Here is a 57,671-nt window from a genome sequence, read left to right as displayed (position 1 = left end):
CATACGTGCTTTACGCTTTCGAAATCAATATTCGTGCCGCTGCCGTACTCGGTTTAGTTGGTGCAGGTGGTATTGGTCTCTTCTATGATCATACGCTCGGCTTATTCCAATATCAAAAGACAATGACAATTATCTTATTTACACTCATTATCGTTGTAATTATTGATATCGTGAGTCAGAAAGTGAGGGAACGTTTAATATGATTAAAGATAATAAAACGACCACTTATCCTGAAAAGCCAAAAGCAAGTCTCTTCAAATGGATCTTTAGCTTAGTTGTATTTTTATTGTTAATTTGGGCTTTTACAAGCATCCCGAGCTTTGAAATTAAAGAGAAATCACAAGCAATTATGATGTCTATCTTTGATGGACTTATTCATCCAGACACTGATTACATTTACATCCCTGAAGGCGAAGACTTACTGAGAGGCTTACTTGAAACCTTCGCCATCGCCGTAATCAGTACATTCTTATCAGCCATTTTCTGCATTCCTATTGCGTTCTTAGCCGCAAACAACATGGTTCGCGTGAAAGCAGTATCTGGTTTTAGTAAATTTATCTTAAGTATCGTGCGTGTGTTCCCTGAAATCGTGATGGCGATCATCTTCATTAAAGCAGTAGGGCCAGGTTCATTCTCAGGTGTGCTCGCACTCGGCATTCACTCGATCGGTATGATGGGTAAATTGTTCGCAGAAGACATCGAAAACTTAGATTTAAGCCCAACTGAGTCCTTAAAGGCTAGTGGTGCCAATAAGATTAAAACATTAATGTTCTCGGTCGTACCGCAAATCCTACCATCCTACTTATCGCTAGTCCTGTACCGCTTTGAATTAAACCTACGTTCAGCATCGATCTTAGGCTTAATCGGAGCTGGCGGTATCGGTACACCACTTATCTTCGCGTTACAAACACGTGAATGGAGCCGCGTAGGTATCATCTTAATTGGTCTTGTAATTATGGTCTTAATCGTCGATATTATCTCAGGTAAGATCCGTAAGAAACTCGTTTAATCCATTTTTGAAAAGGCCTTTAAAGCAGGCTACGCAATTGAATGAAGTGACTAAACATTTTTATTTAGAAGCAATTGAATATAGAAAAAGAGGTTGGATCCTTATTATAAATTCCTTATACAGCATGCTTTCCTGTAAAGTACAACTCGAATTTTAATTCGCTAGTTGTACTTACAAAGAAGCTAATGCTTCTTTGTACCACGCTTAAGCCCCGGCTTACATATAAAGCTCAACCCGAATTTTCAATTCGATGGTTGAACTTACAAAGAAGTTTTTAGCTTCTTTGTTCATTAAACTGTGCCGGGGCCTCACCCCTAGGAGTCAGCTGTTTTAAGGAATTATCATAAATAAAGCTAACGTGCTTTATTTTACTTTCAAAAGGATCCAACCTCTTTAATTGTTATTTAGCGTCCATAATAGATTCTTTGGCATGTATGAGATGTGTGATAAACGTGTTACACGGTGCAGGAATACCGTGACGACGTGCAATATTCGCTACTTCACCATTGATATAATCAATTTCAGTTAGTCGGTTTTTAACGACTAAATCTTGATGCATAGATGGATAATGAGGACCAACTTTCTCCATCACATCATGTAGATAAGCGACCATTTCTGGGACGTCTAGCGAAACATTATCAATCTCAGCCACGTCGCTAATTTCATGAATAATTTGCTCTAACAGGTCATCCATGTGGTTGGCCTTTTTAAGTGTCATTAAATTAGCATCGAGTAGCGTGCCTAACGTATTTACAGTTGCGTTGATACAAATTTTCTTCCATATCGACGCATGAATATTTGTTTGCAGAAGCGGATTTAAGTTCGAACGCTGCAATATCGTTTCAATAGCCTTTGCATGTGTTTCAGCGCCGTCTACGATAGCGCCAATTTCGACAGGGCCTTGTCCTAAGAACACCGTTTCACCGGGGGCTTTAATGCTTGCAGTCCATGTCGTTACACCTCTTAAGATGCGTGTGTCATCTACATAATTCGACATCACACGTTCATGGTTTAAGCCGTTCATTGTGCTTACAAGTACGGTTTGGTCATGAATTAAATGTTTCACTTTCTCCAACATTTCCTCTAAGTACATCGATTTCGTGAAGAAGAAGATGACATCGAAGGGTTTAACGTCTTTCAATTGGTCATAGTGATGTACCGGTATCTCCACTTGAAAAGGCACATCGTTCATTTCAACATTCAAGCCATGTCTTTTAATCGCATTAACGTGTTCTTGCCACCCGTCGATTAACGTTACATCATACCCATTCTTGAACATATTTGCGCCAAAGCCTGAACCCAGCGCACCTGAACCAGCTATCGCAATTCTCATATAAATTCCTCCCAATTTGATTGTTTTAAATGTAAATTGCACATAGTTTGCTATTAATTTCAATTTTAGAAAAGTTGAGCACAAAAGTAAACGTATTTACAGAAAATTCAGAATACCCCTCTTCGCTATAAAATAATTTTGAAATTTTATAACTTTTCATGAAGGGTCGTTGTATAATGAAATTAAATGCGGCGAGTAAGGAGTGGAATGTATGTTTATCGTTAAAGACTTTAAGGGCTTTTCAACATATGAAAAGTGGTTTTTCGGGGTGTTTATTTGTCTACAATGTTTGATTTTCTTCTTTCCATTATTTGTAGGTGAGGAAAAGCGTATTTCATTAGATGGATGGTTAAACTTAATCGCGAGTGTTTCGGGCGTAATTACTGTCTTCATGGCAGCAAAAGGGCGTCTGTCCACGTTCTTCTTTGGACTTATCCAAGTGAGTACATATGGTTACTTGAGCTTTAAACAACACTTCATGGGAGAAGTAGGCATGCAGATTGTCTTCGGTATCTTCCAATTTATAGGAATCTATTTTTGGATTAAGAACATGTCACACGATCCAAATGCTGAAGATACTAAAGTTAAAGAAGTAGATTCGAGAGGTTTAAATGTTAAAACGTGGGCACTCACAATAATCGGTACTGGCGTTGTGTACGCGTTACTTGTTGTATTGTTACAGAATTTATCAGGTGCCTTTTACGCAGAGCACGCGTACGTAGACGGTGCATCAACAGCACTCTCAATAGTAGGTCAAATCTTGATGACGCTTCGTTACAAAGAACAATGGCTATTCTGGATCTTCGTCAATATCATCTCTATCATCTTATGGTGGCAAGCGCTCAGCGACAGCCTGAATACTGGAGACGTTTCGCTCGGTTCAGTATCAATGATTGTGATGTGGCTTGCGTTCTTAATCAATAGTATTTATGGTTACATCCAATGGCACCGCAACGAAAAGCGACAAATCGCTTAAAAATAAACTCCGTAGTTATCTCTGTAGTGAAGTAACTATGGAGTTTTTCTATAGAAATTTATAACTTTGATTGAATTTGAATGAAAATGAAAGAAAATGATTGAATTATGTAAGCGTATACATTAAACTTAAATTGAAGTGAGGTAATAAACATGTTATCTGAGAAAAGATATGAATTGATTGTACAGGAACTAAATAAAAGCGAAATAGTATCATTACAATCCTTAGTTAAAAGTGTTGGCGTTAGCGAATCGACTATACGAAGAGATCTCTCACAACTGCAACAACAAGGCGTGCTTAAACGAGTCCACGGCGGGGCTATGCTTACTAAACCTAAACGCCCTGAATTATCTATGTTTGATAAAAAAACGCTTAATACAGATGAGAAAACTGATATAGGAAAATTAGCTGCTGAACAAATACAAGATGGGGACTTTATATTTATTGATGCTGGTACGACTACATATGAAATGATTTCATGTATAAATGCCAAGGATGTAGTAGTAGTAACCAATGGAGTTACGCATGTAGAAGCCTTAACCCAAAAAGGCATTAAAACGTTTTTGCTAGGTGGCGAGGTAAAACACACAACGCTCGCTACTATAGGTGATCGAGCGGTTGATACATTACGTAAGTATCGATTTAGCAAGGTTTTTCTAGGGATGAACGGTTTTGATTACGACAATGGTTTTACCACTCCTGATGACAAAGAAGCGCTTATTAAAAGCACTGCAATAGAACTTGGATTCCAACACTATATTCTAGTAGATCATTCTAAATATAATGATGTACATTTTGCTCATGTAAATTTAAAGTCAAATTCATATGTGATTACTTCTAAAAAAGCACAAAAGTTACCTAACTTTAGCCACTATAATCAAAAATATAAATTTGTAGGAGTAGAGTGATGATATATACAATAACTTTCAATCCGTCTGTAGATTACGTTATGGAGACGTCTGATTTTAAGGAAGGCAGTCTAAATCGATCCCAAAATACTTATAAATTTGCTGGGGGCAAGGGCATAAATGTTTCTCGCATACTTAATAGCTTAGGAGTGAAATCCGTTGCTTATGGGTTTATTGGCGGTTTTACTGGGAGTTTTATTAAAAAAGTTCTAAAAGAAGAAGGAATCTCCACTAATTTTGTAGAACTTGAACAAGATTCACGTATAAACGTTAAATTAAAAGGAATTAAGGAAACTGAAATAAATGCTTCTGGCCCATTTGTATCAAATGAAGACTTTAAAGCGCTTTGTGATGAAATAAATCAAATTAATAAGGGAGACATCGTTATAGTTTCAGGTAGCGTGCCGCCTTCACTATCAAAGAATGTTTATTCAGATATCGCTAAAATCGTTAAAAACAAATGCGCAAATTTAGTCGTCGATGCTGAAAAAGACCTTTTATTATCTACATTAGAATATCAACCATTATTGATTAAACCTAACTTAAATGAACTAGAAGAAATTTTTAATACTTCCATCAGTTCTGAAGAAGAGGTGATTAAGTACGGGCGTAAACTTATTGAAAAAGGAGCACGTTCAATTATTGTATCGCTTGGTGCAGATGGTGCTATTTACCTAGATAACGATTATATATTAAAAGCTACAGTACCTAAAGGTAGTGTAGTTAATACTATTGGTGCTGGAGATAGTACCGTAGCAGGTATGATAGCTGGTATAGCTAATAAAAAAGGTATTAAAACGTCATTTAAATTAGCTATTGCATCAGGAAGTGCGACTGCTTTTAGCAAGGATTTAGCCACTGGAACAAAAATAGAATCGCTTATAAATGATATTAATATAAATTTTTTAGACTAAGGAGTGACTACCAATGAAAATTACAGACTTACTAACTAAAGACACCGTGTCGCTTAATGTAGATTGTGTTGACAAAGATGGTGTAATAACATACCTAGTGAACCAGCTTAAAGAGGCCAATAAAATATCTGATGTTGAAAAGTTTAAACAAGCGATACTTAAACGTGAGCAACAAAGTACTACTGGTGTAGGAGATGGAATTGCGATACCACATGCCAAAGTGGACGTCGTAGAAAAACCGTCTATATCCTTTTGCAAAAGTGAAAAAGGTATTGATTTTGATAGTTTAGATGGTCAACCTGCTCATTTGTTTTTCATGATAGCAGCACCTGAAAATGGTGCCCAAACGCATTTAGATGCTTTAGCAAAATTATCAGGATTGTTAATGAAAGACAATTTTAAACAAGCTTTATTGTCTGCGACTAGCAAAGACGAAGTCATCGAGATTTTTCGAAGAGAAGAAAGCGATAATAATGTAGTATCAGAATCTCAAAGTGATTCTAAACAAGAAAAGCCGTTTATTGTGGCCGTTACAGCTTGTCCAACAGGAATTGCTCATACATATATGGCCAAGGATGCTTTATTACAAGAAGCTGAAAAGATGAATGTAGATTTAAAAGTTGAAACGAATGGCTCGAGTGGCGTTAAAAACAAATTAACGAACGAGGATATTGATAAGGCTTTAGGCGTTATCGTAGCGGCGGATGTTAAAGTTGATATTGAACGATTCGATGGTAAAAATTTAGTTGAGGTACCTGTCTCAGATGGGATCAAGAGGCCACATGAACTTATAGAAATAGCCCAGGATCAAAATCGTCAACCATATAAAGCTAAGCAAAATCAATCAAGTTCTTCAAAATATAACGATGAGAAGTTAGGCATAGGTAAGACAATTTACAAGCACCTCATGAACGGTGTTTCTAACATGTTACCACTCGTAATAGCTGGTGGTATTTTAATGGCTATCGTTTTCATGTTTGGTGAAAATGCTTTTGATCCTAAACATAGTCAGTATAATGCTTTCGCTGCTAATTTATGGGAAATTGGTAAAAATAGTGCTTTTCAACTAATAATTCCAATATTAGCTGGTTTTATTGCTCGTAGTATAGCAGATAAACCTGGCTTTGCAGCAGGATTAGTTGGTGGTATGTTAGCTACTAGTGGTGGCTCAGGGTTTATCGGGGCTATATTAGCTGGTTTTTTAGCTGGTTACTTAACTCAAAGTATAAAGAAATTATGTCGCAACCTACCTCACATGCTTGAAGGATTAAAACCTACATTAATTTATCCACTTTTAACGGTAACAATTACAGGGTTATTAATGATTTATGCAATTAACCCACCTGCGGCTTGGTTAAATGATCAACTCCAAGGGTTATTAAATGGGTTAGCTGGTGCTAATATTATTATTTTAGGAATCGTACTCGGTGCTATGATGGCAATTGATATGGGTGGACCATTTAATAAAGCAGCGTATGTATTCTCGATAGCTGCATTAGAAAGTGGTAATGCTGCTCCTATCACAGCGGCAATGGTCGGTGGTATGGTGCCACCTATTGCACTTGCAACTTCAATGTTACTATTCAAAGGTAAATATACTAAAGCTCAAAGAGGATCAATAATACCTAACTATGTCATGGGGCTCTCTTTTATCACAGAAGGTGCAATACCTTTTGCTGCTGCAGATCCATTGCGCGTCATACCATCTATGATGGTAGGTTCAGGGGTCGCTGGTGGTATTGCTTTAGGATTAGGTTCAAATATTGCGGCTCCACATGGTGGTATCTTTGTTATATTTGGAACGGATTTTTCTCATGCGTTTCAAACCCTATTAGCAATCGTAATTGGTTCGCTTGTAGGAGCAATTATTTATGGCATCTTAAAGCCAAAGCTAACTAGCTTAGAAATAAATTCATCAAAAAATATGGATAATTAATATATGTTTTTCACTGTCGAATGTATACATAGGTCTTCGGCAGTGTTTTTTTATTTTTAATTTTGAGATATTGAGCATCCCATAACCTTAATTTGAACGAGTTTTATAAAATGAAGTTATAGGATTATAAAATTGGGTATAAACTCAAGAGTCATCTGAGAAATTCTCAAAATGATTGTTTAGGTAAAACGAAAATGATAATATAAAATGTAACTAACTATTTTTTGTCTGGAGGTGTCGCCATGGGAAGGATTTAGGCACTAAGCACTATTTAAAAACGAATGATTTATTAAACGCGTCTGCCAAATTCGACTTTGGCGGCATTATTATTGTTGGAGGTGAAACCCTAGAAATAGGGAACTAATTGGAAATTACGACCATAATCAACTTAATAGTATTTTTCTTATTAATCGCATTAACTACAGTCTTCGTTGGTTCTGAATTCGCTTTGGTAAAAGTAAGAGAATCACGTATTGATCAACTTGTGTCAGAAGGTAACAGAAGTGCTTTTGTTGTTAAGAAAATGGTTAGAGATTTAGACTATTATTTATCAGCTTGTCAGCTAGGTATTACTGTAACGTCACTTGGTTTAGGTTGGCTAGGTGAACCTGTTTTTGAAAAGATTTTACATCCTCTTTTCGAATTTTTACATGTTCCACAAGCGATTATAACAACATTATCACTAGTTGTTGCTTTTATAATTGTGACATATTTGCACGTGGTTTTAGGGGAACTTGCACCTAAGTCATTCGCGATTCAGTATACTGAACGTATCGCATTATTATATTCAAGACCGTTGTATTACTTTGGCGTTTTAATGAAACCGCTAATTTGGTTAATGAATGGTTCAGCACGACAAATTATTCGTCTCTTTGGTGCAGATCCAAACGCTGGTGATGATGCGATGTCTGAAGAAGAAATCAAAATTATTATGAAACAAAGTTACCGTGGCGGAGAAATTAACCAAGCAGAGCTTGCTTATATGGAGAATATCTTCTCATTCGATGAGCGTCACGCAAAAGATATTATGGTACCAAGAACACAAGTAGTCGCATTAAATGAACCTTTTAATGTAGATGAATTACTTGAGACTGTTAATGAACACCATTTTACGCGTTACCCAATTACGGAAGATGGTGACAAAGACCATATCAAAGGTTTTATTAACGTTAAAGAGTTCTTAACAGATTATGCTTCTGGTGAGAAATTAAATATTTCAGATTACATTCATGACTTACCGACTATTTCTGAGACGACAATGATTCGTGAAGCACTTGTTAGAATGCAACGTGAACATGTCCATATCAGTTTAATCATTGATGAGTATGGCGGTACTGCTGGTATTTTAACAATGGAAGATATCTTAGAAGAAATTGTCGGTGAAATTCGAGATGAATTTGATAGTGATGAAGTGAACGACATCGTCCAATTAAATGATAAAACATATCAGATTAATGGACGTGTATTATTAGATGATTTAGAAGAGAAATTCGATATCGAATTTGATGATTCTGAAGATATAGATACGATTGGTGGTTGGCTTCAAGCACACAATACCGATTTACAACAAGACGACTTTGTCGATACGTACTTCGACCGTTGGATTGTTTCAGAAATCGAAAATCACACGATTCTTAACGTCATCTTAAGGTTCGAACAACATCACGAGCGTAAGTCCGTTGATGATGAATTGGAAGACGAGCAAGAGGAAACTAAAGAAGAAAAATAATATCGCTTAGAGCTAGGGTTAAGTCGCTATATCGACTATCACCTAGCTTTTTTTAATGAGTGTGATGAGAAACTTGTTACTTCGGCAACGATAAAGTTCATAGTTTACAATATTTGAAAGCCCTTCATTACAGTTTTATAATATAAAGTGATGTTAGAGAAGTTAAGAAAGGGGCGAGAATCGATGAACGATTCGATTCATATACTAAATAACGGTAAACACATTCCTAAAGTTGGTTTAGGTGTCTATAAAATTACTGAAGAAGATATGTATGATTCAATTAAGAGTGCTTTAGAAGCTGGTTATCGTCTATTCGACACGGCTTTTATGTATGATAACGAGAAAGAACTTGGTCAAGCGCTTAAAGATTTAGGTGTTCAACGTGATGAGGTGTTCATCACAACTAAGATTTGGAATGATTATCAAGGTTACGATAGCACGCTAACATATTTCAACAAATCATTAGACAATCTTGGTATGGATTACGTTGATCTCATCTTAGTTCATTGGCCTTGTGAAAAGAACGGTAAGTACATTGAAACTTATAAAGCCTTAGAACATCTTTGTGGTGAAGGAAAAGCCAAATCAATTGGTGTAGCTAACTTTAAGCCACATCATTTAGATAAGCTAATTGAACAAACTGAAATTATTCCGCAAGTTAACCAAATCGAATGTCATCCATACTTCAATCAACAAGAAACACAAGACTACTGTGATCAAAACGATATCGCAGTACAAGCTTGGATGCCAATCATGCGAAACAGAGGTTTATTAGACGATGAGGTCATCGTTGAACTTGCTGAAAAATATGGTAAAACGCCAGCTCAAGTCGTTCTACGTTGGCATATTGAACACGGACGTCTTGTTATTCCAAAGTCTAAGACGAAAGAACGTATCGAAGAAAACATCAACATTTTTAACTTCTCATTAGAAGAAGCGGACATCGAACGTATTGATAATTTAAATAAAGATATCCGCCAAGGAAAAGACCCAGATAAAATTAGTATTGGCGATTTAAAATAAGATTTTACGTTAAGGATAAAAGTTCTATGAGTCAGGACTTTTATCCTTTTTTAGTTATTTTGATTGCTTTGTGGTACAGGCGGTTAAGCTTTTTAAATGGATCATCATGAGGTGTTTTATGTCTAGGGCTTTTCAAAAAAGAAATGGAAGTTTACTGGAAGATTACAAATCTGTAAAAGAAATAGGTTTGTTTGGAAATTCCGCTTTGTAATTGTTAATCTATAAATAATTATCATAAAAATAGGGAAATTAATAAGGCTCAAACTCATACTTATGCAATTTACATATAAATATAAAATTATTTTGTGACGTCATGATAGGGCATTATTTCAACGTTTTAGAAGGAGAATGAAGGTGTAGACATGAAGGTTAGAATTATTGTGCCTTGTTATAATGAGAAAGAAACATTTTTACAAACATACTCACGTTTAAGTGAAGTTTTGGCACAAGATAGCCAAACGCAAAATTATGAATATGATTTATTATTCGTTGATGATGGTAGTCACGATGAGACGATTGCGCTGATTCAAAAGGAAGCAGCGATGGATGAACATGTGAAGTTTATCTCGTTTAGCCGAAATTTTGGTAAAGAAGCTGCGATGTTTGCTGGGTTTCAACATAGTGTCGACTGTGATGCTGTTGTAATGATTGATGCGGATTTACAACATCCACCCGAGTTAATTCCGGGTATGATTAAACATTATAAAGAAGGCTATGATCAAGTTGTCGCGAAGCGTAATCGTGATGGCGAAAAGTATACGCGTAAGAAGACAACGCAATTGTACTATAAATTGATTAATTACTTTGTTGAAGATATTGAGTTAGAAGATGGTGTCGGTGACTTTAGATTGCTTAGTCAACGTGCAGTTGAATCTCTAACGTCTCTTGAAGAGTATAATCGTTTTTCGAAAGGGCTTTTCGAGTGGATCGGATATAATACGAAAGTGATTAAGTTTGATAATGTGGAGCGTGAAGCGGGCGAGTCGAAATGGTCGTTTAAGCATTTATTGAACTATGCGATTGATGGTTTGATTTCGTTCAATAATAAACCGCTCCGCTTGATGATTTATTTAGGACTTTCGATATTTGGGTTGAGTATGTTGTACTTGGTTTATTTGTTCATTCATACGTTGATGCGAGGCGTAAATGTGCCTGGTTATTTTACGACGATTGCTGCTATTCTGTTGATTGGCGGTATTCAGTTGATTTCGATCGGTGTAGTTGGTGAGTACATCGGTAGGATTTATTACGAGGTTAAGCGACGACCGATTTATATTGTGCAAGCTTCTAATCTGAAGTACGAGGAGCGCAATCGTGAAGCGAGAAGTGTGCGAACGAATATCCGTAATTAGAGTAGAGGTTCAGTAAGTTCGAGTAGGTGTTGGTTGTCGGGCGGGCTGTTGGCGACTTGTGAGGTTGTCACAAGCTGTTAAGCGAGGCGTTAGCAACTAGTGGAGTTGTGACAAGTTGGCAAGCGCGCCTTTAGCGACTAGTGGAGTCGCGACAAGTTGGCAAGCGCGGCGTTAGCAACTAGTGGAGTCGCGACAAGTTGGCAAGCGAGCCGTTAGCGACTAGTGGTGTAGTGACAAGTTGGCAAGCGAGGCGTTAGCGACTAGTGGTGTAGTGACAAGTTGGCAAGCGAGGCGTTAGCAACTAGTGGAGTTGTGACAAGTTGGCAAGCGAGCCGTTAGCAACTAGTGGTGTAGTGACAAGTTGGCAAGCGCGCTGTTAGCAACTAGTGGAGTTGTGACAAGTTGGCAAGCGAGCCGTTAGCGACTAGTGGTGTAGTGACAAGTTGGCAAGCGAGGCGTTAGCGATTAGTGGAGTAGTGACAAGTTGTTAAACGAGGCTTTAGCGTCGGAATGGAAGAGTAAAACCGACGCAAAAGCCGAATAGCGTCGGAATGGTCTACTGAAATCGACGTAAGAGCCAAGTGGAGTCGCGACATGGCTGTAAATCCGCAATAAGAACCAAGTGGAGTCGCGACATGGCTATAAAACGGCAATAAGAGCCAAGTGAAGTCGCGACATGGCTATAAAACGGCAATAAGAGCCAAGTGAGGTCGCGACATGGCTGTAAAACGGCAATAAGAGCCAAGTGAAGTCGTGACATGGCTGTAAACTCGCGATAAGAGCCAAGTGGAGTCGCGACATGGCTGTAAAACCACCATAAGAGCCAAGTGAGGTCGCGACATGGCTGTAAACCCGCGATAAGAGCCAAGTGAGGTCGCGACATGGCTTTAAACCCGCGATAAGAGCCAAGTGGAGTCGCGACATGGCTGTAAACCCGCGATAAGAGCCAAGTGGAGTCGCGACATGGCTGTAAACCCGCGATAAGAGCCAAGTGAAGTCGCGACATGGCTGTAAACCCGCGATAAGAGCCAAGTGGAGTCGCGACATGGCTGTAAACCCGCAATAAGAGCCAAGTGAGGTCGCGACATGGCTCTTAAACCGAAATAACAACCAAGTGAGTCAACCACTTGGCTCTAAATCCAACCTTACAGCCAAGTGCTATTACCACATGGCTGTAACAACACTAGCACCAGCCCCGGCGCGCGCACGTAAACCTACAAATCTATACAAACATAAAAGCACCCGCAATGTTGATCTCACGTATCAACGTTGCGGGTGCTTTCTTCGTTCAATTAGGCTTAGTTTTTTCCACGTAAAAGATTTAGAATAAAAGACGCTACGACAATTAGAATGATTGTACCAATAAGTGCTGGAATTACGGGAATACCAGCGATTTCACCCCAGTGACCTAATAACTTAGCGCCGATAGCTGAACCTACAATTCCAGCTAAAATGTTACCTAGGATTCCGCCAGGGATATCTTTTCCTAAGATAACACCAGCTAACCAACCGATTAAGCCACCAACAATGAGCATCAAGATAAATCCGAACATGTTGGCCCTCCTAACAATTTCCATTTTTTCTATCTAAAAATATATACCCATTCCTTTTATTCATAATCCTAGTTAGATTTGAAAGGTCTTTTGCCAAAGGAGGTATGTAATTAAGAGTGCATGGATGATTAAGAATACGAACCAGAACGGTGTTAAAATTGTCATGATGCTAAATGATAGGATAATGACAATTGTTCCGACGAAAGCGGGCTGTTTAAGTTTCTGGTATAAAGCTACTTTGTATCTCGATGGTGCTTTTGAAAGAAATAAAATAATGGCACCGAATATAAAAATGGCTGGTGCTAAATATGGTAGTGACATATAGTATGAATCTTCGCTTGTTTGAAAAGTGATGAGTAAAGACAGGCTAAACATCATAGCAAGTATGCCTGCAATAAACTTTTGATGATTAACAACATAGCGATGTGTATGAATCTCCACATATTTCTGCACGATAAACCATGCTATGAGCATTAATGTGGTCGTATTTGTAATAAAATCGAATGTGCCTAAACTAACTAAATTGATTAAAGCATTTATCATAATCGCTAGTACGATTGTACTGAAGTAGAAGTGTTGGTATTGGTGGATCCACAAATCTAGCATTAGCGAAAAACACACAACTAAGATGTTAATTATCAAGATTACAATCATTTTCGGCTCCTATCTCATTTGTTCATTGTATTATTATAACAGTAGTTGTGTTTACAAGCATTTAATATGTGTATCAAACTATATGATATTTATAAAAAACTTTATCCTCGAGCTAGACGCCTTTCTTGTTGCTCCATAATAGTGTGTGAAGCTGTGGTAAGACATACACATTGTTCATGTCGTCGCTTTTCATAACGCGGTCGATTAAGTTTTCATAGCGTTCAAGCAATTTCATCGTATGGTTATCAACGTCATCCTCTAAATAAGGGTTACCTACTTGTAAGTAAAACGGAATGACTGGGAAAGTATGGTGAATCATTTTAGCGTATTCATAGTCATCCTCTTCGAAAATAACTACCTTAAGGTTAACGGTTTCCTTCTTACATTGCGCGATGACTGCCTTAAGGATGTCTAAGTTTTGGTCCATACCGCTGCTAGGTGGTTTCGGGCTTATCGTTAAGTCGTTAATTTGGCGCATCCACGGTTGGAATTTAGAACCTTGAGTTTCAAGCGCAGTTTCAATTCCTTTCATCTCAAAAAGGTCTACAAGTTCCTGAATACCTTTAATTAAAGCAGGGTTACCGCCTGAAATCGTAACGTGATTAAAACAGTCGCCGCCAATTGCTTTTAGTTCATCATAAATCGCTTCAGCTGTCATAAGGCGTACGTCGTCCTTCATTGAACCGTCCCAAGTAAAACTTGAATCGCACCAACTACAACGGAAGTCACAACCACTCGTTCTTACAAACATTGTTTTACGACCGATGACGCGTCCTTCGCCTTGGATCGTAGGGCCGAAAATTTCGAGTACAGGTATTTTAGCCATGTTCAACATCCTTTGGTCGATAAATCACGTTGCTTGTAGGTGTTTCTCTAACAAACACTTGTACACACTTAGGTTGGTTCGGACGTTTACGTAAATATTCAGCAACCATATCGTAAATCGTCTTTGCGACCATTTCGGTTGAAGGGCTTTTCCCGTGGAAGATATCTAAATCGTTTAACAGTTGGTGGTCGAATTGATCGTGTACCAATGCTTTTAACGCGCTGAAATTGACAAGAAAGCCTGTGTCATCAAGTTCATCGCCTGCAATCGTTAAATTAACGAAGTATGTGTGACCGTGCGTGCGCATACATTTACCTGCGTCTTCGCTCGGAATATAGTGTGCGCTTGAGAAGTTAAAGTCTTTGTTGAGCTCGAATTGATACGGATGATTCGTGCTCGGATACATTTGTTGAAACATTACGCTTCACCTCTTGAATTTATATATTGTTCTAAACCGCGTTGTCTCAGTTTACAAGCAGGGCATTCGCCGCAACCATCACCAATAACGCCGTTGTAGCACGTTAACGTCTTATTGCGTACGTAATCTAGTGCACCAAGCTCATCACTTAACGCCCATGTTTCCTTCTTATCTAACCACATTAAAGGCGTTTCGATGACGAAATTTTGGTCCATTGATAAGTTTAACGTCACGTTCATGGATTTAATAAATGCATCACGGCAGTCTGGATAGCCAGAGAAGTCCGTTTCACAAACGCCCGTTATAATTGTCTTCGCATCAAGTTGATAACTCAGCGCACCTGCAAATGATAAGAAGAGTAAATTACGTGCTGGTACGAACGTATTTGGCATCCCATCGTCATTCGTCTCGATATCCATATCATGGTTCGTCAGAGCATTAGGCGTCAGTTGAGATAATAACGACATATCTAACACGTGATGTTCTAAACCTTGCTCTTTCGCAATCGCCTTCGCGACTTCAATTTCCTTGTCATGACGTTGTCCATATTCAAATGTTACAAGTATCACTTCTTCATATTTTTGTTTCGCATAGAAAAGGCACGTCGTACTATCTTGGCCACCGCTAAATACGACGATCGCTCTATCTTTATTTAAAGTTTTAGTCATCTTAACAGACTCCTTTTTACATATCTTTTAAAAATGAAATAAAAAAACCTGAGACTTAAAGTCCCAGGCTATATATAAAAAACGAGTTGAATGCATGTCATCATGTAAGTCTAGTTTTTTATAGAGGGTATGAGCTAGGAACCTCTCATCATTTATTTGTCCGTTCCTAAGAATAATACATTACCATTGTAAAAGCAAGTCGCAATTTGGGATAATGGTTATAAAGTGTTATAGAAAAGAGCGTATGACAATGATAGTTATAATTAATAATAAAGATTCATTTACATATAATCTCGTCGATTATGTTTCAACCGAAACAACACGACCGTTGAAGGTTATCGACGTTGATGCGATTGATTTAAACACATTAAAGACTTGGGATATCTCGGCCCTTATTATTTCTCCTGGCCCGAAGACGCCTAAAGACTATCCCATTCTATTCGATCTTTTATCCCATTATGAAACGCGTGTGCCGATATTAGGCGTTTGTCTAGGCTTTCAACTCATCGTTTCGTATTATGGTGGCGACATCGTTCACAACGAGAAGCCTGTCCATGGTCACACGACATCGCTTACCCATTCAGGAAAAGTCCTATTCCAAGGATTGCCTCAAGGGTTCGAAGTGATGCGCTACCATTCACTCATGGCGAAGCGTGACTCTGTGCGCGAACCGCTACAAATCTGTGCTTCAAATGAGAAGGATGTGCCCATGGCTGTCTCGCATCAATCATTGCCGATATACGGCTTGCAGTATCACCCTGAATCCTATTTAAGCGCGTACGGTCACGAGCAAATACGACTTTTTCTAGCGAAGGTAGGTGCGTCACATGTCAGTCAACATTAATTATAAATATTTAAATAGTCCTAACACGCATTCAACATACCAATTCCAATTTGAACAACCCGATGCATCGTTCATCGCGCGTTCTAAAGATGAGGTATGCCCAATGATTGATTTCGCTGAAGACTATCAACGACAGGGCTTTTACGTGGTGGTATATTTACCATACGAAGCAGCACCAGCTTTCAATTCAGACCTCGTCACTTACGAGCCGTCTGATTCGGTGTACGGGGCATGCTACGTCTTTAAGGAACCTGTTCAACATACGCAGGCCAATACGGTTTCAACGCCAAGTTCGGACAGCCAATTCCAATTCAAGGCATCGAAAGCTTCTATTATAGAAAGCATTGAAACGATACAACGTGAAATCACGGAAGGTAACACGTACCAAGTAAACTATACGACGCGTTTAAGTAGACCGATTTCACAAGGTATCGCAGACATCTATCACGCCTTAAGCGAAGGTGGTCACGGGTCATACACCGTCATGATTGATACGGATGACGTTAAGGTAGCATCGATTTCACCGGAATTATTCTTCCAGAAGGGGACGTACGACAATCAACCCAATACAATTTTAAGTCGTCCGATGAAAGGTACGATGCCAAGGGGTACCTCGCCTGAAACTGACCAAGCGAACTATGATACGTTAGCGCAGTCGTTAAAGGACCGTGCCGAGAACGTCATGATTGTGGATCTATTGCGCAATGATATATCACGCATTGCTAAGCCTGGTACGATAGACGTCGATTTACCATTCTTTATCGAAACATTCGAGACGGTCTATCAAATGACGAGCATCGTGAAAGGTACGTTGCGTCAAGGGACTTCTTTACACACTATTTTAAAAGCCCTATTCCCGTGCGGTTCGATTACAGGTGCACCTAAAATAAATACAATGTCTATCATTCATCAACTTGAGCAAACACCTAGACACGCATACTGCGGTACAATCGGTTTACTATTACCTGACACTAAAATGATCTTCAACGTACCGATTCGAACGGTACAATATATATATGATGAAGCCGTTTATGGTGTCGGTGCAGGTATTACAATCGACTCTGACCCGAATAATGAGTATGATGAGTTCCAAGCTAAAACGTCTATTTTAAAGGGGATTTAATATGCATGTAATTGAAACGATGCGCATTGAAGATAAGCATATTCCAAGGTTCGACTTGCATCAAAGACGAATCCGCCAAGCGGCACATTATTTTGACATACCTTTTCAAGAAGAAGCATTTCAATCTGAGGTTGAAGCGGTTCTTAATCAAATACAAGATGATGCGATATATCGATTGAAAGTGACGCTCGATCAGGATGGTAGGCTTGAAAGTGCTTTTCAAAGGATGCAACCAACGGCATACTTAACAGCAACGTACGGAGAGTTGAACGAGAACGTGGCATCTTGGAAGCGGACGTATAAGACGTCTGAACGGGCACATCTTGCTTTCGATCAACCGACGGATTTAATCTTGTTGTATGATGCTAACGGCAAGGTGCTTGAATTTAATATCGGTAACGTTGCGATTGAAGAGGATCAAAACGTATATACGCCTGTGTATGAAGGGGACTTTCTAAATGGGTGTATGCGCCAGGCACTATTAAATGATAAAAAAATCACGGAAAGAAACTATACAATTACTGAAATTATAGATAAAATAAAACAACATAAAGTAAAACTTTATATGTTGAACAGTTTAAGAGAAATGGTTGATGTTAAATTAGAGCTTAAAGGGTGACGGTTATGGTATTTGTATATCTATTCTGTATTATTGCAATGACATTTCTGCTACGTCACTTTGTGTATAAGCAATTGGACACATCTTATCAACCTTTGAAATATATTGTAGTGGTGCTAACATCACTCATATTGATATTTACAGTTTACTTATTTATGCATGCAATCGTGAAAATTATGATAAGGCTACTCGGTGGCTTTTACAATTAGGAAAGGTGAGATGACCTGATGAAAGTCTATAGTCAAGGGGATTTAGCTATCGTCGTTTCACTAGACGGAGATGTTTCTAAATCAACAACTGAAGATTTAATCAAGTTAAGTAAAGCGCTACGTGCTAAACATTTACCGTTTATTATCGAAATCGTGCCGACTGAATCCGATTTACTAGTCGTTTATGACGCGACGAATATGATTAAGCATTATGATATTGAATCACCATTTAAATATATGAAGGCTTTAATTGAGGACATGGATATTCAATCTGAAGAAACTGAACACCAAGACGTGTGTGAAATTCCTGTTGTCTATGGCGACACGTACGGTCCTGACCTTAAAGATTTACTTAATGCGAACCATTTAACTGAAAGTGAGTTTGTGCAATTACATACTGAGAATCGCTACTTCGTGTCGATGATGGGTTATTCACCAGGCTTCCCTTATTTAACGGGGCTAGATTCCAAACTTTACGCGAGACAAACTGGTGTTCACAAGCGCTTTATTCCAGCAGGGTCTGTCATTATTGAAGGTCAAAAGTGCGGTATCGTAACGAATGATACGTATGGTGACTGGCTTGTTGTTGGCTATACGCCAGTTCAATTATTCGATCCTTCAAGCGAATCGATAACTGTATTAAAAGTTGGCGATATGGTGTCTTTCAAAGCGGTTTCTCAAAAAGATATAGAATTAGGGGGCTTTAAGCCATGTCAATCATAATTGAAGATGGTGGCCTATTTTCAAGTTTTCAAGATTTAGGTCGCAAAGGATATGAACATTTAGGTATTATCGCAAGCGGCGCATTAGATTCACTTGCGCATGAAATTGCGAACCGATTAGTTGGCAATGATAAAAACGAAGCAACACTTGAAATGACGCATAAGATGGCACGTATTCGTTTTACAGAACCAACCTTAATCGCGATAACTGGTGCGCATTTTAAAGCCCACGTAGGCGACATGTCGATTTATCCTTCTAAATTATATCGCTTAGAAAAAGGCGACGTCCTTACATTTACCGACCATACGAAAAGTACGCGTGCCTACTTAGCTGTAGCAGGTGGCTTTGAACTCGACACATGGCTTGGTTCCACATCAACAGACATGATTTCTAAGCTCGGTGGCTTCCATGGTCGTACATTGAAAGCTGGCGATGAAATTAATATGAAACGTGATTATAACGAACGCCATCATAAACTCTTTGAGAATCTTGAAAAGTCCAAGAAAGCTACTTGGGGCGTAGATGGTTATACGTTAAGTCTCAATTATCTTTCAGACGTGATTCACGTTATAAAAAGTAAGGGCGCTGAAGATTTTACAGAAGCGACTAAAAAGCAATTTACAACAAATGAATATAAGCTTACGAGTAAAGCAAACCGCGTTGGTATCGTACTTGATGGTGTGCCTATAAAAGCTTATTACGATGATATGCCGCCGCATCAAGCGGTTAAACGCGGCTCTATTCAAGTTAAACGTGACGGTACACCAATCATTTTACTCAACGATCACTATACGCTGGGAAGTTATCCGCAGCTAGGCACGGTCGCGAGTTATCATATCTCTAAAATTTCGCAAAAGCCACAAGGTGCTAAGCTTAAATTCCAGTATATTGATATCGAGCAGGCTGAAAAGAATCTGATTAAGTATGATCGATGGGTAAACCAACTCTTCCATTGTATTGAGTTTAAGATGCAGGAAGAAATGGCTAAAGTTGTGAAATCGTAACGGAGTTGGATTTCGTGTTGTGAGAAGGTGCGTAAGTTTGAAGCGATCGCGTCGTTGTTCGTGGACATGCGTGTAATGATATTTAATGAAGAAACGCGATGTTGATTTAGGTGGCGACGTCGAAATTAAACGTTCGTAAACGACACTTTGAAGACGCTTTTTACTTTAACATGACCAATTAAATATTTGATAAGGTGGATCTGCGTTTTGAAAAGTCGCGAGGTCCACTTTTTTTATATTGAGATGGATATCAACCTTAAGACTGAAAACTTTTAGTGAAGCAAGGTGTATAATAGATTTCAGTTTGTATTGATTAAATATTAACTTCTTTAAATCAATCCTAAGGCTATTATTAATTTAATTTTAATTGAATATGAAGTTAAATTTAAGCGTGAAAAATATTTTTAAAAACAGGTGGTTTCGCTTGAAATATTTCACTTGTTCCTATATATTTATATATTGTACTGAATATAGAATATTACAGAAATGTTACATATAACCCTTTATATGTAACTGAGATTGATTTGACAATAACTTTGTAAATAAACGATAAATGAAACTTGGACAAATGAATATGATTAAATGGAGGCTACAATCATGAGTACACAGAAAAAGAAAATAAGTGTATTTATGTTCTTCTTATTGACAGTATTAACTTTGTCTTTGAAGACATATTTTGCTTATTACGTTGACTTTTCTCTGGGCGTCAAAGGTTTAGTGCAGAACTTGATTTTGCTCATGAACCCATATAGTTTAATCGCCCTAGTTTTAAGTATATTTTTATTCTTTAAAGGTAAGAAAGCATACTGGTTGTTATTCATTGGTGGATTTTTACTTACGTTCCTACTGTATGCGAATGTTGTGTATTTCCGATTCTTCTCGGATTTCCTAACATTTAGTACGCTAAACCAAGCAGGTAACGTTGAATCCATGGGCGGTGCCGTTACAGCTTCTTTCGAATGGTATGACTTCATGTATTTCTTAGATACATTATTCTATCTATTCGTATTACTTTTCAAACGTGACTGGTTAAGCGAGCGCGTATTCAGCAAAAAGTTTATCCCAGTTGTGATGGCCGTTTCAGTAGCATTATTCTTCTTAAACTTAAGTTTTGCTGAAACAGATCGTCCAGACTTATTAACACGTACATTCGACCATAAATACTTAGTTAAGTATTTAGGACCATATAACTTCACAGTGTATGACGGTGTTAAAACAGTCCAAAACAAACAACAAAAAGCTTTAGCATCAGAAGATGACTTAACAGAAGTTTTAAACTACACAAAACAAAAGAACGCAGAACCGAATATGGAATACTTCGGTAAAGCTAAAGGCAAAAATGTTATCAAAATTCACTTAGAAAGTTTCCAAACTTTCTTGATCAATAAAAAAGTGAACGGTGAAGAAGTAACACCTTACTTAAATAAATTATCATCAGGTAATAGCGAGTACCGTTATTATCCAAACTTCTATCACCAAACTGGTCAAGGTAAAACATCAGATGCTGAGTTCACTATGGACAACAGTTTATATGGTTTACCTCAAGGTTCAGCCTTTTCATTAAAAGGAGACAACACGTATCAATCATTACCAGCTATCATGAACCAAAAACAAGGTTACACATCTAACGTGATGCATGGTGACTACAAAACGTTCTGGAACCGTGACCAAGTTTATAAACACTTTGGTATCGATAAGTTCTACGATGCAACTTACTACGATATGTCACCTAAGAACTTAGAAAACTTAGGACTTAAAGATAAAGAATTCTTCACGAAATCAGCAGAATATTTAGCGAAAGAAAAAGAACCGTTCTATTCGCACTTAATTACGTTAACAAACCATTATCCATTTACTTTAAACCCTCAAGATGCTTCAATTGAAAAGCCAAACACGGGTGACTCAACTGTTGATGGATATATTCAAACAGCAAGATATTTAGATGAATCACTTGAACAGTTTATCAACGAACTAAAAGCAAAAGGCTTATACGATGATTCAGTGATTATGATTTACGGTGACCACTATGGTATTTCTGAAAATCATAACAAAGCAATGGAAAAACTTTTAGGTGAAGAAATCACACCAGCCAAATTCTCTGACCTGAACCGCACAGGATTCTGGCTAAAAGTTCCTGGTATGGAAGGTCAAGTTGACCCAACATACGCAGGCCAAATCGATGTTATGCCGACAATGCTACACTTATTAGGTATTGATTATAAGAATTACGCTATGCTAGGTACAGATATGTTATCTAAGGATCATAAACAAGTCGTACCATTCAGAAATGGTGACTTCGTAACTGATAAGTATCAATATATTAACGGTAAAGCATACGATCAGAAGACAAATGAACCACTTGAAGAAGAACCTAAATCACTTGAATCAGATAAGCAACAAGTGGAAAAAGACTTATCAATCAGTGACAAAATCTTAAATGGTGACTTATTCAGATTCTACGACAACAAAGACTTTGATAAAGTCAAACCATCTAATTACCATTACAAAGCAGGCGAATATGGTAATCAAAAATAATACAACTTTTTCATAAATTCGATAAGGAGCCGAAACGTTCAAGCGTTTCGGTTCTTTTTTGGTTGGATGGGGGATTACGGGTGTGATTTTGAGTAGAATTAAGCGAAGTCGCTATTGCGGTAGGCGTTTGAAACTTGATGGCGAAACCGTCATCAAGTCTCAGGGCGTTTCAAACTTGATGGCGAAACCGTCATCAAGTCTCAGGGCGTTTGAAACTTGATGGCGAAACCGTCATCAAGTCTCAGGGCGTTTCAAACTTGATGATGAGACCGTCATCAAGTCTCAGGACGTTTCAAACTTGATGGCGAAACTGTCATCAAGTTTCAGGGCGTTTCAAACTTGATGGCGAAACCGTCATCAAGTCTCAGGACGTTTCAAACTTGATGATGAATCCTTAATCAAGTCTCAGGACGTTTCAAACTTGATGATGAATCCTTAATCAAGTCTCAGGACGTTTCAAACTTGATGGTGAAACCGTCATCAAGTCTCAACACATCTCAAACCCAATCAACAAAGCTTGACCGAATATCAAAGTCTGAACATTCAACGACATAAATGTTACAAACCGCTTAAACCAAGAGAACCGATGAAATATGTTATATTGAAACTCAAGAGGGAGTTGATATTATGATTCGTTTTAACGATTCAAGTTTAATACTGCAAAGTACAGCACCATAACTAAGGTACTTTGTAGCAGATTCTTTTCCTACAAGGTATCTTTTCCAACACAACTAAAAGAAAGGAAAATGAATCATGACGAAACAAATTTATCCTTACCAATATCACTATATCGCGGAACAAATGTATCAACTGCATAATATCTACAAATCCGTTAACGACCCAGAAACGGTTAAGCACCAAATGGCGGATGTGCTTCATAATATTCGTAACGTGTTTGAAGCTGTTACGCCTGAACTTGAAGCATCCCTTGAAACGCTCAAGGATATCAAATTATCTAAATACCAGATTGAGAAAGTCTTAAACGTCGTTAGCCAATATGTCATTCCTTTTCAAATGCCGTCATCTAAGCAGATTGAAAAGCAATTTCGAAAAGTTAAGAAGCTTAAGGTTCCAAACTTTAGCTCTGAAGATTTATTAGCTTCAACCTTTCTAGGTTGGAATGATCCGTCATCAAACCGTCGTTACATGTTGTACTATGATGAATCAGATTAATTGAAAGGATTTTACGGCGAGCTATCGCCGAAAACGGTTAAGGGCTTTTGCTCGATATGTAATAAAGAGAGTAAGGTGTCATTATTCTTGCATAAAAGTAAGGAATCGGGTGACGGGATGTATACGAAGAAGGGCGATTATATTTGTTATGATAGCCAAACGTGCAACCGTCAATTAACTGATCTCACTAAATTCTATCACTTTGTGAATAAACTGAATTAACGCATACTAAAAAGGACGTGTCGCTACATAGCGCCCACGTCCTTTCATGTTTTAACCTAAGGCAACATCTAGAATCATCATAATGGTAAAGCCAATCATGAGACTCATTGTCGCAAGGTCTGTATTATTACCGTTTTGTGAATCTGGAATGAGTTCTTCTACAACCACAAATATCATTGCGCCTGCAGCAAAAGCTAATGCATATGGTAGCATTGGCGTTATGAATACAACCGCTAAAGCACCAATTGTCGCAAAGATAGGTTCTACAATAGCAGATGCTTGTCCGTAGTTAAAGGCTCTCATTTTAGAAGCGCCTGAAGCACGGATTGGCATAGATAAGGCAGCACCTTCAGGGATATTCTGAATACCGATACCAATTGCTAAAGTGAGTGCGCCTAATAATGTGGCATGTGAATTTCCTGTAACAACGCCGCCAAATGCAACCCCGATGGATAAACCTTCAGGAATATTATGTAGCGTTATTGCTAGTACAAGTAATATATTTTTATCTAAACTTGACTTCATACCTTCTTTAACTTGGCTCTTATCGTTCGTATTACGATGCATATGCGGAATCACTAAGTCTAGTGAACGTATAAAGAGACCGCCTAATAAGAAACCAATGGCAGCAGGTACGAATGAGAATGGACTTCCATTACCAAAGTCGATTGCTGGTTGTAAAAGAGACCAAAAGCTTGCAGCTATCATAATGCCTGCCGCAAAACCTTGCATAGAGCTCAAGACTTTATCGTTAATATTCTTGAAAAAGAATACAAAAGCCGCACCAAGTGCAGTTAATAACCACGTTACGATACCTGCGAAAAGTGCTTGTATGTAAGGTGGCAAACTTTGGAATAATTCTTGCATCTACAAAGTCTCCTTCTATCATTTATTAGTAAAAAGATGTATAATATATAGAACTGAATTAAGTCTACCAGTAAATGTAAGTATTGTGAAATAAAAGGATGAAATTATTATGGAAGCATATAAAATCGAACATTTAAAGAAAATGCACGCAGATAAAGTGATTTTTGATGATCTTAATTTATCAATTTCAGAACATGAGAAAATCGGACTCGTTGGCATTAATGGGACAGGTAAGAGTACATTACTTAAAGTGATTGCGAACTTAGATGAAGATTTTGAAGCTTCAGTCACACACCCTAAAGACTACAATATTTGCTACTCAGCTCAAAAGCAAGACTTAGATCTCGATAAGACTGTTTTTGAAACGGTCATGGACGTAGACACAAAGACGATGCGCGCGATTAAACGTTATGAACAAGCGACGAAGCATTATAGTAATGTGATGACAGATGAAGCGCTTAACGAGATGATGGCAGCGCAAAACGACATGGATCAATTAAATGCATGGGACTACAGTGCTGAAATTAAAACGATCTTAACTAAACTTGGCATTCATGACGTTGATAAAAAAGTAGGCGCCTTGTCAGGTGGCCAACAAAAGCGTGTTACACTTGCGAAGTCGTTAATCGAAATGCCAGACTTACTATTATTAGATGAGCCTACGAACCATTTAGATTTTGAATCAATTCATTGGCTTATCAACTTTGTAAAGCAATATCCGCATACTGTGCTTTTCGTGACGCATGATCGTTACTTTTTAAATGAAGTGGCGACACGTATCGTTGATTTAAATCAAGGTCAACTGACGACGTATCCTGGTAATTATGAATCATACATAGAGATGCGTGCTGAGAATGAACGTATTAAGGCAGAACAACGTGACAAAGAAAAGTCACTTTATAAAAAGGAATTAGAGTGGATGCGCGCCGGTGTAAAAGCACGTACGACGAAACAAGAAGCGCGTAAACAACGCTTTAAAGACTTAGAATCTCAAGTTAAAGGTCACACGCAAGAACGTAGTGGTGAATTGAACCTCGCGTACTCACGACTTGGTAAACAAGTATACGAACTTGAAGATGTATCAAAATTGATTAAAGATAAAACATTGTTTAAGGGCTTTTCAGAGATTGTGCAAAGCGGCCAACGTGTTGGTATCGTTGGACCGAATGGTGTTGGTAAGACGACGTTGTTGAATATATTAAGTGGTGAGGATAAGGACTTTGATGGCGACCTTAAAATTGGTCAGACGGTAAAAGTGGCATATTTCAAACAAACGGATGAGCGTTTGGACCGTGATATACGTATGATTGATTTCTTAAGGGAAGAAAGTGAAGTCGCTAAGCAAAAGGATGGCACGAATGTATCCATTACACAGCTTCTGGAACGCTTTCTATTTCCGAGTTCGACGCATGGTAAGAAAGTTTATAAGCTGTCTGGTGGCGAACAAAAGCGTCTGTATCTCTTACGCTTACTTGTGCATCAACCGAACGTATTACTGCTCGATGAGCCTACGAACGATTTAGATACAGAAACGCTTACGATATTAGAGCAATACATTGAGGACTTCGGTGGCACGGTAATTACGGTTAGCCACGACCGATACTTCTTAAATAAGGTTGCGAAAGCGTATTGGTATATACACGATGGTCAAATAGAACGAGTTATTGGCGACTTTGATGATTATCTCGCTTATAAAAAAGCTGTTGAAGATGAAGCGCAAGCACAACGTGACCGTGACAAGGTCAAACATACAAAGTCTAAGCCACAGAAATCTGGACTATCTTATAAGGAAAAGCGTGAATATGAAACGTTAATCGAGCGTATTGATGAAACTGAAGCACGTCTTGAAGCGATTGACAGTGAGATGATTGAAGCGGGTAACGATTATGCGAAAATTAAAGAACTCAATGAAGAAAAAGAAATTTTAGAAGAAACGTATGATAATGACATCACAAGATGGAGTGAACTCGAAGAATTATTAAATTAATGAGGGATATTATGGAGGAAACATTATCACATTATTTTGGTTATGCGTCATTTCGACCGGGCCAAAGAGAAATCATTGAAAAAGTAATGGACCATGAACATACCCTTGGCGTACTGCCAACTGGTGGCGGTAAATCACTTTGCTATCAAATCCCTGGGTTAATGAAAGGCGGCATCACCCTCGTGATTAGTCCGCTAATTTCTTTGATGAAAGACCAAGTGGAACAATTACAGGCAATGGGTATTAAAGCTGCTTATTTAAATAGTAGTTTGTCGCAACAACAGCAAAAAGAAGTTGAAGCTTCACTGAAACAAGGTGAAATTCAATTTCTTTTTATTGCACCTGAGCGCTTTTCACAACATTACTTCATGAATATGATTCGAAAACTTGATATTAAACTCATTGCATTTGACGAGGCGCATTGTATTTCTAAGTGGGGGCATGATTTTAGACCGAGTTACCAAGAAGTTATACATAAAGTATTATCACTACCACAAGCATTTACAATTGTTGCTTTAACTGCGACAGCGACGAATGAAGTTGAGAAGGATATTATGTCGCGTCTTACAATTGACCGAAAGAACCTTGTCAAAACAAGTACGAAGCGTCGAAATCTCATTTTCAAGGTGAATCCAACTTATCAACGTCAAAAATTCGTGATTGATTATGTTAAGGCACACGATAAACAATCAGGTATTATTTATTGTTCAACGAGAAAGCAAGTTGAAGAAATTTATGAAGCTTTGCAGCAAGAAAATGTGCGTGTAATCTTTTACCATGCTGGTATGACAAATAAGGAACGTGAAGAAGCTCAGAATGACTTCGTGTTTGATAATGTCGATGTTGTGGTTGCGACGAACGCTTTTGGTATGGGGATCGATAAATCAAATGTACGCTACGTGATTCACTATAACATGCCAGGTGATTTAGAAAGTTACTACCAAGAAGCTGGTCGTGCAGGGCGAGATGGTCTTGATAGTGAATGTATCTTGATGTTTAGCGACCGTGATATTGGGCTACATCAGTTCTTTATACAATCGTCTCAAGCCGACGAAGATTATAAAGAGCGCATGGGTGAAAAGCTCACTAAGATGATGCATTACACAAAGACAAAGAAATGTCTAGAAGCGACTTTGGTGCATTATTTTGAACCTAATGAAAAGCTAGAAGAGTGTGGACAGTGTAGCAATTGTCAAAAGCAAGATAAGACTTACGACATGACAAGAGAAGCTCAGAAAATTATTAGTTGTATCTGTCGACTTGGTCAGAAGGAAACATATAATACCGTTATTCAAGTCCTACGTGGTGAAACATCTGATTACATTCAGCATTCCGGATTTGATAAGGTGACGACGTTTGGACTTATGAAGATGTATACAACAAGTGAATGTCATCATCTTATCGATGAACTCCGTTTTAAGGGCTTTTTAAATGAACAAGATGGTGTTTTAATCTGTGATAAAACGGTTAAATCAGTATTAAGTGGTGAAAAATCTGTATTTACGACACCATTTAAACAAAAAGCTAGAGAAAAGGTTAGTATTAATACTGTTGAAGGTATTGATCGTGCCTTATTTGATGAATTGATTAAAGTGCGCAAGCAATTAAGTGATAAATTGAACATCGCGCCAGTAAGTATATTCTCTGATTATACATTAGAAGAATTTGCGAAACGTAAACCAGAAACGAAACAAGATATGATAGTTATAGATGGGGTAGGTAGTTATAAACTTAAACATTATTGCCCTAAATTCTTAGAAACGATTCAGTCTTATAAAGATAAGGTTTAAACATTATAGGTTTATCTACTCGAATCATTCATAATTCCGATTCTTTTATAGTATGTGTTGGTATGTGATTTGAAGTAGGTAAACCTTTTTCAATATTAAATGTTGTAAAAATTTGGAATATACTCTAAACTTACATTAATTTATCATCTTTTGTTAAAAATACATATTAAAAGAGGTAATGATATGATTCAATTCAAGAATGTGACCAAGCGTTACAAGGATAAAGTAGCCGTAGATGACTTAAGCTTTAATATTAAAGAGGGCGAATTTTTCGTCTTAATTGGACCATCTGGTTGCGGTAAAACGACTACACTTAAGATGATTAACCGCTTAATCCCTTTAACAGACGGGTTTATCTATTTCAACGACAAACCAATAAGTAGTTATCCTGTTCATGAAATGAGATGGGATATTGGTTATGTGCTTCAACAAATTGCTTTATTTCCGCATATGACGATTAAAGATAATATCGCGCAAGTGCCTCAAATGAAGAAATGGGACGCTAAGCGCATTGACGCCCGTGTTAACGAACTTATGGAAATGGTTGGTTTAGAACCTGAAGTTTATAAAGACCGTCTGCCTCATCAGTTATCAGGTGGGCAACGTCAAAGAGTTGGGGTGCTTCGTGCATTAGCTGCAGATCCACCTGTTATTCTCATGGATGAACCGTTTAGTGCATTAGATCCAATTAGTAGAGAAAAACTTCAAGATGATTTATTAAATATTCAAAGTAAGATTAAGAAAACGATTGTCTTCGTGACGCATGACATACAAGAAGCCTTCAAATTAGGTGATCGTATCTGTCTTTTAAATGAGGGGCACCAAGAACAAATTGGAACACCTGATGAATTTATGACGCAGCCGAAAAATGAGTTCGTAAGACAATTTATTGGTGACTTAGACGCATATATGATTAAACAAGTGACGGTGAAAGATATTATTAACCAAATTCACTTACCTAAGACGGATGAAGATCCGAGTTTACCAGTCGTGAGTGAAGATGCGACGATACAAGATATTTATGATGAGTTATCCCGTTCAGATAACGTCTTGGTATGTTGTGATGGCGAAATGTTTTACCAGCTTAACCGACAAGACGTCTTTACTTTCTTAGCTCATAGTCAAAGAGGTGCGTTATCATGAAACAATTCTTCGAAACGTTAGCAGAACGTAAGTCTGAACTGTTGCAAGTGTTAATCGAGCATATTCAATTATCCTTTATAGCACTGTTAATCGCGGGATTAATTGGTGTGCCACTCGGTATCTTATTAACTAAGACGAAGAAAATTTCAGAAATCGTGATTAATATAGCGGCGGTGCTTCAAACGATTCCATCACTCGCCTTACTTGGTTTAATGATTCCGTTATTCGGTATCGGTAAAGTACCAGCTATAATTGCGTTAGTCGTGTATGCATTATTGCCGATTCTCCGTAATACTTACACGGGTATTAAGGAAGTAGACGGCTCTCTTGTTGAAGCGGCTAAAGGTATTGGTATGAAGCCGTTACGACGTTTAACTAAAGTAGAGTTACCAATCGCAATGCCCGTCATTATGGCAGGGATTCGAACAGCTATGGTGCTTATCGTTGGTACGGCTACACTCGCAGCTTTAATTGGTGCAGGTGGTCTTGGTGATCTTATCTTACTCGGTATCGATCGCAATGATGCATCGTTAATTCTTATTGGTGCAATACCGGCTGCGATTTTAGCCATCCTATTTGACTTTGTGCTTCGTTATTTAGAGCGCGTCTCTTATAAAAAGGCCTTAATCATCCTGTTAAGTATTTTACTCGCTATGTTACTCGTCATCGTAGGTCCTATGCTCACGAAGAAGGGTGACAATATCACAATAGCTGGTAAGTTAGGTGCTGAGCCTTCGATTATTACACATATGTATAAGATTCTGATTGAAGAAGAAACAGATGACACGGTAAAAGTAGAAGATGGTTTAGGTAAAACATCATTCTTATTTAACGCTTTAAAATCTGGAGACATAGATGGTTACCTTGAGTTTACAGGTACGGTTTTAGGCGAACTTACAAAAGAACCGCCTAAATCTAAAGATGCAGATAAAGTATACAACCAAGCGAAACAAAGTCTTGAGAAAAAACATGATATGACGATGTTAAAACCAATGAAATTTAACAACACATACGCGCTTGCGGTTAAGAAAGACTTTGCTGAAGAACACGACCTCAAAACGATTAGCGACTTGAAAAAGGTTGAAGACGAAATTAAACCTGGTTTCACTATGGAATTTAATGACCGCGGTGATGGATTTAAAGCAATTAAGAAATCCTATGGCTTAAACTTTGATGACGTAAAAACAATGGAACCTAAGTTACGTTATCAAGCTGTTGAAAAGGGTGATATCAATCTCATCGACGCTTATTCAACAGATGCAGAACTTAAGAAATACGATATGATTGTGCTAGAAGATGATAAGAAAGTGTTTCCGCCTTATCAAGGTGCGCCAATGTTTAAAAAGTCCTACATCGAAAAACATGAAGAAATTAAGAAACCGTTAAATAAACTTGAGAACAAAATTTCTGATGAAGACATGCAAGAGATGAACTATAAAGTGTCTGTAGAAGGTGAATCACCAGAGAAAGTAGCACGTGAATATCTTGAAAAAGAAGGGCTTCTAAAGTCGTCTGATTGATTTTTATTGTGTAAAAGATTTATAATTAAATTATAATATCTAAAACATAGAAACTGAGGTGGTCTTATGAAGGAACAATTAAAAGACATGCAAGCTTACCAAGCTGGTTTATCACCAGAAGGATTAAAAGATAAATATAACCTTGACGTTGATTTATTTAAACTCGCATCTAACGAGAACGTTTATGGACCTTCACCGAAAGTTAAAGAAGCGATTCAAGAAAACTTAGATCGCATCTTCTATTATCCTGAAACAGATGTACCTCAAGTACGTGAAGCATTAAGTGAATTTTACAATATTAATCCCAAAACATTATTCTTTGGCGCTGGTTTAGACGAAGCAATTCTAACGATTACACGCACTGAACTTGATGATGGCGATAAAATCGTTACTAGTGAAGCAACATTCGGCCAATATAAACGCAATGCGATTGTAGAAGGCGCTGAAGTTGTTGAAGTACCTTTAAAGGACGGTTACTTTGATTTAGATGGCATTTTAAATGAAATTGATGACAAAACAAAGATGGTTTGGATTTGTAATCCGAATAATCCAACAGGTACTTATGTAACGCATGAAGCGCTTGAAAACTTTATTTCACAAGTGCCTGATGACGTATTGGTAATGGTGGACGAAGCTTACTTTGAATTCGTTAACCAAGAAGATTATCCGAATACATTCGAACTACAAGACAAATATCAAAACGTCGTATTATTACGTACTTTCTCCAAAGCTTATGGTTTAGCTGGTTTACGTATCGGTTATGTCATTGCGGACGAATCTCACGTCAACAACTGGGATATAATTAGACCGCCATTTGATATTGGTGTCTTAACGCAAGTAGCAGCTCAAGCAGCACTTGAAGACCAAGATTATTTAAAAGATGTTACATCTAAAGTTGTTACTGAGCGTGAAAAATTCTATGAACTTGAAGCAAGTAAGCACTTCTATGATAGTGAAACAAACTTCATCTACGTTAAAACGGATCGACCTCACGATTTATATGAAGCACTATTAGAAGTAGGGGCAATTACGAGAGAATTCCCTGATGGCTTACGCATTTCAATTGGCTTCGAAGATCAAAATGATAAAGTTAGACGCGTATTAGAGTCATTTGAATTTTAAATGTTGTTTTAATAGCGTAAAACCCTGATAAAGAAGTGGTAGAAGAAATCATTGGTATTTCTCTACCGCTTTTTTAGTGTGATAATGATTGCGTGTGATTCATATACAAATTTGATATACTTGTGGTGCTACTATTAAAAGGGAGTTGTAATTCATGGCAAGAGAATCTATAGGTATAGATATGGATGAAGTGCTAGCTGATACGGTTGGCTCACTTTTAGAAGAGTTTAATAAAAAGACAGAATTAGGCGTTACGTTGGAAAGTCTTGAAGGCGATAAGTTACGCAATGTTATGCCTGAACATCAAGCTGTGATTAAGGATATACTTGCGAGTAACGGCTTTTTCAGACGCTTAAAAGTGATTCCTGATGCAGTTGAAGTTGTTAAGAAGTTAAATGAACATTACGATATTTATATCGTTACAGCAGCTATGGATGTGCCGACTTCATTTAGTGATAAATATGATTGGTTACGTGAACATTTCGCATTCCTAGACCCACAACATTTCGTATTCTGTGGACGTAAAAATGTCGCACTTACAGATTATTTGATTGACGATAATCCGAAACAACTACGTATTCATACAGGTAAACCACTTATGTTTACAGCACCACATAATGTAAACGAAACTGAGTTTACACGTTTAAATAACTGGAAAGAAGTCGAAGCTTACTTTCTAAACTAAAAAAAGACCCGATTTCACGCGTTTACCAGTCATTTGTCGTAATCTTAAACATACAGTTAAGATTTTGCGATCGTGACTTTGGTCGTGTGGAATCGGGTTTAATATGTTTTTTATCAATATCATTTATTTTATTGTAGTGTCAGGATTTCAATATGTTGCGGTAAGATTTCGATGTCTATAGGTGTTTCGTAAGCAATTTCGCCATCGACATCAACCTTCATAGTCGGTGATGTTTCAATTTGAATGTGCTTACCTTCAACATGTCCAATATTTTCACTAATTTCGTTCCAATTCATACTATCACGTAAGCTAAAAATATCTTTCATGATACTCACACTATAATCGTTAAAAATGAAAACATTTAACGTACCATCATCCGGCGTCATGTCGGTCATAGGAATTTTACCGCCACCGATAAAGCGGCCGTTAGCGATAAGAATCATAGATGTGTCGCCTTCTTCAGTATAGTCGTCTACTTTCATTTTATAATCAAAGTGTGTTGGATTCGCTAAAGTTTTAATCGTAGATCCAATATAACTTAATTTACCAAAGATATCCTTTGAACCATCTTGAACATTCTCAGCGTTTTGAACCATAAGCCCCATACCAGCGAAGTTGAGTGCATATTCACCGTTAACTTTCATAACATCATATGCTTTCTGAGTAGTTTGAGGTAATTGTTCACTTGCCTTTTTAAAGTTACCATCTAAATTAAGTGTTTTAGTAAAATCTTTAAATGTACCACCAGGTAATACGCCGATTGGTAAGTTTAATCCATTCTCACATACGCCATTTACAAGCTCATTGACTGTGCCATCTCCGCCTAAAATGAATAAAATATCAGCATCTTCGGCATACGTTTGTTCTTTTATCTTTTTACAATAGTCTTTAATTTGTCCTTTTTCTTCACTAAGTTGAACAGTTACGCGCTTACACATCTGACTTAAATATTGCGTTGCAGTACCAATACCTAGGTTGATATCATCTAAACCAGAATGTTCATGATAAAAAAGAATGCCATGTTCATAATTATGAGACATAAAATAACCTACTTTCTTAAAGGTAAATTTTGTATGTTCATTACATATTTTATACTTTATTTTGTCTCTTTGGCAAAGATAAATACGCTTGCTTATGTTTGTATCTATTTTATTTATAATACCTTTCTTTTTCTAAAAGACACTAATAATAGCATTTGAAAGATATATAATAAGAGCGTCGTTAAAAAGATGAAATAAATCGGTTCATATTTATTAAACGTCCATTCCCAAGCACTATTAACAGCGATACTCTCATAAGCGAATAAAGATGTACAAAGCATGATGAGGTGGCCTACGTTAATCCTGAAAATGGATAAATATCTTAATTGAAAACATGAAACCAGAAAATATAGTAATGTAACTATTATATATATGTACTTATAATGATATTCGTAAACGCAATACAACAAAATAAATGGTATTGGTAATATGTATAATAATAATAAAAATAGGGATATTGAAAATCTCATCATTTTTCCTCTTATGTAATGTGTATATTTAAAACTATAATGTTTTACAACTAAATTTACTTTTAAATTATAACATATCAAAGCTTTCGTTGAATCTGCATTATTGAAAATTTTATATCACTAATATTCTAAATTGTTTGTTAATTACTGGTATAATGCGTTTATTCATATTTAAAAAAGCGCACATGAATTTGTGCGCTTTGCATTGATTTATTATTAGTGAATACCTTTCATACTTCTCTTTATGATAGGTGTGATTAAGAAAATCACGATACCTATTAAAACAGCGAAACCACCGATAAAGCCAAAGTAATTGCGGTCTCCTAAAATAGGAATTAATTTCACGAGTTGTCCATTTAAAGCTTGTGCAGTTGCATTAGTAAGTAACCAAAGACTCATCATTTGCGCGTTAAATTTTAGAGGTGCTAATTTAACAGCAGAACTACTACCTGTTGGCGAAATCAATAACTCACCAATAACGCAAATCATGTATGAAAGAATAATCCAAAATACCGCGATTTTAGCGCTTCCTGTCATCATAATAACAACCATCATTAGTATAAATGAAGCACCTGCGAACATTAAACCGATTGCGAACTTCATTGGTAAGCTTGGTTCATACTTATCAAGCTTTTTCCATAAGAATGAAATAATAGGTGCGAATACTACGATAAAGAAAGGATTGATCGTTTGAAACCACGTCAATGGAAAATCAAACTCTAATCCGAATAAATTGAGCGATAAATCAGCGCTCTTTTTAGCAAACACGTTCAGTACGTTCGCACCTTGTTCTTGAATAGACCAGAAAATGACACCAACTACAAACAATGGTATGAATGCGTAAACACGTGATCGTTCAGTATCTGATACTTCTTTACTGCGAATCATGATCGTGAAGTATACGATTGGTAAAACTAAACCGAGCACTAATACGATATAACTAATTAAGTCGAACGTTAAGGTTTGTGTCATTAAACCTATGATAGCTGCAATAACGAGTGCTAATGTTGAGAAACCGAAAATCTTACCGTAGAGTTTCTTTTCTTTATGAGATAAAGGGTCTTCTGGTTTTAACCCAACTTGACCTAGCGTATTACGTGTGAATAGTAGGTAGATAACTAGAGCTAATCCCATACCAATTGCTGCAATTAAGAAACCGCCATGGAAGTTTTTAGTCTTCTCGAAATGCGTAAGTGCAATAGGTGCGATAAGGGCACCCATATTGACTGCCATATAAAATATAACGAAACCTGAGTCCATTCTTGAGTCGCCTTTAGGATATAAACGACCAACGATATTTGAAATGTTCGGTTTCATTAAACCTGATCCAATGATAATAAAGAACATCGAAATGCATAATGCGACAAGGCCGCCTATCGGTAAACTTAAGAATATGTGGCCGATTATAATTAATACGCCACCTAGGAAAGTTGCTGACCTTGTACCTAAAATTCTATCTGCAATCCATCCCCCAAGAATAGACGTCATGAAAATTAACGACCCGTAGATTGATAGAATCGACTGAGCGGTCGTTTGTTCGAGTCCTAGCCCACCATCTTCTATCGCATAATACATATAGAAGATGAGTAGTGCACGCATGCCGTAGTAACTGAATCTCTCCCAAAATTCAACTGAAAAAAGTATCCCTAAACCGCTTGGATGTCCAAAGAATCCGGTCTGAGGGATTTCGGTCGGTGCACCACGATTATTGTTATTTCTCATTTTAAAAGACACCTTTCTTTTTCCCTTAATATATAATTTCGTCGATATTTAAAATCATACGTCTTTATTTGCTAAATTACAACAAAATTTAGAAAATCAACAATATTAGAAATGTTAATTTCTGTTTTAATTTATTTGTTATTAATCAATAAAATCAATGTATTATGCATAAAAAAGAAGCAAAACAACCGTCATGATGACGATTATTTTGCTTTTATAAAAGTTACGTAATTTTTTATGTTTTCGATTATTTCACGCCAGCCATTAATTTTTTAATGAATGGACTAAATAATAAGAGCACGACACCTATGCTAATGGCAATAATGCCTGAATATAAGAAGTAGTCACCTTGGCTAATCGTTGTATAAACTTTAACCATTTGCGCGTTTAAGCCTTGAGCCATTGCGTTAGATAAGAACCAAATACTCATCATTTGTGCTGTAAATGCTTCAGGTGCTAATTTCGTAGTTGTCGATAACCCAATAGGTGAGATGCATAATTCTCCTAAAGTAACGAGTAATAAACTCAAGAAAATCCACATTGGATGAATTAAAGTTACTTCGCCACTTAAAGGAATAACCATTATGATGTATGAAATACCACCTAAAACTGTACCAATAGCGAACTTAACTACAGTAGAAGGGTTAAATTTACCTAACTTGACCCACATTAAAGAAAATAGTGGGGCACAGATAATGATTACTAATGGGTTAATTGATTGGAACCATGAAGCTGGAATATTAAAATCAATGGCGCCACCAGTTAATTTAGACATGCTAAGTTGTGTTTTAGTATCTGCAAATTGAGCAATGATTGTTGAACCTTGTTCTTGAATCATCCAGAATGCTACAGATGCTACGAATAAAGGTATATAAGCAAGTACGCGTTTTCGCTCGTGAGATTTCGTTTTATGGCTTGAAATAATACGTGCAATGTAAATGAAAGGAATAACAACGCCTAAAATAGACACAATATTCGCAAAACTTTCAAGAGAAAGTTTGTTCATGACTGCTAATAATACAGTTACAGCGATAATAGCAATTACTGCGACACTTATAATTTTAATGAATTTAGATCTTTCATCTTTTGATAATGGGTCAGGGACTTCAACACCTGCTAAGCCTAAGTGCTTTTTATTAGTGAAGAAGTAAATCACAAGACCTATAAACATACCAATTGCTGCTACAGCAAAGCCGGCATGGAATCCTACGTTTACTTGTAACCAACCAATTAATAAAGGTGATAAGAACGCACCCATGTTAATAGACATGTAAAAGATTGTGAATGCTGAATCTAATCTTGGATCGTTCTTTTCATAAAGTAAACCAACTGTTGATGAAATATTTGGTTTGAGTAATCCGGTACCAATAATTAAGAACAATAATGCTAGTAATAATAATGTGAAATTATTCGGTAATGACAGTAGAATATGACCAATCATGATCAATATACCACCATAGAATAACGCGTGGCGTGTGCCTGTTATTCTATCGGCTATCCAACCACCAATAATACCACTCATGTAAACAAGGGCACCGTAGATAGACACGATTTGTAGTGCTAGACCTTGCTCAATGCCAAATCCACCTTTAGCAACCGAATAGTATATGTAATATGCCAGGATGGCTTTCATGCCATAGTAACTAAATCGTTCCCAAAACTCTGTGAAAAAGAGTGTTCCTAATCCTTTAGGATGCCCAAAGAATCCTGAACGCGGTGTGCTTTCGATAATTTCTTCTTTAGTGTAATGTGTGTTTCCCATAACTTCACCTCTCGATATCTCTGAATTTTATTTTATACGTTACAATTTGATTTAACAAGAAGTTTTTTGAAAATTTTTAATATTTAACTCGACATAAAGAAAAGGAGTTAAGATATTGTGAACTTAACTCCTTAACAATTTGTTGCTTATAAATAATTTATACAAATCTAACGATTATCGATCTTTTCAGGATATAAATCGTGATTCATTAAGCGATGTTCGGCCATCTTTTCGTATTTCGTTCCAGGCTTACCATAGTTCGTATAAGGGTCAATTGAAATACCGCCACGTGGCGTGAATTTGCCCCATACTTCTATATAGTGAGGATCCATTAAATCGATTAAGTCATTCATAATAATATTCATACAATCTTCATGGAAATCCCCATGATTTCTGAAGCTAAATAAATAAAGTTTCAGTGACTTAGATTCTACCATCTTAATATTAGGGATGTATGAAATATAAATGGTAGCAAAGTCTGGTTGTCCTGTGATAGGACATAGTGATGTAAATTCAGGACAATTAAATTTTACAAAGTAATCACGGTTTGGATGTTTATTATCAAATGACTCTAATAATTTTGGATCATAATCGAAATGATACGTATTGTTTTTGTTACCGAGCAATGTTAGATCGTCTAATTCGTGCTTTTCTCTACTCATGTAAACACTCCTTTAATAGTTATGAAATGCGACTTCTTCTCGCTTTTTGGAACATGTAATAACTTGCTCCTAGAATAATGACATAACCTGCAATTGCGAATGGGTCAGGTGTTTCATTAAATAAGAAGAAACCGAATACTGCTGTGAATATGATAGATGCGTATGTGAATATTGAAATGTCTTTTGCTGGCGCATAACTATAAGCAACGGTAATCCCGATCTGACCAACGGCAGCTGAAAGACCTGCACCTATTAATAATAAAATTTGTTTCGTAGTCATTGGTTCATACGTAAATATAACGAATGGAATTAATGCTATGACTGAAAAGAAAGAGAAGTAAAATACGATTGTATAAGGTTTCTCTTTAGCACTTAGTGCACGTACACAAGTATAAGCACTTGCTGCGAAAATTCCTGAAAGTAAGCCACCAATAGCTGGAATCACTGATGATGAAAATTCTGGCTTAACGATGAGTAACATCCCTAATATTGCAATAATCATAGCGATCCATTGGTATTTTCTTACCTTTTCATGGAGGAAAATTAAACTTAATAAAATCGTCCAAAATGGGTTAAGTTTCATAAGAATATCTGCGTCACTAAGTACCATATGATCAATGGCGTAAATGTTTAATAAAACGCCTAGTAATCCTAATGTTGAGCGAGAAAACAATAGTGGTTGACTTGAAAGTTTACCAAAAAATGGTTGTTTGTATTTAAGAATAAAAAACAAGGGTATAAACATAGCCACTAGGTTTCTTGCTAAAGATTTCTGAAAGACAGGTAAATCACCAGATAATCTAAAAAATACAGCCATAAAACTAAATCCGATAGCTGAAATTAAGATTGCGATAATACCTTTTAATTTTGAATTCAAACCAAAATCGCCTCAATTCTAAATTTTAACGTATCTATATTAGCATATTTGTATTTAATTTCCTATACAGTTGAAATTAATTTAAGAATAGGCTATTCTATAAATAGAACATATGTTCGATAAGCGAACAGTGATGTTTTATCGTGTTGAAGTATCGTGAAAATTTTACGTATAAAAGTGTGTTCTAAAGAAGTTTTAAATTCTGTCATAAATTCTTAGTGAGTGGATGTAGATGCAATTTCATCGCTTAATATGACAAAAGGTGACATTTTTCACTAGGTGTTTGTCTTTAAATCTAATTATGAGTTATGTATAATGAACACATAATATAGTATGAGTGATTGAAATCAAACACAATATATTGTGGTTTGGAATAAAACAAATATAGATTGGAATCACATCATTATAGTTGATTTACACCCGTTTTATTATGTTTTCAAACAAAAACTCAAACAATTTACTTCTTATTTAACAATTTTCATATACTATATGTAGTCGTGTTCGAACATACATAATTAGAATGTTAAGAAAGCAGGTGGCGATATGAAAGTTGTGTATTTTTCATTCACAGGCAATGTTAGAAGATTTATTAAGCGTACTGAAATCGAAGATACGTTCGAGATAACATCTGATAACATGCATACAAAATTAGATGAAGCTTTTATATTAGTCACGGGTACAATCGGCTTTGGGGAGGTTCCAGAACCGGTACAACAATTTTTAGACATCAATCATGCCAATCTATCAGCTGTAGCAGCGAGTGGCAATAGAAATTGGGGACAGAATTTTGCGAAAGCAGGCCGTGTTGTTGCGGATAAATATCATGTACCCTTACTTATGAAATTTGAGTTACAAGGCAATAAGCAGGACGTTATAGAATTTAAGGATAAGGTGGGCAATTTTTGATGAAGACGATGGAACAAAAAACATATAACCATATTGAACTAAATAATGAAGTTACTAAGCGTAAAGAGAATGGCTTCTTCAACCTTGAGAAGGACCAAGAAGCTTTAGAGAATTACCTGGAAGAAATTAAAGATCATACAATCTATTTTGACGATGCGATTGAGCGCTTACATTACTTAGTAGATCAGGATTTTTATTTCGATGTGTTTGAAAAGTACAGTGAAGCGGACTTAAGAGAAATTACAGATTTTGCTCAGAATTTACCTTTTACTTTTGCGAGTTACATGTCAGCAAGTAAATTCTTTAAAGATTATGCTTTAAAAACGAATGATAAAACTCAATACTTAGAGGATTATAAAGAACACGTTGTCATCGTTTCTTTATATTTAGCTGATGGTCATAAAGCGACAGCTAAGCAATTTATCCAAGCGATGATTGAACAACGTTATCAACCTGCAACACCTACATTCTTAAATGCAGGTCGTGCACGTCGTGGCGAACTTGTTTCATGTTTCTTACTTGAAGTAGACGATAGCTTAAATTCTATTAACTTTATCGACTCTACAGCTAAACAATTAAGTAAAATTGGCGGCGGTGTTGCAATCAACTTATCTAAATTACGTGCTAGAGGTGAGGCGATTAAAGGCATTAAAGGTGTAGCTAAAGGTGTGCTACCAGTAGCTAAATCCTTAGAAGGTGGCTTTAGTTATGCCGATCAACTTGGTCAACGTCCAGGTGCTGGTGCGGTTTATCTCAATATCTTCCATTATGATGTTGAAGAGTTCTTAGATACAAAAAAGGTAAACGCAGATGAAGATTTACGTCTATCTACAATTTCAACAGGATTAATTGTACCTTCTAAATTCTTTGATCTTGCGAAAGAAGGTAAGGACTTCTATATGTTCGCACCACACACTGTTGAACGTGAATATGGTGTAACACTAGATGATATTAATATTGATGATTACTACGATAAACTTGTTGAGAATCCTAATATCATGAAAAAAGCAAAAGATGCTCGTGAGATGTTAAACATTATTGCTCAAACGCAATTACAATCTGGTTATCCTTACCTTATGTTCAAGGATAATGCGAATAAAGTACATGCTAACTCTAATATTGGTCAAATCAAAATGAGTAATTTATGTACAGAAATCTTCCAATTACAAGAAACTTCAATTATAAATGATTACGGTATTGAAGATGAAATTAAACGAGATATTTCTTGTAACCTTGGTTCTATGAACATCGTGAATGTTATGGAATCAGGCAAGTTTAGAGATTCAGTTCATACTGGTATGGATGCATTAACTTTTGTAAGTGATGAAGCAAATATTCAAAACGCACCTGGCGTTAAAAAGGCTAACAGTGAACTTCACTCAGTAGGTTTAGGTGTTATGAACCTTCATGGTTATTTAGCGAAAAACCATATTAATTATGAATCTGAAGAAGCGAAAGACTTCGCGAATACGTTCTTCATGATGATGAACTATTATTCAATCGAACGTTCTATGCAAATTGCAAAAGACCGTCAAGAAAAATATGTAGGCTTTGAAGATTCAGATTACGCAAGCGGTGAGTATTTCAATCGTTATACTGAAAATGATTTTTCACCAAAATATGATAAAGTTAAAGCTTTATTCGAAGGTTTAGATATTCCAACTACAGAAGATTGGAAAGCACTAGCAGAAAAAGTTAAAGAACATGGCTTATACCATGCTTATCGTTTAGCAATTGCGCCGACACAAAGTATTTCATATGTTCAAAATGCTACAAGCTCAGTGATGCCAATTGTAGACCAGATTGAACGTCGTACTTACGGCAATGCTGAAACATTTTATCCAATGCCATTCTTATCACCTCAAACGATGTGGTATTACAAGTCAGCATTCAATACTGACCAAATGAAATTAATTGATTTAATCGCAACAATTCAAACGCACGTTGACCAAGGTATCTCAACGATTCTTTACGTGAATTCTGAGATTTCTACACGTGAATTATCACGTTTATATGTATATGCACACTACAAAGGGTTAAAATCTCTTTACTATACACGTAACAAATTATTAAGCGTAGATGAATGTACAAGTTGTGCCATTTAAATAGATAGAAATAGTAACATCCATTTTGAAAATGGGTGTTCTATTTTAGCGATAAATGATCGTAATATATTAAACAAACGTTATATCAGTCTTTTAATTAAGAATGAATTGAAGTGCCTAACGAAATAGAAATTTAAATGAATGGAGAATTAAAATGATTGCTGTCAATTGGAATACACAAGAAGATATGACGAATATGTTCTGGAGACAAAATATCTCACAAATGTGGGTTGAAACAGAATTCAAAGTATCAAAAGACATTGCGAGCTGGAAAACTTTAACAGATGATGAACAGAATGCTTTTAAAAAAGCTTTAGCAGGATTAACAGGTTTAGATACGCATCAAGCAGATGATGGCATGCCTTTAATTATGATGCATACGAAAGATTTACGTAAAAAAGCAGTGTATTCATTTATGGCTATGATGGAACAAATTCATGCGAAAAGTTATTCTCATATCTTCACGACTTTACTTCCATCTAGTGAGACTAATGAATTACTTGATAAATGGGTTTTAGAAGAGCCTCATTTAAAATATAAATCAGATAAAATCGTTTCAAACTACCATAAATTATGGTGTAAAGATGCCTCCATCTATGATCAATATATGGCACGTGTCTCAAGTGTATTTTTAGAAACATTTTTATTCTATTCTGGTTTCTACTATCCACTATACTTAGCTGGACAAGGTAGAATGACGACTTCAGGTGAAATCATCAGAAAGATTCTTTTAGATGAATCTATTCACGGTGTATTCACTGGTTTAGATGCTCAAAGTCTACGTAATGAATTATCAGAGAGCGAAAAACAAAAAGCTGATCAACAAATGTATAAATTATTAGATGAACTATATAAAAACGAAGTGAGTTATACAAAAGGACTTTATGACGCTATTGGTTTAACTGAAGATGTTTTAAATTATGTACGTTATAACGGTAATAAAGCTTTATCAAACCTAGGTTTTGAACCTTACTTTGAAGAACGTGAATTCAACCCAATTATTGAAAATGCGCTAGATACGTCTACTAAAAACCATGACTTCTTCTCAGTAAAAGGTGATGGCTATACGCTAGCGTTAAATGTTGAAGCGTTACAAGATGAAGACTTTAACTTTGATGATAAATAAAACTTACATTGTTGCTTGTAAGAGTTAGTATAATTAGGAGTTATTCTAATTGTGCTAACTCTTTTTTTTATTAAATTTGGCTTAACTTAGCGGTAGTGCTTTTAAAAAAAGAGATATAAAAATTTAAGCGATGAAATCGTAATTAATGAAATGTATTACGTATTAAATTTAAATCATATTAAAGTATTTAACACTTTAAATAATAATAAAAAGAATTTTACATTCATTTAATAGTAATATTTGTAATATTATAGTAACATTCGTAATGTAAAAGAAATCAAAGGAGTGTAATTATGAAAAAATCAAATTTATTTGTTTCGTCACTTTTAGCATCAACAGTTTTATTTACAGGGGTATCAGGGACTATGGAAGCAGCGGAAGATCATCAAGCTACAAATGAAGACCAAGCACATACACAAACACAAGCATCTCAAGGTCAACGTCCATATGGCGGTGTTGTTCCTAAAGGTATGACTGAAGCTCAGTACCAAGAATTAGAAAACAATGTACCTCATTATGGTCATGAAACAGCTGAATCATTCTCTCATGCAGTAGATAGAGAAACGCAACGTATCGCAGATGAATATAAAGTTACAATTTACGCACCTAATAAAACATACAAACCCCAAATTAGACCTTGGTATGCATACAAAGGTCATACAAGCTATGATTCTAGCTTTATCGTTGAGTCGACATTCGTTAATGCAGTTAAGCACAACAATGTGACGCTAAACGGTTACAAAATCAATATGGTTACGCCTAAAGAATCAGAACCTATGGCTATTAAAAATGTTGCAGATACACAAATTACAAACTTCGATGACGCAGGTATGCCACACATCGCAAACTTCGATGTTAAGAAAGGTCAAATTAGTAAACAAGATATCATTAAAGCTTATGGTCAACCAGCTCAAGTAAAAGAAGGTGAAAACAACCAATTCAGTATGACTTACAACATTGATGACGCGATTATTAGTTTCAACTTCGATGCGAATGGTTACGTTCAAAAAGGTCACTTAGGTATTTAATCACAAAACTCAATAAGATATGAGCATTGCAGGTTAGACGAATGTCTAGCCTGCTTTTTTATTAACAAAATCTTAACAAAAGTTAAATAAAGTATTGATTTATGTGAGGAAAGTGATAAAATTTAATTGAAATTGATTATCATTTGCAAAATACATCACATTGAAAGAGGATTCTATTATGAAATTACTAATGAATGGTTGGCTTTTGTGCATCGTGTTAATCATTTGTTCGGTGACATCACTCTTTGTTGGCGTTCATCAGCTGGATGTCACACACATCCCATCATGGTCGCATGAAGAGTGGAATATTTTATATGCAAGTCGCATTCCCAGAACGATGAGTATCATCATTTGTGGAAGTAGCTTAGCTTTAGCAGGTTTAATCATGCAACAAATGCTTCAAAATAAATTTGTTAGTCCGACTACTGCAGGCACAATGGAGTGGGCGAAGTTTGGTATTTTAATTTCATTAATATTAATTCCTACTTCAAGCAGGCTATTGAAGCTTATTTTAGCGATATGTTTCAGTTTGTTAGGTACTTTTCTATTTGTAAGGTTAGTTGAATTGATTAAGTTTAAAGATGTGATCTTTGTGCCGCTCTTAGGCATCATGATGGGCGCTGTTGTGTCGAGTTTTACAAATTTCTTTGCATTGCGTACCAATGCGGTTCAAAGTTTAGGTAACTGGATGCATGGTAACTTTGCAATTATAACGAGTGGCAGATATGAAGTACTCTATCTAAGTATTCCAATTTTAGTTTTAACTTACATATTTGCGAACCAATTTACGATTGCTGGTATGGGTAAAGATTTTAGCCAAAATCTCGGTCTTAATTATCAATTTATTATTAATCTAGGGCTTTTCTTTACGTCGATTATCACGGCACTCGTTGTGGTAACGGTTGGAACTTTACCTTTCTTAGGATTGATTGTTCCGAATATTGTTTCTATTTTCAAAGGGGACCATTTAAAAGCAGCGCTGCCACATACAGCAATGTTAGGTGCTATATTTGTGCTGATTTCTGATGTGATCGGTCGTCTTGTCGTGTATCCATACGAAGTGAATATTGGTCTCACGATAGGTGTATTTGGAACGGTGATATTTATTATGTTATTGATTCGAGGTCGACGTCATGAAACTACTTGAGAAAAAGAAAAAACTGATACTGCTTGTTGCGGTCACACTTATAATCAGCATTGCTTACTTATTTATAGGACTCGATTTCGAAATATTTGAATACCAATTTTCAAGTCGAGTACGGAAGCTTGTCTTAATGTTATTTGTAGGTGCTGCAATCGCCACTTCGGTAACGATTTTTCAAGCCATAACCGTTAACCGATTATTAACACCGTCTATTATGGGACTTGATGCAGTTTACATATTTATTAAGGTTCTTCTGATTTTTGTATTCGGTGTGCAATCATTTTGGAATACGAATATTTACGCGAATTTTATCATTACTGTATTTGTCATGATGTTATTTGCGCTCATATTATTTCAAGTTATCTTCAAGACATTTCAATTCTCAGTTTATATGATCTTATTGATGGGCGTTGTTATGGGAACTTTCTTTAAAAGTATAACGGGCTTTATTGAATTATTGATTAATCCCGAGGACTTTTTGCAAATACAAAGTGCAATGTTCGCAAGTTTCGATGCTTCCAATTCAAAGCTGGTATTACTTTCGGCAATCATTTTGATTATGATCATACTATCTATCGTACGCTTATTACCGACTTTAGACGTCTTACTGCTTGGTAAAGCCCATGCGATAAACTTAGGTATACGTTATGAAGTATTCACACGACTCTTGATGATACTTGTCGCAATCCTTGTATCCATATCTACCGCACTCGTTGGTCCAATCACATTTCTTGGACTCATGACGATTAATATTGCGCATGAATTTATGAAAACGTATGAACATAAATATCTTTTACCTGTCACGATTTGTTTGAGTTGGATTGTTTTGATACTCGCGCAATTTGGCGTTGAACAGTTGTTTGAAGCGACAAATGAAGTGAGTATTCTCATCAATTTAGTAGGCGGCAGTTATTTTATCTACATTCTAGTTAAAAGGAGACACTTAGCATGATTGAAGTAAGAGGCGTTGACGTCCATATAAGAGACACTAAGATTTTAGAAGATGTAAATGTTGATATTGAAAAAGGAAAGCTTACTTCAATTATTGGTCCTAATGGTGCCGGTAAGAGTACATTCTTATCACTCATTAGTCGACTTATTGAACTCGAAAGTGGTTCAGTTCATATTGATGGCGATGCGCTTTTCAAAGTGCCGACAAACGAACTTGCCAAAAGGCTTTCAATTTTAAAGCAAGCGAATCATACAGAACTGAACATTACGGTTGAGCAGCTTGTTCAATTTGGGCGTTTCCCTTATTCAAAAGGCTATTTGAAGGACGATGATCATCAAGAGGTTGACCGTGCTCTAAATCTGTTACATCTTGATGAAATTCGTCATCGAAATATCAAAACATTATCAGGCGGGCAAAAGCAACGGGCGTACATCGCAATGACGATAGCTCAGAATACGGATTATATCTTGCTTGATGAACCGTTGAACAATTTGGATATGAAACATTCTGTTCAGATTATGCAGACGTTGAAAAATCTAGCTGAATATTTAAATAAGACAATTATTATTGTGATTCATGATATTAACTTTGCGTCATGTTATTCAGATAATATTATTGCTTTTAAAAAAGGGCGAATTGTACATGAAGGAACGAAAGACGATGTTATTGATTCCAAGATATTGTCAGAGATTTATGAAATGGATGTCTCGATACAAACGATTTCGAATCAAAAGTTCTGCATGTATTTCGAGGATAAACAATCAAGTTAGCATTATTGAAAGGAGTGATGGCGCGTTAAGAGATACGCATATAATTGTGGGGACAAGTATTTAAGAAATCAGTAGGAGTGAATTTAATGAAAAGATTAAGTTTTCTAGTCGTTATATGTTTAGCATTTTTATTAGTTGCATGTGGTAATCAATCTAGTAAGAAAGAAGAAAAAAGTAGTGAAAAAGCTTCAAGTGAGAAAACTATTAAAGTAGAGAATAACTTTAAATTACGTGATGAAAATAAAGACAGCAAAGAACAAAAGAAAGTTTCTGAAACAGTCGATGTGCCTGTTAATCCTGAGAAAGTTATCGTATTTGATTATGGTGCGTTAGATACGTTAAAAGAACTTGGTGTAAAAGATGAGATTAAAGCTTTACCTAAGGGTGAAAATAAAGAGTTATTACCAGACTTTTTAAAAGAATTTAAAGATGATAAATATGAAAATACTGGGGACTTAAAAACGATTGACTTTGATAAAGTTGCTAAAATCCAACCAGATATCATCTTCTTATCAAGTAGAACAGCTTATCAAAAGAACTTAGATGAATTTAAGAAAGCTGCGCCAAAAGCCAAAGTGGTATACATGGGTGCAGATGATAAAAATTACTTAAAATCTGTTAAAACGAATACGGATAATTTAGGAAAAATCTTTGGTAAAGAAGATAAAGCTAAGGAATTAAATCAAAAGTTAGAAGATAAAATTGCTGGTGTGAAAGCGAAAACGAAGGATTTAAAAGCTAAAGGTATGTACTTACTCGTTAACGAAGGCGAATTATCAACATACGGTCCTGGTGATCGCTTCGGTAGTCTCGTTTACGATACTTTAGGATTCACGCCTGCTGATACAGATATTAAACAAAGCCCACATGGTCAAGTTATCTCTAACGAGTATATCAACAAAATGAACCCGGACATTATATTCGCTATGGACCGCGGTCAAGCTGTAAGTGGTAAAGCGTCATCTAAAAAAGTACTAGGCAATGACGTTCTGAAAAATGTAAGTGCGATTAAGTCAGGTAAAATTATCGAACTTGATCCTAAGTTGTGGTACTTCTCAGCTGGTTCTACAACGACATCAATTATGCAGATTGAAGAATTAGAAAAAGCGTTTAAAAAATAATAGTTTGATTTATTGAGAGAGCCGAGCGTGATTTCTTAAAGGGAGTCATGCTTGGTTTTTTATTGCAGTTTGAAGCGGAGTTGGATGGTGGGTCGGTGCGGTTTATCACGTTTGAAGAATCTTGATAAACAGAAGCCCTTGGATTATCACGTTTGAAGATTCTTGATAAACAAAAGCCCTTGGATTATCACGTTTGAAGAATCTTGATAAACAAAAGCCCTTGGATTATCACGTTTAAGAAATCTTGATAAACAAAAGCCCTTGGATTATCACGTTTGAAGAATCTTGATAAACAGAAGCCGTTAGATTATCACGTTTGAAGAATCTTGATAAACAAAAGCCCTTGGATTATCACGTTTGAAGAATCTTGATAAACAGAGCCCCTTTGTTTATCACGTTTAAGAAATCTTGATAAACAGAGCCCTTGAATTATCACGTTTGAAAAGTCTTGATAAACAAAAGCCCTTGGATTATCACGTTTAAGAAATCTTGATAAACAGAGCCCCTTTGTTTATCACGTCTAGCATTTCTTGATAAACCCCAACATGTAATTAAGTGATTCAACTCAAATTTAATCATAATTTGATGTATGAAGCAATTGTGATAGAAGCTGTATCCTTAAATACTCACTTTCATTATAACCATTGCCGCCAATTAAACCTACAACACACGATACTCCCCTTAACTCAAGGTTTTCAATCTCAAAAAAGAAGCTATGAAGCACGCGCTTCATAGCCTCATCTTTAAAACACTTAACCCGCCAACTAAAAAATTAATAGCCTAAGTCAAACTACATTCTAAAGTAGTGGTGGTAATCGTATTTACAACGATTATTGAAATGGCTTTTGCAATGGGGGCATGTTTCAGTCATCATATATTCATTTATTGTGAGTTCATATCCGCAATGGCCGCATAGAATCGCGCGTTCGTCGAATTCTTCTTTAGACCATCTTCGTGTTGCATGACTTTCGTTCTCGTTATGACATTTATAACAAGGGTAATATTTACCGCAACATTTAAATTTAATCGCGATAATATCTAAGTAGGATTGATAATGAATACAACGCGTCTCATTATCAACCGTATTGCCGTAGACATTTACCATAAAATCCTGCTTTCTATTGTTCTAAATGTTCGCCAATGATACGTACTTCACGTTTCAGTTCGACGTCGAATTTCTCTTTGACAACGTCTTGAACGTGGTGGATCAGGTCTTCGTAGTCTGTCGCTGTACCGTTATCCACGTTAACCATAAAGCCGGCATGTTTCTTAGATACTTCAACGCCGCCAATACGGTGACCTTGTAAATCAGAATCTTGAATGAGTTTACCTGCGAAGTGACCTGGTGGGCGTTGGAACACACTACCGCATGAAGGGTATTCTAAAGGTTGTTTTGTTTCACGGCGTTCTGTAAGGTCTTCCATCTTCGCATTAATTTCTTCATAATCGCCAGGTTCTAGCGTGAATGCAGCCTCTAAAACGACGTAGTGCTTTTCCTGAACGATACTTTGACGATAACCTAATTTAAGATCTTCGTTAGATAGCTTGAATAAATGACCTTCATCATCAACGCATAAAGCGTAATCGATGCAGTCTTTAACTTCGCCGCCGTATGCACCAGCGTTCATATAGACAGCACCACCTACAGAGCCAGGGATACCGCAAGCGAACTCAAGTCCAGTTAAATGATTGTCGCGAGCAAGTCTTGAAACGTCGATAATCGCACGACCACTACCCGTGATAATTGAAGCGTCTGAAACTTCAACGTAGTTTAGCTCAAGTAAACTTAGTACAATGCCGCGAATACCACCTTCACGGATGATAATATTTGATCCATTACCTAAAAACGTAACGGGGATATCATGTTTATACGCATATTTCATAACGCTTTGAACGTCTTCAATTTTAGATGGAGATATGTAAAAGTCGGCCTTGCCGCCAGTTTCTGTATAGGTATAGCGTTTGAGTGGTTCATCCACTTTAATAATATCTTCCGGAATGACTTGCTTTAATTCATTTAAGATGTTGTCGTTATGCAAGACAAAAACATCCTTTCTAAAAGTTTTGATAGCTTTATTATAGCAACTATTCTAAAGTGATGTGAAATAACATGGGTTCATTTTCAATAAAATAAATTTAATGTAAAGGTTATAATCTAACTATATTTTTTTAATATTTTTGAAAAGAACTTCTCTTTTTGAATTTCGTATTGTCTTATACCAAGGTCTCTATGCTTCAAGCCTAACTTAAATGTTTCGAATTCGTGTTGAACGTCGGGATTCTCACTTAACAACCCATCTAGAAATAGGTAATGCTCAAATTGATCGGTATCGCGTTGTATAATATGAAGACGCACTTCTTGTTTCAAATCAATTAAATTATTAAAGCGTGCCATCACAACTTTCTTGCGATATTTATGATGTAGCCGATAGAATCCTACATAGTTCAAGCGCTTTTCATCGAGAGAAGTGATGTCGTGTAAACTATCCACACCAACCAATACATCTAAAATCGGCTCGGTTTGATATTGGAAATGCCTCGTGCCACCGATATGCTGTGTTGATTTAACAGGCGTATCAAGTAGGTTCATCAATACATCTCGAACTTCGTCATATGCATCAATATAAACACTCTGTTGACTTGAATCCTTACTGATAAAAGGTTGTATAGCTGAATACATGATTGACTCCTTTAAAATTCCTGAAATAATGATGATTTACTATATCACATTATGTCGCGATAATAAACATGATTGAAATGATTGTTATTTAGGAAAAGGGGAATGAAATTAGCGAAATATTTGATTTTCGAGTTAAATTTTCTCCTTATAAAAGGGGATATTGAAATTAAAGTTCACATTTTCCACTTAATTTTGTTAAAAATAGTGGTTAACAACCCATGCCAAAGTGTGTATAATGATTTACATTGATAAGTGTTTTCTATAATAAAATAATTGGGTTAAGATTTAGAAATTGAACAGACATTTGGAACAGCTATAAATTAACTAATCTTGAAAAAGATCATTATTTAGAGGTGAAAAGGGATGGCGATTAAGCTAACTTCAATTGACCAGTTTGAGCAAATCATTACAGATAACAAATATGTATTCTTATTAAAACATAGTGAAACTTGCCCGATATCTGCAAATGCCCTCGATCAATTTAATAAGTTTTTATACGAACGAGATATAGATGGCTATTATATGATTGTTCAAGATGATCGCGAATTATCTGATTATATCGCGTCAAAAACTGGTGTGAAGCACGAGACGCCACAAGGCTTTTACTTTGTAGAAGGTGAAGTTATTTGGCATGATAGTCACGATAACGTTACCGTTGCGTCTCTAGCAAAAGCTGAAGAATAAATATTGAACTTAACGAGTTAGTAAGGTGAAGGTCGAATTACATACCCTTCATTTACTAACTCTTTTTTTGTCGAATAAGTTAACCTAGTGCGAATATCGTGACCATGAAACCTCAAACACGCTCCACACTATATCAACCGAATTTCATTTAGGCGTGGTACGTTGTATAATAAGATGAGTGATTGAAGTATAAAGTTAGATGAAATAATGAGGTGACATTATGAAAGTACTTGTAGCTATGGATGAATTCTATGGTAGTTTAACAAGTTATGAGGCGAATCGCTATGTTGAAGAAGCGGTCGCAAGCCAGATTAAAGAAGCTGATATTGTACAAGTCCCTTTATTCAATGGTAAGAACGAATTGCTTACATCCGTATTTTCATGGCAATCAGGGACGAAATATAAATTAGAGACACATGATGCAGATATGAATCACGTGCAAACTGAATACGGTATTACAAACGATGGCTATACCGTTATCGAAAGTCAACTGTTTCTAAAAGGGGAGAATCCTGTTACACATCGCTCAAGCTATGGATTAGGTGAAGTGATTCTACACGCTTTAGAGAACGGTGCGAAACATTTTATCATCTCAGTAGGCGGCATTGATAGCTATGATGGTGGTGCAGGTCTCTTACAAGCGCTTGGCGCAACATTTTATGATGATGATGGTCATGTGATTGATTTGTCAAAAGGCCCAAGATACCTTAATCTCGTCAGACGAATTGATACATCACATCTAAATGATAAATTAACTCAAGCAACCATTGAAATCGTATCTGATTTCGATAGTCATTATTATGGAAAACAAAGTGCGATAATGAAAACATATGAGCATAAAGGGATTTCGAAAGAGGATGCTATAGAAGTTGATAATAAAGTATGGTATCTCAATGAAATTCTTAAAAGTAGTCTAAATTTAACATTGAGCCCGATAGAACGTGGCGGTGCAGGCGGTGGTGTCGCTGCAGTACTGAGTGGTATTTATGGTGGTACGATTTCTACAAGTCATGCAATCTTAGATAAAATAACACATCTCGATCAATTAATTGAACAAGCTGACCTAGTCATCTTTGGTGAAGGCATTGATGAAGATAGTCAGATTCTTGAAACGACATCACTAAAGATTGCGGAATTATGCCAGAAGCATCACAAGACGAATGTTGCGATATGCGGTACGTCTAATAAGTTTGACGCGTTTACAGAACGCGATGTGACAGGTATGTTTAATGTCTTCATGGACGCACCTACAACGTTCACAAATTATCAATTAGGCATCCAACTTAGACAATATTCGATTCAATCATTGAAATTATTACAAGCGTCAATTTCATAATGAAAAGACCTTATATCGCAATCAGGCGATATAAGGTCTTTTTTTAAAAGGGAACATTTATTCAAAGTTGTACTGGGTTGCGGCTTCTGCGATGCCTACAATAACCATTGTAGCTTCTTTCATGACGTCTATTGAAGCGTATTCATAAGGTCCATGGAAATTACCGCAACCTGTGAAAATGTTTGGTGTTGGTAAGCCCATGTAAGATAACTGAGAACCATCTGTTCCGCCTCTGATAGGATCTGTATTTGGTGTAATTCCTCTTTGTTCAAATACACGTTTCGGAATATCGATAATATGAGGGTATGGTTTAATCTTTTCAGCCATATTATAGTATTGATCTTCCATATTGATTTCTAAAACTTTACGGCCATATTTTAAATTTAAATCTTCAACGATATCATTAAGTAATTTCTTCTTATCTTCAAATTTGAGTTTGTCGTGGTCACGGATAATGTAAGATAACTGTGCTTTTTCTACATTACCTTGAAGCGACATGAGGTGATAAAAGCCTTCATAACCATCTGTAAATTCTGGTGATGCATCTTTAGGCACTTTCGCATGAAACTGATGGGCTACTTCAAGTGCGTTGATCATCGTGTCTTTTGCTGAACCAGGATGGACGTTGAGGCCATGACTCGTTACTTGAGCACTAGCCGCATTAAAGCTTTCAAATTGCAGTTCACCAAGTAAGCTACCATCCATCGTATTCGCGAAGTCAGCATTAAAGGCGTCTACATCAAAATGGTGCGGCCCTTTACCGATTTCTTCATCAGGTGTAAACCCGATACGAATGCGACCATGCTTAATTTCAGGATGTTGGATTAAGTATTGAATGGCTTCCATAATCTCAACGATACCCGCTTTATCATCAGCACCGAGTAACGTCGTACCATCTGTCGTAACTAACGTGTGACCGATTAATGATTTTAATTCAGGAAATTGATCTACAGTCAGTTGAAGATCACTATTGCCAAGCGTGATCGGGTTACCATCAAATTGTTCAACAACTTGCGGTTTAACGTCAGAAGCTTTGAAATCTGGAGATGTGTCGACGTGTGCTAAGAAGCCAATCGTTGGAACCGCTTTGTCTGTATTACTTTCTAACGTAGCAAATAAATAACCTTTATCATCAAGCGTTGTTTCTAATCCCATATCTTTAAGTTCTTGTTGAAGTAAATGTAAGAGATCCCATTGGGCTTTTGATGAAGGGGTCGTATTTGAATCTGGATTAGACTGTGTATTGATTTCAGTGTAGCGAATGAGTCTATCAGTAATTTGTGCTTTCATGTCAATGTCTCCTTATACACGGTCGTTCATATGATAACTTTCACGGTGCGCTTTACCTTTAACTTTGCCGAAAAGCAATTTAGAGCGCGTATAAATGTAGTAAATGATTTCTGAACAAAGGATACCGAAAGCGATGGCTCCGGATGTTAACGTAACCTCTAAGAACGTATTGACCGCGTCTGTGTATTCGTTTGAAACTAAATGTCTCGTTGCTTCATATGCGGCACCACCTGGTACTAAAGGAATGATACCTGGCACGATGAAGATGATAACGGGACGTTTATATTGTCTACTCATAACGTGACTTGTTAATCCTAAGATAACACTACCTAAGAATGCTGCAAGTACTTTGTTTGCAGTAAGGTCATCTGTAATCACGTAAATCACCCAACTTAAAGCACCTACGAAACCACAAGCGATTAATAAGCGACGCGGCGCATTAAAGATGATCGAGAATAATATTGTAGCGAGGAAACTCACTAGAAAGTGTATGGCATACTTAAATAATATGAGCAAAGGTATACCTCCTTATAAAACAGATTAGAATAGTAATAATACAATCGCAACGCCTGCACCAATCGCAAATGCAGTTAAAGCCGCTTCAACACCACGTGACATACCAGCTAATAACTCACCAGCCATTAAGTCACGGATAGCATTCGTAATCAAGATACCAGGGACTAAGGGCATAACTGCTGCGATGGTTATAATATTTTGATTCTCGACGAGTCCAAGTTTCGAACATAGTGCAGCGATACTGATGACGATGGTTGCACTTATGAACTCTGAGAAGAATTTAATTTGAATATATCGTTGTACAATATCAAATGTTAAGAAGGCACCAGCTCCGGCTATAATGGCAATAATAAAATCGGTAATGGTACTACCACCGAACATGAATAAAAAGAAGCCACATGCAATTGCTGCTGCAAAGAATTTGGTTAAAAATGAATATTGTAATGAGGCATGATGTAAGTGAATGAGTTCTGATTTGGCTTCATCGATTGTGATTTCGTCGTTCGCAATTTTACGTGAGATGTTGTTCGTTAGCGCGATTTTCTCAAGATCTGTAGTACGTTCACGCACTCGAACTAACCGCGTGTTCGTTCTGTCGTTTAGTGAAAAGATAATTGCAGTCGACGTCACAAAGCTATATGTATCAGATAAGCCGTAGTTACTTGCAATCCTGCCCATTGTATCTTCAACACGGTAGGTCTCAGCACCACTTTCAAGTAAGACACGACCTGCAATTAAGACAAGATCGATGACTTTATCTTCGTCAATGATAGTTAGACCGTCTGCCATTTAATAAACCCCCTTATTTATTTTTATAGAACACTTGAAGTTTACAAAAAGGGCGTGCAACTTGCAATAGATTTTAAAATATTTTCAAGTAAATGTAATTATTTTCTAGGAAGGGTGAAACGGGGGGGGAGGTGGGATTGATTGGTTTGAATTCTCTTTATTGAAAATGAAAGCTAGGACACGTTTCGTGGTGCCCTAGCTTTTCATATAATTGTATTAAATTTTAACAATCGGATTAAACATTACTTTGTTACGGCCTTCGTTTTTAGCTACATGTAACATGTCATCGGCATCTTTAAATACCTTACGTTGTGATTTATAGTTGTCTTTTGTTAAATGTCCTACGCCAATTGAAACAGATAATTTAATAACTTCTTTAGACGGTAGGTGGAAGCTTGACTTTTCCACAGCGCGGCGAATGCTTTCAGCGAGCTTAACACTTTCATCTAATGAAATGTTTTGAACAACGACTGAAAATTCTTCGCCACCGTTTCTAAATATTTTAAATTGTTTTGGTACGTAATTGATTAATAGTTGAGACATTTGTTTAAGAACTGCGTCACCAGCATAATGCGTGTACGCGTCATTTACGTCTTTGAAACCATCTATATCTATAAGCAGCAAGCCTAGCGATTCGTCTTTCTCAGCGGCTACTTGCGTACACTTGTTTAGATGTCTATCAAAAGATTTTACGTTTCCTAAACCAGTTAGGTAATCCACAGAGTCCTCATTTTCATAACGTTGAATCAACGAGAAGAAACGCCAAATATCAACAAATATAATTGAAGAAATAATCGTTAATACAAATGAAAGCGGGATTAAGTATAAGAGTTCGATCCAGTCATATTGCGAGTTGAATAAAATCAATCCAGCGAAAATGACAATACTTAAACCATTTAGAATTTGTAATGAAGCGATATGGCCTTGTTTTAAAAATGGACCAATAATACTTGATATCAATGCAATGATTAAAATGGTAATGCCATGCGCAATCGTATTATCAAATATCAACGTGTCGGCTAAAACGATGATGATTGCTGATAACATCGTATAGAAAAAGTTCGTATAGCGACCTAAAAATAGTAAAGGAACGAATGTAAGATGGATGACATATGGTGGTATGTCGATCGGGTATGACGCTAGTAATAATGCGACAACTGTAAGTAATAAAGTAGTATAGCTTTTAGAGAAGCGGATATGACTACTTTCTGAGTATTCTAGTCGATGAAATAAGTAAATGCCTGCTACGGTAACTGAAATATTATAAATGATAGCTTGAATCATATTACTTCGACTCCTTTTCTAAGCACTTAGTTATTGTAAGTGAAATCTTACAATTTGTCATCCTATCGCGAGAAATTATTTTTTTATTTTAGGTTAGAATTTTAAAACATGTAATGAAATGGTATGATATCTATATGAAAATGTGTGTTAAATGCATTTAATATATATTCTATAGATAGGCTTAAATTTTGAGAACGAGTGTAGGTGAACTGATGCTAACTTTAAAACTAATCGTCCTCTCAATGATCGTCAGTTTAATATTGACACCAATCATTATAATCTTTTCAAAAAAGATGAATATTTTAGATAGACCGAATATTCGAAAGGTACATACTGAGCCAATCTCAATGCTAGGCGGTACTGTTATATTACTCGCCTTTTTAATTGGTATTTGGTTCGCACATCCTGTAGAAGAAGAAATAAAACCTCTGGTTATTGGTAGTGTTTTAATATACTTATTAGGTTTAATCGATGATTTATTTGATTTGAAACCAATTATAAAATTGATTGGTCAAATACTCGTTGCTTTAGTGGTCGTGTAC

51 protein-coding genes and 1 pseudogene (2 of these 52 cut by a window edge) are annotated in these 57,671 nt (G+C 36.5%); 33 read left to right on the top strand and 19 right to left on the bottom strand.

The window, feature by feature from the left end; all coding sequences use genetic code 11:
- Together phnE (ACF3N8_RS00480) and phnE (ACF3N8_RS00475) are read left to right on the top strand one after the other, a co-directional pair.
- A protein-coding gene (gene phnE / locus ACF3N8_RS00480; protein ID WP_235044500.1) for a phosphonate ABC transporter, permease protein PhnE crosses the window boundary here: on the top strand, nt 1–203 show its end. It extends 562 nt beyond the left edge of the window; the window shows 203 of its 765 coding nt (coding positions 563–765); its start codon lies beyond the left edge, outside the window; the stop codon is at nt 201–203.
- A complete protein-coding gene (gene phnE, locus ACF3N8_RS00475; protein WP_238093863.1) occupies nt 200–1,009 on the top strand; it encodes a phosphonate ABC transporter, permease protein PhnE in 810 nt (269 codons plus the stop codon). Before phnE (ACF3N8_RS00480) ends, phnE (ACF3N8_RS00475) begins: the two co-directional genes overlap by 4 nt.
- A gap of 400 nt (nt 1,010–1,409) precedes the next feature.
- Here the strand turns inward: phnE (ACF3N8_RS00475) and ACF3N8_RS00470 are convergent, their stop codons facing one another.
- Entirely contained in the window at nt 1,410–2,342 is a 933-nt protein-coding gene (locus ACF3N8_RS00470) for a ketopantoate reductase family protein (protein ID WP_009383133.1), read from the bottom strand.
- Nucleotides 2,343–2,553: 211 nt separating this feature from the next.
- Between ACF3N8_RS00470 and pnuC the strand changes: the two genes are divergently transcribed.
- The 7 genes from pnuC to ACF3N8_RS00435 all read left to right on the top strand — a co-directional run bounded on the left by pnuC (nt 2,554) and on the right by ACF3N8_RS00435 (nt 11,180).
- Complete coding sequence (gene pnuC / locus ACF3N8_RS00465) at nt 2,554–3,318, top strand: nicotinamide riboside transporter PnuC (RefSeq protein ID WP_238101086.1); 765 nt, start codon at nt 2,554–2,556, stop codon at nt 3,316–3,318.
- Between the two features lie 152 nt (nt 3,319–3,470).
- The gene (locus ACF3N8_RS00460; RefSeq protein ID WP_392450032.1) at nt 3,471–4,226 is read left to right on the top strand and encodes a DeoR/GlpR family DNA-binding transcription regulator; all 756 of its coding nucleotides are present in this window, start codon (nt 3,471–3,473) and stop codon (nt 4,224–4,226) included.
- On the top strand, nt 4,226–5,140 hold the full coding sequence (pfkB, locus tag ACF3N8_RS00455) for a 1-phosphofructokinase (RefSeq protein ID WP_238093858.1): 915 nt from the start codon (nt 4,226–4,228) through the stop codon (nt 5,138–5,140). Before ACF3N8_RS00460 ends, pfkB begins: the two co-directional genes overlap by 1 nt.
- Before the next feature lie 13 nt (nt 5,141–5,153).
- Complete coding sequence (locus ACF3N8_RS00450; RefSeq protein ID WP_392450030.1) at nt 5,154–7,076, top strand: fructose-specific PTS transporter subunit EIIC; 1,923 nt, start codon at nt 5,154–5,156, stop codon at nt 7,074–7,076.
- 364 nt (nt 7,077–7,440) lie between these two features.
- Nucleotides 7,441–8,805, top strand: a complete 1,365-nt coding sequence (locus tag ACF3N8_RS00445; RefSeq protein WP_009383128.1) for a hemolysin family protein — start codon at nt 7,441–7,443, stop codon at nt 8,803–8,805.
- 183 nt (nt 8,806–8,988) lie between these two features.
- Nucleotides 8,989–9,828: an aldo/keto reductase gene (locus ACF3N8_RS00440; protein WP_009383127.1), complete on the top strand. Its 840-nt coding sequence runs from the start codon at nt 8,989–8,991 to the stop codon at nt 9,826–9,828.
- A 362-nt stretch (nt 9,829–10,190) separates the two neighbouring features.
- Complete coding sequence (locus tag ACF3N8_RS00435; protein WP_238101084.1) at nt 10,191–11,180, top strand: glycosyltransferase family 2 protein; 990 nt, start codon at nt 10,191–10,193, stop codon at nt 11,178–11,180.
- A 1,298-nt stretch (nt 11,181–12,478) separates the two neighbouring features.
- Here ACF3N8_RS00435 and ACF3N8_RS00430 read toward each other — a convergent pair.
- The 5 genes from ACF3N8_RS00430 to queC form a co-directional block, all read right to left on the bottom strand.
- Complete coding sequence (locus tag ACF3N8_RS00430) at nt 12,479–12,733, bottom strand: GlsB/YeaQ/YmgE family stress response membrane protein (RefSeq protein WP_009383125.1); 255 nt, start codon at nt 12,731–12,733, stop codon at nt 12,479–12,481.
- A 72-nt stretch (nt 12,734–12,805) separates the two neighbouring features.
- Entirely contained in the window at nt 12,806–13,339 is a 534-nt protein-coding gene (locus tag ACF3N8_RS00425; protein WP_142382102.1) for a hypothetical protein, read from the bottom strand.
- A 160-nt stretch (nt 13,340–13,499) separates the two neighbouring features.
- Complete coding sequence (gene queE, locus ACF3N8_RS00420) at nt 13,500–14,213, bottom strand: 7-carboxy-7-deazaguanine synthase QueE (RefSeq protein WP_238101083.1); 714 nt, start codon at nt 14,211–14,213, stop codon at nt 13,500–13,502.
- Nucleotides 14,206–14,631, bottom strand: coding sequence for a 6-carboxytetrahydropterin synthase QueD (queD, locus tag ACF3N8_RS00415; RefSeq protein ID WP_392450026.1), 426 nt, complete (start codon nt 14,629–14,631; stop codon nt 14,206–14,208). Before queD ends, queE begins: the two co-directional genes overlap by 8 nt.
- On the bottom strand, nt 14,631–15,299 hold the full coding sequence (queC, locus tag ACF3N8_RS00410) for a 7-cyano-7-deazaguanine synthase QueC (RefSeq protein ID WP_009383121.1): 669 nt from the start codon (nt 15,297–15,299) through the stop codon (nt 14,631–14,633). The genes queD and queC overlap by 1 nt, the downstream gene beginning before the upstream one ends.
- A 250-nt stretch (nt 15,300–15,549) precedes the next feature.
- Here queC and ACF3N8_RS00405 point away from each other — a divergent pair, with 250 nt between their 5' ends.
- From ACF3N8_RS00405 to ACF3N8_RS00375, 7 genes and pseudogenes are all read left to right on the top strand, one after another.
- Nucleotides 15,550–16,143: an aminodeoxychorismate/anthranilate synthase component II gene (locus tag ACF3N8_RS00405; protein WP_009383120.1), complete on the top strand. Its 594-nt coding sequence runs from the start codon at nt 15,550–15,552 to the stop codon at nt 16,141–16,143.
- Complete coding sequence (locus tag ACF3N8_RS00400) at nt 16,127–17,266, top strand: anthranilate synthase component I family protein (RefSeq protein ID WP_009383119.1); 1,140 nt, start codon at nt 16,127–16,129, stop codon at nt 17,264–17,266. The genes ACF3N8_RS00405 and ACF3N8_RS00400 overlap by 17 nt, the downstream gene beginning before the upstream one ends.
- A 1-nt stretch (nt 17,267) precedes the next feature.
- The gene (locus ACF3N8_RS00395) at nt 17,268–17,885 is read left to right on the top strand and encodes an aminotransferase class IV (RefSeq protein WP_238101081.1); all 618 of its coding nucleotides are present in this window, start codon (nt 17,268–17,270) and stop codon (nt 17,883–17,885) included.
- Nucleotides 17,886–18,112: 227 nt separating this feature from the next.
- A complete protein-coding gene (locus ACF3N8_RS00390; protein WP_009383117.1) occupies nt 18,113–18,817 on the top strand; it encodes an allophanate hydrolase subunit 1 in 705 nt (234 codons plus the stop codon).
- A complete protein-coding gene (locus tag ACF3N8_RS00385) occupies nt 18,805–19,821 on the top strand; it encodes a biotin-dependent carboxyltransferase family protein (RefSeq protein ID WP_009383116.1) in 1,017 nt (338 codons plus the stop codon). Before ACF3N8_RS00390 ends, ACF3N8_RS00385 begins: the two co-directional genes overlap by 13 nt.
- A gap of 597 nt (nt 19,822–20,418) precedes the next feature.
- A complete protein-coding gene (ltaS, locus tag ACF3N8_RS00380) occupies nt 20,419–22,356 on the top strand; it encodes a polyglycerol-phosphate lipoteichoic acid synthase LtaS (RefSeq protein WP_392450022.1) in 1,938 nt (645 codons plus the stop codon).
- 753 nt (nt 22,357–23,109) lie between these two features.
- Nucleotides 23,110–23,751, top strand: a pseudogene (locus ACF3N8_RS00375) (FusB/FusC family EF-G-binding protein).
- A 51-nt stretch (nt 23,752–23,802) separates the two neighbouring features.
- On the opposite strand, the gene ACF3N8_RS00370 reads toward ACF3N8_RS00375, so the two are convergent.
- Entirely contained in the window at nt 23,803–24,618 is an 816-nt protein-coding gene (locus ACF3N8_RS00370) for a ZIP family metal transporter (RefSeq protein WP_009383113.1), read from the bottom strand.
- Between the two features lie 109 nt (nt 24,619–24,727).
- On the opposite strand from ACF3N8_RS00370, the gene ACF3N8_RS00365 reads away from it, so the two are divergent.
- The 6 genes from ACF3N8_RS00365 (at nt 24,728) to ACF3N8_RS00340 (ending at nt 32,865) form a co-directional block, all read left to right on the top strand.
- On the top strand, nt 24,728–26,605 hold the full coding sequence (locus tag ACF3N8_RS00365) for an ABC-F family ATP-binding cassette domain-containing protein (protein ID WP_392450020.1): 1,878 nt from the start codon (nt 24,728–24,730) through the stop codon (nt 26,603–26,605).
- A gap of 11 nt (nt 26,606–26,616) precedes the next feature.
- Nucleotides 26,617–28,395: a DNA helicase RecQ gene (gene recQ, locus ACF3N8_RS00360; protein WP_392450018.1), complete on the top strand. Its 1,779-nt coding sequence runs from the start codon at nt 26,617–26,619 to the stop codon at nt 28,393–28,395.
- 183 nt (nt 28,396–28,578) lie between these two features.
- A complete protein-coding gene (locus ACF3N8_RS00355; RefSeq protein ID WP_009383110.1) occupies nt 28,579–29,538 on the top strand; it encodes an ABC transporter ATP-binding protein in 960 nt (319 codons plus the stop codon).
- Nucleotides 29,535–31,058 (top strand): ABC transporter permease/substrate-binding protein, encoded by a 1,524-nt coding sequence (locus ACF3N8_RS00350; RefSeq protein WP_238093846.1) that lies wholly within the window; start codon nt 29,535–29,537, stop codon nt 31,056–31,058. Before ACF3N8_RS00355 ends, ACF3N8_RS00350 begins: the two co-directional genes overlap by 4 nt.
- 66 nt (nt 31,059–31,124) lie before the next feature.
- A complete protein-coding gene (hisC, locus tag ACF3N8_RS00345) occupies nt 31,125–32,180 on the top strand; it encodes a histidinol-phosphate transaminase (RefSeq protein ID WP_017176641.1) in 1,056 nt (351 codons plus the stop codon).
- Between the two features lie 154 nt (nt 32,181–32,334).
- Complete coding sequence (locus ACF3N8_RS00340) at nt 32,335–32,865, top strand: 5'-3'-deoxyribonucleotidase (RefSeq protein ID WP_009383107.1); 531 nt, start codon at nt 32,335–32,337, stop codon at nt 32,863–32,865.
- Nucleotides 32,866–32,993: 128 nt separating this feature from the next.
- Here ACF3N8_RS00340 and ACF3N8_RS00335 read toward each other — a convergent pair whose 3' ends face one another.
- From ACF3N8_RS00335 to ACF3N8_RS00315, 5 genes are all read right to left on the bottom strand, one after another.
- Complete coding sequence (locus ACF3N8_RS00335; RefSeq protein ID WP_009383106.1) at nt 32,994–33,905, bottom strand: diacylglycerol kinase family protein; 912 nt, start codon at nt 33,903–33,905, stop codon at nt 32,994–32,996.
- Between the two features lie 686 nt (nt 33,906–34,591).
- Nucleotides 34,592–36,097 carry a peptide MFS transporter gene (locus ACF3N8_RS00330; protein ID WP_009383105.1) on the bottom strand — a complete coding sequence of 502 codons (1,506 nt, stop codon included), beginning with the start codon at nt 36,095–36,097 and terminating at the stop codon, nt 34,592–34,594.
- Nucleotides 36,098–36,344: 247 nt separating this feature from the next.
- The gene (locus ACF3N8_RS00325; protein WP_009383104.1) at nt 36,345–37,859 is read right to left on the bottom strand and encodes a peptide MFS transporter; all 1,515 of its coding nucleotides are present in this window, start codon (nt 37,857–37,859) and stop codon (nt 36,345–36,347) included.
- A 167-nt stretch (nt 37,860–38,026) separates the two neighbouring features.
- A complete protein-coding gene (queF, locus tag ACF3N8_RS00320; protein ID WP_009383102.1) occupies nt 38,027–38,521 on the bottom strand; it encodes a preQ(1) synthase in 495 nt (164 codons plus the stop codon).
- A gap of 19 nt (nt 38,522–38,540) precedes the next feature.
- A complete protein-coding gene (locus ACF3N8_RS00315; RefSeq protein WP_009383101.1) occupies nt 38,541–39,398 on the bottom strand; it encodes a DMT family transporter in 858 nt (285 codons plus the stop codon).
- Between the two features lie 543 nt (nt 39,399–39,941).
- On the opposite strand from ACF3N8_RS00315, the gene nrdI reads away from it, so the two are divergent.
- The 8 genes from nrdI to ACF3N8_RS00275 all read left to right on the top strand — a co-directional run bounded on the left by nrdI (nt 39,942) and on the right by ACF3N8_RS00275 (nt 48,550).
- Complete coding sequence (nrdI, locus tag ACF3N8_RS00310) at nt 39,942–40,304, top strand: class Ib ribonucleoside-diphosphate reductase assembly flavoprotein NrdI (protein ID WP_009383100.1); 363 nt, start codon at nt 39,942–39,944, stop codon at nt 40,302–40,304.
- Nucleotides 40,304–42,409 (top strand): class 1b ribonucleoside-diphosphate reductase subunit alpha, encoded by a 2,106-nt coding sequence (gene nrdE, locus ACF3N8_RS00305; protein WP_238101088.1) that lies wholly within the window; start codon nt 40,304–40,306, stop codon nt 42,407–42,409. Before nrdI ends, nrdE begins: the two co-directional genes overlap by 1 nt.
- A 154-nt stretch (nt 42,410–42,563) precedes the next feature.
- Complete coding sequence (gene nrdF / locus ACF3N8_RS00300) at nt 42,564–43,535, top strand: class 1b ribonucleoside-diphosphate reductase subunit beta (RefSeq protein WP_009383098.1); 972 nt, start codon at nt 42,564–42,566, stop codon at nt 43,533–43,535.
- Between the two features lie 293 nt (nt 43,536–43,828).
- Nucleotides 43,829–44,563 (top strand): hypothetical protein, encoded by a 735-nt coding sequence (locus tag ACF3N8_RS00295; protein ID WP_009383097.1) that lies wholly within the window; start codon nt 43,829–43,831, stop codon nt 44,561–44,563.
- A 178-nt stretch (nt 44,564–44,741) separates the two neighbouring features.
- Nucleotides 44,742–45,710, top strand: coding sequence for an ABC transporter permease (locus tag ACF3N8_RS00290; protein ID WP_039990764.1), 969 nt, complete (start codon nt 44,742–44,744; stop codon nt 45,708–45,710).
- Entirely contained in the window at nt 45,697–46,659 is a 963-nt protein-coding gene (locus ACF3N8_RS00285) for an iron chelate uptake ABC transporter family permease subunit (protein ID WP_009383095.1), read from the top strand. Before ACF3N8_RS00290 ends, ACF3N8_RS00285 begins: the two co-directional genes overlap by 14 nt.
- Nucleotides 46,656–47,429, top strand: a complete 774-nt coding sequence (locus ACF3N8_RS00280; protein ID WP_009383094.1) for an ABC transporter ATP-binding protein — start codon at nt 46,656–46,658, stop codon at nt 47,427–47,429. Before ACF3N8_RS00285 ends, ACF3N8_RS00280 begins: the two co-directional genes overlap by 4 nt.
- 86 nt (nt 47,430–47,515) lie before the next feature.
- On the top strand, nt 47,516–48,550 hold the full coding sequence (locus ACF3N8_RS00275) for a siderophore ABC transporter substrate-binding protein (protein WP_017176638.1): 1,035 nt from the start codon (nt 47,516–47,518) through the stop codon (nt 48,548–48,550).
- 790 nt (nt 48,551–49,340) lie between these two features.
- Here ACF3N8_RS00275 and ACF3N8_RS00270 read toward each other — a convergent pair.
- The 3 genes from ACF3N8_RS00270 to ACF3N8_RS00260 form a co-directional block, all read right to left on the bottom strand.
- Nucleotides 49,341–49,655, bottom strand: a complete 315-nt coding sequence (locus ACF3N8_RS00270) for a CHY zinc finger protein (protein WP_009383090.1) — start codon at nt 49,653–49,655, stop codon at nt 49,341–49,343.
- Nucleotides 49,656–49,668: 13 nt separating this feature from the next.
- On the bottom strand, nt 49,669–50,589 hold the full coding sequence (gene murB / locus ACF3N8_RS00265; RefSeq protein WP_009383088.1) for a UDP-N-acetylmuramate dehydrogenase: 921 nt from the start codon (nt 50,587–50,589) through the stop codon (nt 49,669–49,671).
- Nucleotides 50,590–50,705: 116 nt separating this feature from the next.
- Nucleotides 50,706–51,230, bottom strand: coding sequence for a GrpB family protein (locus tag ACF3N8_RS00260; RefSeq protein WP_009383087.1), 525 nt, complete (start codon nt 51,228–51,230; stop codon nt 50,706–50,708).
- 363 nt (nt 51,231–51,593) lie between these two features.
- Here ACF3N8_RS00260 and ytxJ point away from each other — a divergent pair, with 363 nt between their 5' ends.
- Both ytxJ and ACF3N8_RS00250 read left to right on the top strand, forming a co-directional pair.
- A complete protein-coding gene (gene ytxJ / locus ACF3N8_RS00255) occupies nt 51,594–51,914 on the top strand; it encodes a bacillithiol system redox-active protein YtxJ (RefSeq protein ID WP_392450013.1) in 321 nt (106 codons plus the stop codon).
- A gap of 220 nt (nt 51,915–52,134) precedes the next feature.
- Nucleotides 52,135–53,250, top strand: a complete 1,116-nt coding sequence (locus tag ACF3N8_RS00250; protein ID WP_009383085.1) for a glycerate kinase — start codon at nt 52,135–52,137, stop codon at nt 53,248–53,250.
- A 57-nt stretch (nt 53,251–53,307) separates the two neighbouring features.
- Here ACF3N8_RS00250 and pepT read toward each other — a convergent pair whose 3' ends face one another.
- The 4 genes from pepT to ACF3N8_RS00230 all read right to left on the bottom strand — a co-directional run bounded on the left by pepT (nt 53,308) and on the right by ACF3N8_RS00230 (nt 57,129).
- Nucleotides 53,308–54,540 (bottom strand): peptidase T, encoded by a 1,233-nt coding sequence (pepT, locus tag ACF3N8_RS00245; RefSeq protein ID WP_392450011.1) that lies wholly within the window; start codon nt 54,538–54,540, stop codon nt 53,308–53,310.
- 12 nt (nt 54,541–54,552) lie between these two features.
- Nucleotides 54,553–55,056, bottom strand: a complete 504-nt coding sequence (locus ACF3N8_RS00240; RefSeq protein WP_009383083.1) for a threonine/serine exporter family protein — start codon at nt 55,054–55,056, stop codon at nt 54,553–54,555.
- 24 nt (nt 55,057–55,080) lie between these two features.
- Entirely contained in the window at nt 55,081–55,845 is a 765-nt protein-coding gene (locus tag ACF3N8_RS00235) for a threonine/serine exporter family protein (protein WP_238093838.1), read from the bottom strand.
- A gap of 216 nt (nt 55,846–56,061) precedes the next feature.
- Complete coding sequence (locus ACF3N8_RS00230; RefSeq protein WP_009383080.1) at nt 56,062–57,129, bottom strand: GGDEF domain-containing protein; 1,068 nt, start codon at nt 57,127–57,129, stop codon at nt 56,062–56,064.
- 212 nt (nt 57,130–57,341) lie between these two features.
- Between ACF3N8_RS00230 and ACF3N8_RS00225 the strand changes: the two genes are divergently transcribed.
- Nucleotides 57,342–57,671, top strand: the 5' end (the start) of a protein-coding gene (locus tag ACF3N8_RS00225; RefSeq protein WP_009383079.1) for a glycosyltransferase family 4 protein. It continues 717 nt past the right edge of the window; 330 of the gene's 1,047 nt are visible here — the first part of the coding sequence; its start codon is at nt 57,342–57,344; its stop codon lies off the right edge, out of view.

It is taken from the genome of Staphylococcus massiliensis (assembly GCF_043186315.1).
In the GTDB taxonomy this organism is placed as follows: domain Bacteria; phylum Bacillota; class Bacilli; order Staphylococcales; family Staphylococcaceae; genus Staphylococcus; species Staphylococcus massiliensis.
The sequence above is the reverse complement of the archived record's forward strand: the minus strand, read 5'-3'. Positions and strand labels throughout refer to the sequence as shown.

Coding starts and splice junctions, on each gene's coding strand:
- phnE (WP_238093863.1), top strand. CDS start 200: ATGATTAAAGATAATAAAACGACCACTTATCCTGAAAAGCCAAAAGCA.
- ACF3N8_RS00470 (WP_009383133.1), bottom strand. CDS start 2,342: ATGAGAATTGCGATAGCTGGTTCAGGTGCGCTGGGTTCAGGCTTTGGC.
- pnuC (WP_238101086.1), top strand. CDS start 2,554: ATGTTTATCGTTAAAGACTTTAAGGGCTTTTCAACATATGAAAAGTGG.
- ACF3N8_RS00460 (WP_392450032.1), top strand. CDS start 3,471: ATGTTATCTGAGAAAAGATATGAATTGATTGTACAGGAACTAAATAAA.
- pfkB (WP_238093858.1), top strand. CDS start 4,226: ATGATATATACAATAACTTTCAATCCGTCTGTAGATTACGTTATGGAG.
- ACF3N8_RS00450 (WP_392450030.1), top strand. CDS start 5,154: ATGAAAATTACAGACTTACTAACTAAAGACACCGTGTCGCTTAATGTA.
- ACF3N8_RS00440 (WP_009383127.1), top strand. CDS start 8,989: ATGAACGATTCGATTCATATACTAAATAACGGTAAACACATTCCTAAA.
- ACF3N8_RS00435 (WP_238101084.1), top strand. CDS start 10,191: ATGAAGGTTAGAATTATTGTGCCTTGTTATAATGAGAAAGAAACATTT.
- ACF3N8_RS00430 (WP_009383125.1), bottom strand. CDS start 12,733: ATGTTCGGATTTATCTTGATGCTCATTGTTGGTGGCTTAATCGGTTGG.
- ACF3N8_RS00425 (WP_142382102.1), bottom strand. CDS start 13,339: ATGCTAGATTTGTGGATCCACCAATACCAACACTTCTACTTCAGTACA.
- queE (WP_238101083.1), bottom strand. CDS start 14,213: ATGGCTAAAATACCTGTACTCGAAATTTTCGGCCCTACGATCCAAGGC.
- queD (WP_392450026.1), bottom strand. CDS start 14,631: ATGTTTCAACAAATGTATCCGAGCACGAATCATCCGTATCAATTCGAG.
- queC (WP_009383121.1), bottom strand. CDS start 15,299: ATGACTAAAACTTTAAATAAAGATAGAGCGATCGTCGTATTTAGCGGT.
- ACF3N8_RS00405 (WP_009383120.1), top strand. CDS start 15,550: ATGATAGTTATAATTAATAATAAAGATTCATTTACATATAATCTCGTC.
- ACF3N8_RS00400 (WP_009383119.1), top strand. CDS start 16,127: ATGTCAGTCAACATTAATTATAAATATTTAAATAGTCCTAACACGCAT.
- ACF3N8_RS00395 (WP_238101081.1), top strand. CDS start 17,268: ATGCATGTAATTGAAACGATGCGCATTGAAGATAAGCATATTCCAAGG.
- ACF3N8_RS00390 (WP_009383117.1), top strand. CDS start 18,113: ATGAAAGTCTATAGTCAAGGGGATTTAGCTATCGTCGTTTCACTAGAC.
- ACF3N8_RS00385 (WP_009383116.1), top strand. CDS start 18,805: ATGTCAATCATAATTGAAGATGGTGGCCTATTTTCAAGTTTTCAAGAT.
- ltaS (WP_392450022.1), top strand. CDS start 20,419: ATGAGTACACAGAAAAAGAAAATAAGTGTATTTATGTTCTTCTTATTG.
- ACF3N8_RS00370 (WP_009383113.1), bottom strand. CDS start 24,618: ATGCAAGAATTATTCCAAAGTTTGCCACCTTACATACAAGCACTTTTC.
- ACF3N8_RS00365 (WP_392450020.1), top strand. CDS start 24,728: ATGGAAGCATATAAAATCGAACATTTAAAGAAAATGCACGCAGATAAA.
- recQ (WP_392450018.1), top strand. CDS start 26,617: ATGGAGGAAACATTATCACATTATTTTGGTTATGCGTCATTTCGACCG.
- ACF3N8_RS00355 (WP_009383110.1), top strand. CDS start 28,579: ATGATTCAATTCAAGAATGTGACCAAGCGTTACAAGGATAAAGTAGCC.
- ACF3N8_RS00350 (WP_238093846.1), top strand. CDS start 29,535: ATGAAACAATTCTTCGAAACGTTAGCAGAACGTAAGTCTGAACTGTTG.
- hisC (WP_017176641.1), top strand. CDS start 31,125: ATGAAGGAACAATTAAAAGACATGCAAGCTTACCAAGCTGGTTTATCA.
- ACF3N8_RS00340 (WP_009383107.1), top strand. CDS start 32,335: ATGGCAAGAGAATCTATAGGTATAGATATGGATGAAGTGCTAGCTGAT.
- ACF3N8_RS00335 (WP_009383106.1), bottom strand. CDS start 33,905: ATGTCTCATAATTATGAACATGGCATTCTTTTTTATCATGAACATTCT.
- ACF3N8_RS00330 (WP_009383105.1), bottom strand. CDS start 36,097: ATGAGAAATAACAATAATCGTGGTGCACCGACCGAAATCCCTCAGACC.
- ACF3N8_RS00325 (WP_009383104.1), bottom strand. CDS start 37,859: ATGGGAAACACACATTACACTAAAGAAGAAATTATCGAAAGCACACCG.
- queF (WP_009383102.1), bottom strand. CDS start 38,521: ATGAGTAGAGAAAAGCACGAATTAGACGATCTAACATTGCTCGGTAAC.
- nrdI (WP_009383100.1), top strand. CDS start 39,942: ATGAAAGTTGTGTATTTTTCATTCACAGGCAATGTTAGAAGATTTATT.
- nrdE (WP_238101088.1), top strand. CDS start 40,304: ATGAAGACGATGGAACAAAAAACATATAACCATATTGAACTAAATAAT.
- nrdF (WP_009383098.1), top strand. CDS start 42,564: ATGATTGCTGTCAATTGGAATACACAAGAAGATATGACGAATATGTTC.
- ACF3N8_RS00295 (WP_009383097.1), top strand. CDS start 43,829: ATGAAAAAATCAAATTTATTTGTTTCGTCACTTTTAGCATCAACAGTT.
- ACF3N8_RS00290 (WP_039990764.1), top strand. CDS start 44,742: ATGAAATTACTAATGAATGGTTGGCTTTTGTGCATCGTGTTAATCATT.
- ACF3N8_RS00285 (WP_009383095.1), top strand. CDS start 45,697: ATGAAACTACTTGAGAAAAAGAAAAAACTGATACTGCTTGTTGCGGTC.
- ACF3N8_RS00280 (WP_009383094.1), top strand. CDS start 46,656: ATGATTGAAGTAAGAGGCGTTGACGTCCATATAAGAGACACTAAGATT.
- ACF3N8_RS00275 (WP_017176638.1), top strand. CDS start 47,516: ATGAAAAGATTAAGTTTTCTAGTCGTTATATGTTTAGCATTTTTATTA.
- ACF3N8_RS00270 (WP_009383090.1), bottom strand. CDS start 49,655: ATGGTAAATGTCTACGGCAATACGGTTGATAATGAGACGCGTTGTATT.
- ACF3N8_RS00260 (WP_009383087.1), bottom strand. CDS start 51,230: ATGTATTCAGCTATACAACCTTTTATCAGTAAGGATTCAAGTCAACAG.
- ytxJ (WP_392450013.1), top strand. CDS start 51,594: ATGGCGATTAAGCTAACTTCAATTGACCAGTTTGAGCAAATCATTACA.
- ACF3N8_RS00250 (WP_009383085.1), top strand. CDS start 52,135: ATGAAAGTACTTGTAGCTATGGATGAATTCTATGGTAGTTTAACAAGT.
- pepT (WP_392450011.1), bottom strand. CDS start 54,540: ATGAAAGCACAAATTACTGATAGACTCATTCGCTACACTGAAATCAAT.
- ACF3N8_RS00235 (WP_238093838.1), bottom strand. CDS start 55,845: ATGGCAGACGGTCTAACTATCATTGACGAAGATAAAGTCATCGATCTT.
- ACF3N8_RS00230 (WP_009383080.1), bottom strand. CDS start 57,129: ATGATTCAAGCTATCATTTATAATATTTCAGTTACCGTAGCAGGCATT.